52 protein-coding genes and 2 tRNA genes (2 of these 54 running past the window's edge) are annotated in these 56,097 nt (G+C 56.2%); 25 read left to right on the top strand and 29 right to left on the bottom strand.

All coding sequences use genetic code 11. The annotated features are described in order from the left end of the window. From ACDI13_RS06430 to glnQ, 8 genes are all read left to right on the top strand, one after another. Positions 1-2,127, top strand: the 3' portion of a protein-coding gene (locus ACDI13_RS06430; protein WP_316989128.1) for a glycoside hydrolase family 31 protein. The gene continues 42 nt to the left of window position 1, outside the view; the window shows 2,127 of its 2,169 coding nt (coding positions 43-2,169); the start codon falls outside the window, past its left edge; its stop codon occupies positions 2,125-2,127. A 266-nt stretch (positions 2,128-2,393) separates the two neighbouring features. After that, a tRNA-Lys gene (locus tag ACDI13_RS06425) sits at positions 2,394-2,469 on the top strand. Between the two features lie 246 nt (positions 2,470-2,715). After that, positions 2,716-3,726: a methionine ABC transporter ATP-binding protein gene (locus ACDI13_RS06420; RefSeq protein WP_316989127.1), complete on the top strand. Its 1,011-nt coding sequence runs from the start codon at positions 2,716-2,718 to the stop codon at positions 3,724-3,726. Then, positions 3,723-4,382, top strand: coding sequence for a methionine ABC transporter permease (locus ACDI13_RS06415; protein WP_022983463.1), 660 nt, complete (start codon positions 3,723-3,725; stop codon positions 4,380-4,382). Before ACDI13_RS06420 ends, ACDI13_RS06415 begins: the two co-directional genes overlap by 4 nt. Before the next feature lie 50 nt (positions 4,383-4,432). After that, positions 4,433-5,224: a MetQ/NlpA family ABC transporter substrate-binding protein gene (locus ACDI13_RS06410; protein WP_316989126.1), complete on the top strand. Its 792-nt coding sequence runs from the start codon at positions 4,433-4,435 to the stop codon at positions 5,222-5,224. 226 nt (positions 5,225-5,450) lie between these two features. Continuing rightward, positions 5,451-6,182, top strand: a complete 732-nt coding sequence (glnH, locus tag ACDI13_RS06405; protein WP_372373098.1) for a glutamine ABC transporter substrate-binding protein GlnH — start codon at positions 5,451-5,453, stop codon at positions 6,180-6,182. Between the two features lie 172 nt (positions 6,183-6,354). Further along, a complete protein-coding gene (locus tag ACDI13_RS06400) occupies positions 6,355-7,134 on the top strand; it encodes an ABC transporter permease subunit (protein WP_316989124.1) in 780 nt (259 codons plus the stop codon). Beyond that, positions 7,131-7,859 (top strand): glutamine ABC transporter ATP-binding protein GlnQ, encoded by a 729-nt coding sequence (gene glnQ, locus ACDI13_RS06395; RefSeq protein ID WP_316989123.1) that lies wholly within the window; start codon positions 7,131-7,133, stop codon positions 7,857-7,859. The genes ACDI13_RS06400 and glnQ overlap by 4 nt, the downstream gene beginning before the upstream one ends. Before the next feature lie 115 nt (positions 7,860-7,974). Here the strand turns inward: glnQ and ACDI13_RS06390 are convergent, their stop codons facing one another. The 3 genes from ACDI13_RS06390 to ACDI13_RS06380 all read right to left on the bottom strand — a co-directional run bounded on the left by ACDI13_RS06390 (position 7,975) and on the right by ACDI13_RS06380 (position 10,603). Beyond that, on the bottom strand, positions 7,975-8,682 hold the full coding sequence (locus tag ACDI13_RS06390) for a hypothetical protein (protein WP_316989122.1): 708 nt from the start codon (positions 8,680-8,682) through the stop codon (positions 7,975-7,977). Between the two features lie 164 nt (positions 8,683-8,846). Continuing rightward, the gene (gene murU, locus ACDI13_RS06385) at positions 8,847-9,557 is read right to left on the bottom strand and encodes an N-acetylmuramate alpha-1-phosphate uridylyltransferase MurU (RefSeq protein ID WP_316989121.1); all 711 of its coding nucleotides are present in this window, start codon (positions 9,555-9,557) and stop codon (positions 8,847-8,849) included. Next, positions 9,557-10,603, bottom strand: coding sequence for a phosphotransferase (locus ACDI13_RS06380; RefSeq protein ID WP_316989120.1), 1,047 nt, complete (start codon positions 10,601-10,603; stop codon positions 9,557-9,559). The genes murU and ACDI13_RS06380 overlap by 1 nt, the downstream gene beginning before the upstream one ends. A 139-nt stretch (positions 10,604-10,742) precedes the next feature. Here ACDI13_RS06380 and ACDI13_RS06375 point away from each other — a divergent pair, with 139 nt between their 5' ends. The 3 genes from ACDI13_RS06375 to rsmA are packed head-to-tail and all read left to right on the top strand — an operon-like array spanning position 10,743 to position 15,335. Continuing rightward, positions 10,743-13,100, top strand: a complete 2,358-nt coding sequence (locus ACDI13_RS06375) for an LPS-assembly protein LptD (RefSeq protein ID WP_316989119.1) — start codon at positions 10,743-10,745, stop codon at positions 13,098-13,100. Beyond that, entirely contained in the window at positions 13,093-14,544 is a 1,452-nt protein-coding gene (locus ACDI13_RS06370) for a peptidylprolyl isomerase (protein ID WP_372373097.1), read from the top strand. The genes ACDI13_RS06375 and ACDI13_RS06370 overlap by 8 nt, the downstream gene beginning before the upstream one ends. A gap of 8 nt (positions 14,545-14,552) precedes the next feature. After that, entirely contained in the window at positions 14,553-15,335 is a 783-nt protein-coding gene (gene rsmA / locus ACDI13_RS06365) for a 16S rRNA (adenine(1518)-N(6)/adenine(1519)-N(6))-dimethyltransferase RsmA (RefSeq protein ID WP_316989117.1), read from the top strand. A gap of 178 nt (positions 15,336-15,513) precedes the next feature. On the opposite strand, the gene ACDI13_RS06360 is transcribed toward rsmA, so the two are convergent. From ACDI13_RS06360 to glyQ, 7 genes are all read right to left on the bottom strand, one after another. Beyond that, a complete protein-coding gene (locus tag ACDI13_RS06360) occupies positions 15,514-16,743 on the bottom strand; it encodes a nucleoside recognition domain-containing protein (RefSeq protein WP_316989116.1) in 1,230 nt (409 codons plus the stop codon). A gap of 479 nt (positions 16,744-17,222) precedes the next feature. Next, the gene (gene gloA / locus ACDI13_RS06355; RefSeq protein WP_035271035.1) at positions 17,223-17,618 is read right to left on the bottom strand and encodes a lactoylglutathione lyase; all 396 of its coding nucleotides are present in this window, start codon (positions 17,616-17,618) and stop codon (positions 17,223-17,225) included. 29 nt (positions 17,619-17,647) lie between these two features. Next, on the bottom strand, positions 17,648-18,529 hold the full coding sequence (locus ACDI13_RS06350) for a SprT family zinc-dependent metalloprotease (RefSeq protein ID WP_316989115.1): 882 nt from the start codon (positions 18,527-18,529) through the stop codon (positions 17,648-17,650). After that, on the bottom strand, positions 18,495-19,244 hold the full coding sequence (locus ACDI13_RS06345) for a lysophospholipid acyltransferase family protein (RefSeq protein WP_316989114.1): 750 nt from the start codon (positions 19,242-19,244) through the stop codon (positions 18,495-18,497). Before ACDI13_RS06345 ends, ACDI13_RS06350 begins: the two co-directional genes overlap by 35 nt. Before the next feature lies 1 nt (position 19,245). Next, on the bottom strand, positions 19,246-19,785 hold the full coding sequence (gene gmhB, locus ACDI13_RS06340; protein ID WP_316989113.1) for a D-glycero-beta-D-manno-heptose 1,7-bisphosphate 7-phosphatase: 540 nt from the start codon (positions 19,783-19,785) through the stop codon (positions 19,246-19,248). Continuing rightward, positions 19,785-21,917 carry a glycine--tRNA ligase subunit beta gene (gene glyS, locus ACDI13_RS06335; RefSeq protein WP_316989112.1) on the bottom strand — a complete coding sequence of 711 codons (2,133 nt, stop codon included), beginning with the start codon at positions 21,915-21,917 and terminating at the stop codon, positions 19,785-19,787. Before glyS ends, gmhB begins: the two co-directional genes overlap by 1 nt. Further along, positions 21,917-22,822, bottom strand: coding sequence for a glycine--tRNA ligase subunit alpha (glyQ, locus tag ACDI13_RS06330; RefSeq protein ID WP_094195782.1), 906 nt, complete (start codon positions 22,820-22,822; stop codon positions 21,917-21,919). Before glyQ ends, glyS begins: the two co-directional genes overlap by 1 nt. Before the next feature lie 242 nt (positions 22,823-23,064). Here glyQ and ACDI13_RS06325 point away from each other — a divergent pair, with 242 nt between their 5' ends. Further along, positions 23,065-23,832, top strand: coding sequence for a crotonase/enoyl-CoA hydratase family protein (locus ACDI13_RS06325; protein WP_316989111.1), 768 nt, complete (start codon positions 23,065-23,067; stop codon positions 23,830-23,832). A 39-nt stretch (positions 23,833-23,871) separates the two neighbouring features. Then, a complete protein-coding gene (locus tag ACDI13_RS06320) occupies positions 23,872-25,392 on the top strand; it encodes a fumarate hydratase (RefSeq protein ID WP_042483647.1) in 1,521 nt (506 codons plus the stop codon). Positions 25,393-25,730: 338 nt separating this feature from the next. On the opposite strand, the gene ACDI13_RS06315 is transcribed toward ACDI13_RS06320, so the two are convergent. Continuing rightward, a complete protein-coding gene (locus ACDI13_RS06315) occupies positions 25,731-26,318 on the bottom strand; it encodes a TetR/AcrR family transcriptional regulator (protein ID WP_316989110.1) in 588 nt (195 codons plus the stop codon). A 133-nt stretch (positions 26,319-26,451) separates the two neighbouring features. Between ACDI13_RS06315 and ACDI13_RS06310 the strand changes: the two genes are divergently transcribed. The 3 genes from ACDI13_RS06310 (at position 26,452) to ACDI13_RS06300 (ending at position 28,345) form a co-directional block, all read left to right on the top strand. After that, positions 26,452-27,654 (top strand): MFS transporter, encoded by a 1,203-nt coding sequence (locus tag ACDI13_RS06310; protein WP_316989109.1) that lies wholly within the window; start codon positions 26,452-26,454, stop codon positions 27,652-27,654. Between the two features lie 19 nt (positions 27,655-27,673). Continuing rightward, positions 27,674-27,838 (top strand): hypothetical protein, encoded by a 165-nt coding sequence (locus ACDI13_RS06305; protein WP_372372882.1) that lies wholly within the window; start codon positions 27,674-27,676, stop codon positions 27,836-27,838. A 297-nt stretch (positions 27,839-28,135) separates the two neighbouring features. Further along, positions 28,136-28,345 (top strand): hypothetical protein, encoded by a 210-nt coding sequence (locus tag ACDI13_RS06300; RefSeq protein ID WP_372372880.1) that lies wholly within the window; start codon positions 28,136-28,138, stop codon positions 28,343-28,345. A gap of 180 nt (positions 28,346-28,525) precedes the next feature. On the opposite strand, the gene folK is transcribed toward ACDI13_RS06300, so the two are convergent. Genes folK through hda form a run of 4 tightly spaced genes read right to left on the bottom strand, consistent with a single transcriptional unit; the run spans position 28,526 to position 31,801 of the window. Then, positions 28,526-28,978, bottom strand: a complete 453-nt coding sequence (gene folK, locus ACDI13_RS06295; RefSeq protein WP_316989130.1) for a 2-amino-4-hydroxy-6-hydroxymethyldihydropteridine diphosphokinase — start codon at positions 28,976-28,978, stop codon at positions 28,526-28,528. 29 nt (positions 28,979-29,007) lie between these two features. Continuing rightward, positions 29,008-30,387, bottom strand: a complete 1,380-nt coding sequence (gene pcnB / locus ACDI13_RS06290; RefSeq protein ID WP_316989107.1) for a polynucleotide adenylyltransferase PcnB — start codon at positions 30,385-30,387, stop codon at positions 29,008-29,010. A gap of 10 nt (positions 30,388-30,397) precedes the next feature. Beyond that, positions 30,398-31,099, bottom strand: coding sequence for an HAD family hydrolase (locus ACDI13_RS06285; RefSeq protein ID WP_316989106.1), 702 nt, complete (start codon positions 31,097-31,099; stop codon positions 30,398-30,400). Positions 31,100-31,102: 3 nt separating this feature from the next. Beyond that, a complete protein-coding gene (gene hda / locus ACDI13_RS06280; RefSeq protein ID WP_316989105.1) occupies positions 31,103-31,801 on the bottom strand; it encodes a DnaA regulatory inactivator Hda in 699 nt (232 codons plus the stop codon). A 54-nt stretch (positions 31,802-31,855) separates the two neighbouring features. Here hda and purM point away from each other — a divergent pair, with 54 nt between their 5' ends. Beyond that, on the top strand, positions 31,856-32,905 hold the full coding sequence (purM, locus tag ACDI13_RS06275) for a phosphoribosylformylglycinamidine cyclo-ligase (RefSeq protein ID WP_094195791.1): 1,050 nt from the start codon (positions 31,856-31,858) through the stop codon (positions 32,903-32,905). A gap of 286 nt (positions 32,906-33,191) precedes the next feature. Continuing rightward, positions 33,192-34,652: an NCS1 family nucleobase:cation symporter-1 gene (locus ACDI13_RS06270; protein ID WP_316989104.1), complete on the top strand. Its 1,461-nt coding sequence runs from the start codon at positions 33,192-33,194 to the stop codon at positions 34,650-34,652. Positions 34,653-34,745: 93 nt separating this feature from the next. Here the strand turns inward: ACDI13_RS06270 and miaA are convergent, their stop codons facing one another. After that, a complete protein-coding gene (gene miaA, locus ACDI13_RS06265) occupies positions 34,746-35,684 on the bottom strand; it encodes a tRNA (adenosine(37)-N6)-dimethylallyltransferase MiaA (protein WP_316989103.1) in 939 nt (312 codons plus the stop codon). Next, entirely contained in the window at positions 35,681-37,552 is a 1,872-nt protein-coding gene (gene mutL / locus ACDI13_RS06260; RefSeq protein WP_316989102.1) for a DNA mismatch repair endonuclease MutL, read from the bottom strand. Before mutL ends, miaA begins: the two co-directional genes overlap by 4 nt. Before the next feature lie 145 nt (positions 37,553-37,697). On the opposite strand from mutL, the gene ACDI13_RS06255 reads away from it, so the two are divergent. Beyond that, positions 37,698-38,348 (top strand): VTT domain-containing protein, encoded by a 651-nt coding sequence (locus ACDI13_RS06255; protein WP_316989101.1) that lies wholly within the window; start codon positions 37,698-37,700, stop codon positions 38,346-38,348. Between the two features lie 608 nt (positions 38,349-38,956). On the opposite strand, the gene ACDI13_RS06250 is transcribed toward ACDI13_RS06255, so the two are convergent. Genes ACDI13_RS06250 through ACDI13_RS06240 form a run of 3 tightly spaced genes read right to left on the bottom strand, consistent with a single transcriptional unit; the run spans position 38,957 to position 41,697 of the window. Next, positions 38,957-40,327 carry an N-acetylmuramoyl-L-alanine amidase gene (locus ACDI13_RS06250; RefSeq protein WP_316989100.1) on the bottom strand — a complete coding sequence of 457 codons (1,371 nt, stop codon included), beginning with the start codon at positions 40,325-40,327 and terminating at the stop codon, positions 38,957-38,959. Beyond that, positions 40,291-40,791 (bottom strand): tRNA (adenosine(37)-N6)-threonylcarbamoyltransferase complex ATPase subunit type 1 TsaE, encoded by a 501-nt coding sequence (gene tsaE / locus ACDI13_RS06245; protein ID WP_316989099.1) that lies wholly within the window; start codon positions 40,789-40,791, stop codon positions 40,291-40,293. Before tsaE ends, ACDI13_RS06250 begins: the two co-directional genes overlap by 37 nt. Positions 40,792-40,800: 9 nt before the next feature. After that, the gene (locus tag ACDI13_RS06240) at positions 40,801-41,697 is read right to left on the bottom strand and encodes an AEC family transporter (RefSeq protein ID WP_316989098.1); all 897 of its coding nucleotides are present in this window, start codon (positions 41,695-41,697) and stop codon (positions 40,801-40,803) included. A gap of 151 nt (positions 41,698-41,848) precedes the next feature. On the opposite strand from ACDI13_RS06240, the gene ACDI13_RS06235 reads away from it, so the two are divergent. Continuing rightward, positions 41,849-42,844: a tripartite tricarboxylate transporter substrate binding protein BugE gene (locus ACDI13_RS06235; RefSeq protein WP_316989097.1), complete on the top strand. Its 996-nt coding sequence runs from the start codon at positions 41,849-41,851 to the stop codon at positions 42,842-42,844. Between the two features lie 72 nt (positions 42,845-42,916). Here ACDI13_RS06235 and ACDI13_RS06230 read toward each other — a convergent pair whose 3' ends face one another. Next, entirely contained in the window at positions 42,917-45,205 is a 2,289-nt protein-coding gene (locus tag ACDI13_RS06230) for an NADP-dependent malic enzyme (RefSeq protein ID WP_316989096.1), read from the bottom strand. A 168-nt stretch (positions 45,206-45,373) separates the two neighbouring features. Between ACDI13_RS06230 and ACDI13_RS06225 the strand changes: the two genes are divergently transcribed. Then, positions 45,374-46,351 (top strand): LysR substrate-binding domain-containing protein, encoded by a 978-nt coding sequence (locus tag ACDI13_RS06225; protein ID WP_316989095.1) that lies wholly within the window; start codon positions 45,374-45,376, stop codon positions 46,349-46,351. A gap of 217 nt (positions 46,352-46,568) precedes the next feature. Here the strand turns inward: ACDI13_RS06225 and ACDI13_RS06220 are convergent, their stop codons facing one another. Genes ACDI13_RS06220 through dctP form a run of 6 tightly spaced genes read right to left on the bottom strand, consistent with a single transcriptional unit; the run spans position 46,569 to position 52,574 of the window. Beyond that, positions 46,569-48,053 (bottom strand): aldehyde dehydrogenase, encoded by a 1,485-nt coding sequence (locus tag ACDI13_RS06220; RefSeq protein WP_316989094.1) that lies wholly within the window; start codon positions 48,051-48,053, stop codon positions 46,569-46,571. Further along, positions 48,054-48,941, bottom strand: a complete 888-nt coding sequence (gene dapA, locus ACDI13_RS06215) for a 4-hydroxy-tetrahydrodipicolinate synthase (protein ID WP_316989093.1) — start codon at positions 48,939-48,941, stop codon at positions 48,054-48,056. A gap of 35 nt (positions 48,942-48,976) precedes the next feature. Then, positions 48,977-49,627, bottom strand: coding sequence for a GntR family transcriptional regulator (locus ACDI13_RS06210; RefSeq protein ID WP_316989092.1), 651 nt, complete (start codon positions 49,625-49,627; stop codon positions 48,977-48,979). A gap of 24 nt (positions 49,628-49,651) precedes the next feature. Next, the gene (locus tag ACDI13_RS06205) at positions 49,652-50,971 is read right to left on the bottom strand and encodes a TRAP transporter large permease subunit (RefSeq protein ID WP_316989091.1); all 1,320 of its coding nucleotides are present in this window, start codon (positions 50,969-50,971) and stop codon (positions 49,652-49,654) included. Continuing rightward, entirely contained in the window at positions 50,968-51,489 is a 522-nt protein-coding gene (locus ACDI13_RS06200) for a TRAP transporter small permease (protein WP_316989090.1), read from the bottom strand. The genes ACDI13_RS06205 and ACDI13_RS06200 overlap by 4 nt, the downstream gene beginning before the upstream one ends. A gap of 26 nt (positions 51,490-51,515) precedes the next feature. Next, positions 51,516-52,574 carry a TRAP transporter substrate-binding protein DctP gene (gene dctP / locus ACDI13_RS06195; protein ID WP_316989089.1) on the bottom strand — a complete coding sequence of 353 codons (1,059 nt, stop codon included), beginning with the start codon at positions 52,572-52,574 and terminating at the stop codon, positions 51,516-51,518. Between the two features lie 552 nt (positions 52,575-53,126). On the opposite strand from dctP, the gene ACDI13_RS06190 reads away from it, so the two are divergent. Then, a tRNA-Arg gene (locus tag ACDI13_RS06190) sits at positions 53,127-53,201 on the top strand. A 75-nt stretch (positions 53,202-53,276) separates the two neighbouring features. Further along, complete coding sequence (locus ACDI13_RS06185) at positions 53,277-53,702, top strand: PACE efflux transporter (RefSeq protein ID WP_316989088.1); 426 nt, start codon at positions 53,277-53,279, stop codon at positions 53,700-53,702. Positions 53,703-53,931: 229 nt separating this feature from the next. On the opposite strand, the gene ACDI13_RS06180 is transcribed toward ACDI13_RS06185, so the two are convergent. Next, positions 53,932-54,321, bottom strand: coding sequence for a helix-turn-helix domain-containing protein (locus ACDI13_RS06180; RefSeq protein ID WP_316989087.1), 390 nt, complete (start codon positions 54,319-54,321; stop codon positions 53,932-53,934). 151 nt (positions 54,322-54,472) lie between these two features. Here ACDI13_RS06180 and ACDI13_RS06175 point away from each other — a divergent pair, with 151 nt between their 5' ends. Beyond that, positions 54,473-55,084, top strand: a complete 612-nt coding sequence (locus ACDI13_RS06175; RefSeq protein ID WP_316989086.1) for an NAD(P)-dependent oxidoreductase — start codon at positions 54,473-54,475, stop codon at positions 55,082-55,084. A 16-nt stretch (positions 55,085-55,100) separates the two neighbouring features. Then, the gene (locus ACDI13_RS06170) at positions 55,101-55,580 is read left to right on the top strand and encodes a nuclear transport factor 2 family protein (RefSeq protein ID WP_372372874.1); all 480 of its coding nucleotides are present in this window, start codon (positions 55,101-55,103) and stop codon (positions 55,578-55,580) included. Between the two features lie 263 nt (positions 55,581-55,843). Here the strand turns inward: ACDI13_RS06170 and ACDI13_RS06165 are convergent, their stop codons facing one another. Next, a protein-coding gene (locus ACDI13_RS06165) for an MFS transporter (RefSeq protein WP_316989084.1) crosses the window boundary here: on the bottom strand, positions 55,844-56,097 show its 3' portion. 976 nt of this gene lie beyond the right edge of the window; only the last 254 of its 1,230 coding nucleotides appear in the window; its start codon lies beyond the right edge, outside the window; the stop codon is at positions 55,844-55,846.

Here is a 56,097-nt window from a genome sequence, read left to right as displayed (position 1 = left end):
GCCGATTTCGCTTTTGTCGAAACCGATTTTGCGCTGCGCATCGAAGCTCATGCGCCGGGTGTTTTTCGTTTCCGCTGTATGCCGCTTGCCCGGCTCGATAACGAAAAGCTCAGTATCCGAGCCAAAGCTTTGGGCGATATGCTGCTGGCCCGCCATGAGGCGGTTAGCGAATTTCAACTGGAAACAGCCGATTCAGGCTGGCGGATTGAGCAGGGCGAAGTCGCCTTGCATATTCAGTCCAATCCCTGGCGCTTCGAGGTCCGGCGTGGCGATCACCTGCTTTTGAGCAGTGCGGCCCAGCCGTTGACACTGGAACAAGAGCCCAGCCGCTGTTGGCAACTGGATCTGGCTCTGGCCGAGGAAGATGCTTTGTATGGCCTGGGCGAAACCTTGGGCGAGCTGGATCGCCGCGAGGAAATGATCGATACCGATCGTCCGGATGATCGCAGCCTGCCTTTGCTTTGGAGCACGCAGGGTTGGGGGCTGTACATCAATACCTTCGAGCGGGTTGAGCACGATCTGGGCCAGCAGGATCTGGATGCGTACCGCGCTCGCGTACACGCTGCCGAACTGGATTTTTTCCTGTTCCTGGGTGATCCCAGCGAAATCATCAACCAGTACTCCGCTTTGACGGGCCGTGCGGGTCAGCCCGGCGTTACGCCTATGGGCTTGTGGCTGGATGGCGCTCAAGCGCAGGACGTGACGTCTTTGCGTGAGTTGGCCAGTCAGTGCCGCGAGCAGGGTATTGCGCTGGATGTGGCCGTCTTGCCACCACCGGAACCCTACGATTTTCAGCAGGACAAGCCTACGCTGGAGTGGGATGCCACCCGTATGGCTGATCCGCGTGAGGCTTTCTCTGCCTTGCAAAATGATCAGTTGCAGCTTGCCGCCTGGACGCGTCCTTGTGTACTGGCTGGCACCAGCCTGTTTGAAGAGTGGGAAGATCGCGGCTGGCTGCTCATCAATGATGATGACGGCTGTGCTTACGTCTTTCCGGGCGACGAGCTGAGCGGTGGCCGTGACTACGGTTTGCTGGACCTGACCCACAAAGACGTATTCCGCATGTGGACCGAGCGCCAGCGTCAAATGGTCGACGATGGTCTGGGTGCCGTGCTGTGCAATGCCCGTTTTGATATTCCCGATGCCATCACCAGCCGTGGTGGCGAGTCTGGCGCTTTGTTGCGCGCGATTTATCCTGTGCTGGCACGTCAAGCCTTGTTCGATGCTGTTGCCGGGCACAAGACACCGCAAGAAGGCGTGGTTGCCAGCCGTGACCTGAGCCCATCTTGTCAGCGATTTGCCTGGCAGTTGGGTCCGCAGGTCGACAATACCTGGGCAGGTCTGACTGAATCCTTGAAGTCCGCCTTGGCTACCGGTAATAGCGGCGTGCCTATCCAGATTCATGGCTGGGGCAATGCGGCAGCCTCGACCAGCGAAATGACGCCAGAGCTGTACCTGCGTTGGCTGGCCATGTCGGTTTTCTCGGCGAACTTCAGCCTGCAAGGTATTCCTGCTTTGCGACCTGAGGCGTTTGACGAAGAAACGCAGGCTCAGGTTGCGCATTGGCTGGAGTGGCGTTTCCGTCTGGTGCCTTATGTATTGGGCATTATTGAAGACGCGGTGCGTACTGGTTTGCCGGTACAGCGGTCTATGGCTCAAAGCTTCCCGGCAGATGCCCAGGCTCGTTTGTGGGACACGCAGTATTTGTTGGGCCCGGCCTTGTTGGTGGCTCCTGTTTTGCAGCCTGGTCAGGATATCGAGGTGTATCTGCCAGAGGGTGAGGCTTGGTGGGATCTGAGCACGGGTTGGCGCTACGAGGGTGGCACGACCGTGAAAATGACCGTGGGGCTGGATCGTTTGCCGGTCTTTGGTCGCGAAGGACATATGCTGTGTCTGGGGCCGGTGGTCAAGCACACCTCGGAATTCAACTCTGCTCGTTTGCTGGACGAGGTCTGGATGTTTGGTATGCCCGAGCACAGTCCGGTTGTGATGCGCAACAAGATTCGCGTCATGCAGATGCAAGGTTCCAGCTACATCAAAGGCCTGGAAGGATTGAAGATCCTGCCGTCCGAAGGGCTGGAAGTCAAACGCCGTGGTGCCGAGGTTCGTATTTCTCGTGCCCGTTAAGCCTTAGACGAGCCTGCTTGCTGTTGAATGCCTTCCGGTATGGGGTTAGCCCCCCGTGTCGGAAGGCATTTTTCTATTTTCAGCAGTCAACGTTCTTGGGAAGAAGTTCAGATTTTGTTTCTGAAACAGGGGGGAAGTGTTGAGGCTGGGTCGTTGAAAGCGGCTGTTCTCCTCTTTTTTGAAGAAAAATGCTTTTTTTCTGATTATTTTGCATTTAGTGCTTGACGGGGCGTCGGAATCGGGTCATAATTTCATCTTTCAGTCGGGGGTCGTTAGCTCAGTCGGTAGAGCAGCGGACTTTTAATCCGTTGGTCGCGCGTTCGAGTCGCGCACGACCCACCACTACACTGAAACGTAGAAACAAGGCCGCGCTTAGCGGCCTTTTTCTTTGGGCGCTTGCCTTGCACAGCCAAGGTCACATCCGCGCATTGGCCGGTCGGAAATCTTGCTATACAGTGCAGCCCTCAGTATGGTTTTAATATTTCCTTGGGTTATATCTATCTGGTCATGGTGAAATTTGCTTTATGGTAAATTTCGCTTACAGCTCAGGCTTTTATAACTCGACTGACTAACTAGGCTGAGTTCATTTTGATTCGTCTTGAACACATCTCAAAAACCTATTCTTTGGCAGGCAGGACCGTTCATGCTTTGAACGACGTTTCCTTGCAGATTCACCAGGGAGAGGTCTTCGGTATTATTGGTCGCTCGGGTGCTGGGAAAAGTACGCTGATTCGCATGCTCAATTTGCTTGAACAACCCAGTTCAGGCCAGGTCTGGGTACAGAATCAGGACATCACACGTTTTTCAGGTGCGCAGTTGCGTGCGTTCCGGCAAGGCGTGGGCATGGTGTTCCAGCATTTCAATCTGCTTCACTCCCGCACGGTTCTGGATAATGTCTGTTTTCCTCTGCGTCTGGCAGGGGTGGATCGCGCCCAACGTCACGCTCGCGCTCTGGAAGTGCTGGAGTTGGTGGGTTTGAAGGATCATGCCAACAAGTATCCCCGTCAGTTATCGGGCGGGCAGCAGCAGCGCGTCGGTATTGCGCGTGCCTTGGCTAATCGGCCACAGCTTTTGCTGTGCGACGAAGCGACCTCGGCGCTGGACCCGGAAACCACCCAGTCGATCTTGCGCTTGCTGCGCGAGATCAATCAGGAGCTGGGGCTGACGATTGTCCTGATTACCCACGGCATGGATGTGATTCGCTCCGTCTGTGATCGGGTGGCCGTGATTGATGCCGGCAAGATTGTGGAGTGTGGCGAAGTGCTGGATGTGTTTCTGCATCCGCACCATCCCACCACGCAGTCTTTGCTTAGCGAAAGTGGCGTGAACGCTGACGACTGGCATGCCTTGGCAGAAGGCGTACCTGGTAGTGTGATGCGCCTGAGTGTGCGTGGTGTGGCGACGACCGAGCCTTTGATCAGTCGTATCACTAGCCAGCTAGGGCTGAATGTCAGCATTTTGCAGGGGGCCATTGGCCGCATCAAAGCTGAGCCTTATGGCCAACTGGTTGTGGCTGTGGAAGGGGATGCGCAGGCTAAAGCAGGGCTGGATGCCTTGCTGACTGAATTGAATGTCCAATTTGAGGTATTGCGACCATGAACTTTAGCAACCTGGATTGGGCGCTGATTGGTGAGGCCACGATTGATACCTTGTTGATGACCGGTATTTCGCTGGGCTTTACCGCAATTATTGGTTTGCCATTAGGCGTGCTGTTATTTCTGACCAGCCGCAAGCAGATGCTGGATAATGCCTGGATCTACCAGAGCTTGTCCCTGATCGTGAACATATTGCGTTCCGTGCCGTTCCTGATTCTTTTGATCGTCATTATTCCCTTGACGCGCATTCTGGCCGGTACGTCTTTGGGAGTGCAGGGCGCGATTCCGCCTTTGGTCTTGAGTGCCGCGCCGTTTTTTGCCCGTTTGGTGGAGAACGTTCTGCGTGAACTGGACCCCGGTGTGAATGAGGCCTGCCGTGCCATGGGCGCCAACTCCCGTCAGACCGTTTTGCTGGCTTTATTGCCTGAAGCGACCACTGGCATTGTGGCAGCCCTGATTGTGACCGCCATTGCCCTGGTGGGGTATTCGGCCATGTCGGGTGTGATCGGCGGCGGTGGTTTGGGTGACCTGGCCCTGCGCTTTGGTTATCAACGATATCAAACGGATGTCATGGTGGTGACTGTGACGATCCTGGTGGTGCTGGTGCAACTCCTGCAGGTGTTTGGAGACGCCATGGTGGCTCGCTTGAGCCGAAAATAAGTCCTGGCAACGATAGTCATCGTTTTGCCTTTCAGAAACTGGAGTCGCTCATGTCTTTGAAGAAATTTGTTCCCGTTCTGGCCTTGTCCGTGTCGGCTCTGCTGGCCAGCGTGGCCCAAGCCGCCGAGACCCTGTCGGTTGCTGCTACCCCCGTGCCACACGCCGAGCTGCTGGAGTTTGTGAAGCCAGCTTTGGCCAAGGAAGGTGTGAACCTGGATGTCAAGGTGTTCACTGATTACGTGCAGCCCAACCAGCAAGTGGCTGACGGCCATATCGATGCCAACTTCTTCCAGCACAAACCTTACCTGGATACCTTCAACAAAGAACACAAAACCGATCTGGTGTCGGTGGCTGTGGTTCACGTTGAGCCCTTTGGTGCTTACTCCACCAAGATCAAGAGCCTGGACGAGCTGAAAGAAGGCGCACTGGTGGCGATCCCTAACGATCCGTCCAATGGCGCTCGTGCTTTGCTGTTGCTGCAAAAAGCAGGTGTTCTGACCCTGAAGGATCCTTCCAATATTCTGGCAACCTCGCGTGATGTGGACCAGAACCCCAAGAAGCTGAAGTTCAAGGAACTGGAAGCTGCTACCTTGCCGCGCGTGTTGGCTGATGTGGATATCGCTCTGATCAACACCAACTACGCGCTGGAAGCGGGTCTGAACCCCACCAAGGATGCTTTGGCTATTGAGGGTTCGGACTCTCCTTACGCCAACTTGATCGCTGTGGCGGCCAAGTCCAAGGACGACCCACGTGTGGCCAAGCTGATCCAGGCTTTGCATAGCGAAGACGTGAAGAAGTTCATTGCCGACAAGTACAAGGGTTCCATTGTTCCTGCGTTCTGAATGTGAGTTTTGATACGGCTGGCTAACTGAAAAACCTCGGGATTTCCCGAGGTTTTTCTTTTTTTAAAACTATTAAATACGAAGAGTTGGGCTGCTTCGGGTAGCATAGATCAACGCTGGGGCAGGTCATGAGCCTGCACCGACTTGGGTAAACATCGAACTGGCTGGTTTTTGGTCAGTCCCTACAGAGGAGTAACGGATGTTCAACAAGAAAATGAAAACCCTGATGGCCGGTTTGGCCTTGGCTTTGGCTTTGCCCGCTGGTCAGGCCTTGGCGCAACAAGGCAAAGAACTGGTGGTCGCAACCGATACGGCGTTTGTACCTTTTGAGTTCAAGCAAAATGGTAAGTACACCGGCTTTGATATCGACTTGTGGGATGCGGTCGCGAAAAAGGCTAATCTGAATTACCGTTTTCAGCCCATGGATTTCAACGGCATTATTCCAGGCCTGCAAACCCGCAATCTGGATGCTGCGCTGGCCGGGATCACCATCCGCGATGACCGCAAGCAAGTGATTGATTTCTCCGATCCTTACTATGAAAGCGGTCTGGCCATTTTGGTCAACACCGATAACTCTGACATCAAGGCTGCCGCCGACCTGGAAGGCAAGACGGTAGCGGTGAAGATTGGTACCGCCACGGTGGACTTCATGCAGCGTTCGGTGCCTACGGCCAAGCTCAAGCTGTTTCCCAATATCGATAATGCCTTTCTGGAACTGGCAACGGGCCGTGTGGATGCCGTGGTACACGATACTCCCAATGTGCAGTACTACGCCCAGACCGGTGGCAAGGACCGTGTGAAGGTCACTGGCGCCGTGAAAAGTGGTGACTTCTACGGGATTGCCTTTCCCAAGAACAGCGAACTGGTGCCGGTTGTGAACCAGGCGCTAAAAGACATTCGTGCTGACGGCACTTACGACAAAATCTACCAAAAATGGTTTGGCAAGCAGCCTGATTAAACAGGCTGGAGCCAAGCGCATGCCAGGCGGTGATCGCGTGTCGTAACGGGATCACCGCTTTTATTTTTTGACGCTCTGTTGCGGGCGTTTATTCAAAGACAAAGGTAGCACTGTGACTTTTGAATGGGACGCTATCTGGGGGGCTTTACCCAGCCTTCTGGAAGGTACAAAAATGACGCTGCTCATTACCCTGTCGGGTTTGGTGGGTGGCGCTGTATTGGGTTTTCTGACCGGGGTGATTACCACCTATGTTCGGGTGCCGGTTACCTGGCGCCGGGCAGCATGGTTCATTCTGGGGCTGTTTGTGCTCGGTTTTGTGCTCAGGGGCCTGTCCTGGCTGACAGGTCATTGGTTGAGCGTTGTGCCGGCCTGGATCTGGAGTTCGCTGCAGGTATTGATTGCCCTGTTCTTGCTGGTTTTTTTCAGGCGCTATTTGCTGCTGGTTCTGTCCTTTCTGTGTCAGGTATACGTGCTGCTCATCCGTGGCACGCCGATTGTCGTGCAGGTAATGTTTATCTACTTTGCGCTGCCCCTGTTGGCCAACATTCGTATTGATGGGCTGACTGCTGCCATTTTCACCTTGATGATCAATTCCGGGGCCTATATTTCCGAGATCGTACGTGGTGCCTTGCAATCGGTGCCCAAAGGTTTGAAAGAGGCGGGCGAGGCGATGGGTTTGCCGTTTTACAAGATTTTGCGGCACATCATTGGGCCTGTGGCGTTCCGTCGCATGATTCCGGCCATGGGTAATCAATGCATTATCAGTTTGAAGGACTCTTCGCTGTTTATTGTGATCGGTGTGGCCGAGCTGACCCGACAGGGCCAGGAAATCATTGCCAATAATTTCCGTTCAGTGGAGATTTGGGGGGCAGTTGCCGTGATCTATCTGATCTTGACTGGCCTGATTGCCCTGACTCTGAAGTGGATTGAACACCGTATGAGGATTGTATGAGTATTGTCGAGTTCAAGCAGGTAACCAAACGCTTTGGAGACAATATCGTGCTCGACGATATCAGTCTGACGATTGATAAGGGCGAAGTGGTTGTGGTCGTTGGTCCGTCGGGCTCGGGGAAATCGACTTTTTTACGTTGCATCAACAAGCTGGAAGACATTCAGGCGGGCGACATTGTGGTCAATGGCTTGAGTGTGAATGGTACGCCAGCCCAAGTGCGGGAGCTGCGCCGGGAAGCGGGCATGGTGTTTCAGCAGTTCAATCTGTTTCCGCAGATGAGTGCGCTGGAAAATGTCATGTTCGGGCCCGTGCATACCCGGGGCACCGGTCGCGCCCAGGCGCGTGCGGAAGCGATGGAGTTGCTGGCCAAGGTGGGCTTGGCCGAGCGGGTCAATCATTACCCCAATGAGCTGTCCGGTGGTCAGCAGCAGCGAGTGGCCATTGCCCGTGCCCTGGCGATCAAGCCCAAGTTGATGTTGTTTGATGAACCCACCTCGGCGCTGGATCCAGAGCTGCGCCAGGAGGTGCTTAAGGTCATGCAACTGCTGGCCGAAGAAGGCATGACCATGGTGGTGGTGACCCACGAGATGGATTTTGCACGTCGTGTGGGTAGCCGGCTGATTTTTATTGATCAGGGCCGGGTGGCACATGATGGGCCGCCTGCCGAGCTGTTGAGTGATCCTCCTAGCCAACGCCTTAAAGACTTTTTGCAGCACGTAGCCTAGGCATCTGTCGAGATCGTTGGGTATAAAAAAGCCCTTCAGGGTTTTGGCGATGGAGCCAGGAACCTGAAGGGCTTTGTGCTAACTGCGGCTGCGCGGGTCAGTCTGGAGTTCGCGTTTACCTGGAGGATGTCACGTAGATAGTGCGTGTGGCAACGACGCGCTTTGAACCGTCCGGTTTGATGCGTATTGTGACCTGGCGCGGCGTAAAGCCGGCGGGCAGCTCGGCGGAGCCATTGACGTAGGCATAACGGCCTACGCTGATGGTTTGGCCTGGCAGATCCACATTGCCAGAGCGGCCATTGCTGTAACGACCTGCTGCGACCAGCTCCATCGTGCCCTTGAATTCAGCTTCTTTGCCCTTGTCTTGCATCAGGAGCACAAAGTGATTCAGTTGGCCTTCCTGGGAAGTGAATTCGGCGGCGCGAATGCCAGGCGAGGTCCCACGTGGATCTGGTGGCATGGCATCGGCAAACAGGGCAATGTCTTTTTCCAGTTTGGTGACCATGGCTTGCAGGTCGCTGGTTTGCGTGCTCAGCTTGTTTTCTTTCTGGCTGACATCTTCAAGATCGCGGCTGGTCTGGTTCAACTGAGCTTGCAGGCGTTGCTTGTCAGCATTGGCGCTGTTCAGGTCATAGTGCAACTGTTCGGATTGCTCCACGGTCAGGCGCGTGGGGCCATAGCTTTGTTGCAAGAACAGCAGCCCTCCAGCACCCAGGGCAATGCCTGTCAACAGCAGAACAAACCAGCGTGGAATGCGGCGTTTTCGACGGCTGGAGCCGTAGGCGGTGGGCTTGAATACGGTGCGTTTGGAGGAACCAAGCATGAGAACAGACGTTCCTGTCAGACAGGGGACTCAATACAAATCAAGTCCTGATTACAAAACCCATTAGCATAGACGTCATTGGGGCTAAGGAGGCGAGGATAGTTGGCTTTGTTGCCCTTTGTTGTGCTTGGAAACGTCTGCCAACCAGCCTGCAAACCATCAGTTTACTGTGAGGGTGCTAACGATTCCAAGTGTTGGTTTAGCTGGCTTAATCGTTCGGGGGTGCCCACATCCATCCAGAAACCTTGATGCAGGCTGCCTAGTACTTGATGGCGATCAATGGCGGTGTGTAACAAAGGAGCGGCTTTGGCTGGTTGATTTTTAGGCAGGTGTGCGAAGAGTTCGGGTTTGTAGACTCCTATACCGCTCAAGGTGGCGCTGCGGACACCTGCACGGGTTTTGGCGCATAGATGCGATTGTCCTTCCTGCATACCAAAGTCGCCTTCGGGATGGTGGGGCGGGTTGGGGGTCAGGATCAGCCAGGCCTGCTCTGGGCCTGCTTGCAGGCGTTCGGCCATGGCAAAGGCCTGCGCCGGATCCCAGTCGCACCAGACATCGCCATTCATCAACAAGAAAGGTTGGTCTTGAAAAAAATCCAGCGCCTTGGCAATGCCTCCGGCAGTTTCCAGGGCTGATTCTTCTGGCGAGTAGCTCAGGCGTAGCCCCCATTGGCTGCCGTCCCCCAGGGTGGATTCAATCTGCTCGCCCAACCAGGCGTGGTTGATGATGATGTCACGAAAGCCCGCTTTGGCCAGCGCACGCAAGTGCCAGACGATCAGTGGCTGGCCGCCGGCCGCAATCAAAGGTTTGGGGCAGGTGTCGGTCAAGGGGCGCATGCGCTCGCCTCGACCGGCCGCCAGTATCATGGCGCGCATCAGACCGTCATGCCTAAAACAGTTTGGCGGCCTTCCAGACGGTTCAAAAGTCGCAGCAAACCGTTGAAGCTTTCATAGCGGCTGGCCACTTGGTGTACATAGCCGAGCAAGCGGGGCATGTGGTCCAGGTAATGATGCTTGCCGTCACGCAGGGAAAGACGGGCAAAGACACCCAAAATACGCAGATTGCGTTGCAGGCCCATCCATTCGTATTGCTGGTGAAAGACAGCGAAATCGGCGGGGACATCCAGGCCAGCCTCCATAGCGGCTTGCCAATAGCGAATTGCCCAGTCCAGTTGCTGCTCCTCAGTCCAGGTAACGCGCGCGTCCATGACCAGCGAGGCAATGTCATACGTGATGGGGCCAGCCAAGGCGTCCTGGTAGTCGATGACGCCGGGCTCTGTCTGGCCGGGCAGGGGCATCATCAAATTAGGGCTGTGAAAATCCCGGTGCACGAGTACCGTAGCGCCTTGCACATTGGCCTGAACCAGCTCGGCAAAGGTTTTGTGCAACATGGCCTGATCTTTTTCGTTCAGTTCAAACTGGCGGTGCTTTTGGATGTACCACTCGGGGAATACTTGCAGCTCTTCCAGCAGACGCTGTTCGTTGTAGGCAGGCAAACCCGTGGTGTCAGCTTGTTGCAATTTCACCAAAGTCAGCAGCGTACTGCGGTACAGTTTGTCCAGCTCGCTTTGTGGCATGGGTTTTTTCAGGGCGTTCTGAAAATTGTCCTGGCCCAGGTCACTCAATAGCAGAAACCCTTGTTCGGTGTCTGCCGCCAGGATCTCGGGTACCTGAATGCCGGTGGGTGCCAGCAGTTCGGTGACGTGGACAAAGGGCTTGCAGTCTTCCGTGGCGGGGGGCGCATCCATCAGAACGACCGTGCGGTCCTGGGCGTGAAGGCGAAAGTAACGACGAAAACTGGCGTCGCTGGAGGCCATTTGCAGGCTGTTGATATCCAGCCCAAAGCGGGATTTCAGGGTGTTCAACCAGGTGATCGCTTGCTGCAAACGCGGGTCAGTAGCGGCAGAAATAGAAGCAGACATAAATAAAGGAAGCAGAAGATCGTAATGGATTAGTGTTTAGCAGTGCCGCTAAACGGCAGGCTTAACTATAATACCGGGTCGCCAGGGTTTTTCATCTGGTGCGAACAAATGGCAGGACACAACTGGAGGCGCAGTCTTAGTGCGAGTTGCGGCGTGGTATATCGTGTTGATGATGACAGGCATGGGGGTCGCCCAGGCAGAGTCGTCCGTGCGTCCGTCTTTAAAGACGTCCCCCGGTTTGCAAGTGCGCAAACTCCAGGAAGAGGACATGGCTGTCTATTTAATAGGCGACCAGATGAAAACGCTGCAGGACGGCACCTTGCGTCTGGAAGGCGGTGCTCAGGTTCGGCGCATTGACTCTGTGGTCAAAGGCGACCGGATCGACTATCAGGAAAAAACCGGCCAGGTGCAAGTACGTGGCAACGGCTTGATCATGCGTGACGGCGCGTTGGTGCGCAGCCAGGAATTTGATTACAACCTGAATGCAGATACCGGACGCATGTCCTCCCCGGAGTTCTGGCTGGGGGCCACGGGTGGCAGGGGGACGGCGACGCAGGCCGATATTCTCAGCTCCAATCATATGCGTCTGTCTGACGTGAATTATTCGGGTTGCCCGTGCCCCGAGCCGGCCTGGTATATCCAGTCGTCCAAGGTCGATCTGTATTCCAAGGAAAACGAAGGGGTGGCGCGTAATGGCGTTCTGTACTTCAAGGGTGTCCCCCTGCTGTACTCCCCCTACCTGACTTTCCCGCTGCGTAAAGAGCGCAAGTCGGGTTTTCTCTTGCCTACCTACGGCATGACCTCACGTGGTGGTCTGGACCTGAGCGTGCCGTATTACTTGAACCTGGCTCCGAATTACGATGCCACCCTGACACCTCGCTTCATGAGCAAGCGCGGTGCCATGCTGGGTGGTGAGTTTCGTTACCTGGGTGACAGCTTCTCCGGAGAGCTAACGGGTAACTACCTGCCTGATGACAAGGAGCTGGGCTACAAACGGTGGCTGTTCATGGGACAGTATCGCCAAAGCCTGCCTGCCAGCTTTTATTTGAATGCCGATATTCGTCGGGTGTCAGATGATGATTACTTCCGTGATTTCAGCAGCTTTGGCCTGAATGATTCAACTATCCAGGATCTGGCCAGTACGGTGACACTGGGGTGGGGCGGTTCCAAGTATTTCCGCACTCATGTCAGCGCGACGCGCTATCAGACCCTGCAGGACTCCTCTACCTCGTACCGCCAACCGCAATACGACAAATTGCCTGAATGGTATTTGGGGGCATCCCGTTATAACTGGGGCGGTTTTGATGTGGTCAGCGATAACTACGCGACCCGTTTCCGCTTGCCGTTCTACAGCGGTAACCTGAGCGAGTTCGACTCTATGCGCAGCACGCGTCTGGCCCCAGATGGCACGCGTTTTTCGTCTTATACAACGGTGGCTTATCCTGTCATTCGTCCTGGTTGGTACATCACGCCCAAAGCAGGCTTGCACATGAGCCAATACCAGACAGACTGGTATGTGGGTGACCCCAATATGGCCAGGTATGCAGGCCGCTCTCGTACGCAAAGTCGCGTGCTACCTATCCTGTCTCTGGATACGGGCATGACTTTCGAGCGCGACACCACCTTGTTTGGCAGTAACTCCATTCAGACTTTGGAGCCGCGTGTGTACTATTTGTATGTACCTTATCGCGACCAGTCTTCGCTGCCCTTGTACGACACCAGTCTGGCCAGTTTCAACTTTGCCCAGGCTTTCAGCGAAAATATTTTCTCTGGCGGCTGGGACCGTATTTCCAATGCGAATCAGGTGACGGTGGGGGTGACTTCCCGCTGGCTGGATGCCGACACGGGCTATGAACGCCTGGTTCTACAGGCTGCTCAACGTTTGTATTTCGACAAACAAACCGTCACCTTGGGTGATGAAAAGGCGCGTACCAGCACGCGTTCCGACTATCTGGTCGGTGCCAGCGCCGCCTTGACCAATACGTTCTCGGTCAATTTCGATGCACAGTTCAACCCGGACGAAAAACGCCGCAACCGTTTGGCTTCCGGTATCCGCTGGCGTCCCAAACGCCTGGCGACATTGGGCGTGAACTATCGTTATGAGCGTGACCCGCGTCAGGTTGTGGATCCTACTTTTACGCCTACTGATGAAGATCATCGTGGCAAGGAGTACGTCTCCATGATGGGCCAATGGCCCTTGAGCAACAAGCTGTATGCGGTGGGACGTTATGATTACTCCATCCAGGAAAGCCGTGGTACACAAACGGTGGTGGGCCTGGAGTACAAAGGTGATTGCTGCTGGGCGGCGCGAGTGGTTCTGCAACGCTATGCGGTTTCGGCTAAGGAAACCAATAAAGCCATGTTCTTCCAACTGGAGTTGTCCGGTTTGGGCGGCATTGGCAACGACCCTATTAAAATGTTGCGAGATCGCGTGATTGGCTATGAACCTATCTCGGACCCCGTACAGGAAAAAATGATTCATGAGAGGTATGAATAATATGCGTTTCAGCTTGAAAAACCGCAGCCTGTCATTGGCTTTGATGGCCGTCATGGGGCTGGGCACGGCTCACATGGCTCAGGCGCAATCCCAGCCCGCTACAAACAAGGCGGCACCTGCTGCTGGCTCCCAATTTGTGGATGGTATTGCTGCCGTGGTCAATGACGAGGTCATTACCTTGCGTCAAGTTGACCTGGAAGCGACCCAAGTGCTGGAACAGCTCAAGCGCCAAAAAATCCCTACTCCTGAGCAAGACGTGTTGCGCAAACAGGTTTTACAACGCCTGATCAACGAGCGTCTGGAGCAGCAGGAAGCGCGTGCCATGGGTATTTCCGTTGGCCCCCAGCAGGTGGATGAAGGCATACGCATGATTTCCTCGCGCAACAATATGACTGAGGCCCAGTTGCGTGCTGAAATCGAAAAAAATGGCATTAGTTGGGAACAGTATCGTGCCAACTTGAAGCAGGAAATTCTGCTTGATCAGTTGCGTATGCGCGCAGTCGACAGCAGCATCAATATTACGGATGCCGATATTGATATCTATCTGCGCTCTCAAGGTGGTGCGGGCTTGGGTAATCTGGGGCAGTCCGCGGCACAAAGCCAAAATGCGCCCGTTGCCCTGGCGCAGATTCTGGTGCGGGTGCCTGAAGGCGCGAACGCCAGTGAAGAGGCTCGTTTGCGGTCTAAAGCCGAAGGCCTGTTGGCCCAGGTTCGCTCGGGTGCAGACTTTGCCGGTTTGGCAGCATCCAGCTCGGACGGTCAGGAGGCGCTGAGTGGTGGTGTGATGGGAGCTCGTTCCCTGTCCGACTGGCCTGATTTGTTTGCACAAGCTGTTCATAACCTGGCGCCCGGCCAGGTTTCCGACCTGATCCGTAGTGGTCAAGGTTTTCATATTCTGAAGGTGCTGGAGCGTGGCGGTGCTGCCCCAGGCAATACCTCGCCCGTGGCCAGTGCAGCATCGGCTCAGTCGGGCCCCATGATGGTGACCCAGACTCATGCGCGCCATATTCTGGTCAAGCTCTCCAAGGTCATGACTTCCGAGCAGGCTCGTCAGCGTATTGAGCAATTGCAAGTACGTTTGCGCAACGGTGAGTCCTTCCAGGATCTGGCCAAGCGTTACTCGGAAGACAGCAGTGCGCCACAGGGAGGTGATCTGGGTTGGCTCTCGCCCGGCGAGACAGTACCTCCGTTCGAGCAGGCCATGGACAAGCTGCAACCAGGCAGTGATAGCGCTGTGGTGGAGTCCCAGTTTGGCTGGCACCTGATCCAGGTTATCGAGCGTCGTACTCGTAATATGGAAAACGAGTACAAGCGTATGCAGGCTCGTCAGGCCCTGTTCCAGCAGCGCGCTGAGCCTGCTTTTGAAGACTGGCTGAACAGCTTGCGTGGCCGTGCTTACATTGATAACCGTTTGGACCCCGAGTCCAGCACCCGCCGTCGCTAAGGACAGGTATGGCCCAGCATCAGGCGCGCAAACGCTTTGGACAGAACTTTCTGGAAGATGAGGCCATCATTGACCAGATCATCCGTGCGATTGGCCCTCGGCCAGTCGATAATATGGTGGAAATTGGTCCGGGCCTCTCGGCGCTGACCCGACCACTGACGCAGGCGCTGGAACGCTTGCGCGTGGTCGAGATTGACCGTGATCTTGCCGCCCGCTTGCGTCATCATTATTCGCCCGACAAGCTGGAAATCATTGAGGCTGATGCCTTGAGCGTGGACTTCGGTGCCTTGGGCCCGAATCTACGTATTGTGGGCAATCTGCCTTACAACATTTCCAGTCCTTTGCTGTTTCATCTGCTGGACTACGCCGATGCCGTGGTAGACCAGCATTTCATGCTGCAACGGGAAGTGATCGATCGCATGGTCGCCAAACCCGGCTCCTCGGATTACAGCCGACTGTCGGTGATGTTGCAGGCACGCTATCGCATGACCAAGCTGTTTGAAGTGCCGCCCGAGGCCTTCAACCCGCCGCCGCGAGTGGTGTCGGCCGTGGTGCGCATGGTGCCTTTGCCTGCTGACCGTGTCCAGGCTCGTGATGCAAAGGTATTCAGCCAAGTTGTGGCTCGCGCATTCGCCCAAAAGCGCAAGATGTTGCGTGGCGGCCTGGGTGACTGGACACCGCATATTGATTGGCAGGCCCTGGACATTGCGCCGACCAGTCGTCCGGCCGACTTGTCCTTGGAGCAATACATTGCACTGGCCGATCACCTGATGGATAAGGGCGTGATATAAACCGCCTGATAGAAAGAGCGTCGTAATGAATGACACCCCAACAATTGGACCTGGATCCCGTTTTGGGGTGTTTTTCATGGTGGGCCATGTGAAGGCCATTCGTCATTGAAGTCATCAACCCTGCTTGGCTGAGTCTGCTGGGGCAAAGCCTCTTGCCTTTACGTCGAGCCCCAGGCTCCTAGCCGAAGAACCAATAACAAACGGCGATGGCGGCCAGTACGCCGGCCAGATCGGCAATCAAGGCGCAGGAAACCGCGTGTCGGGCCCGTTGTATGCCGACTGCCCCAAAATACACGGCCAGCACATAGAACGTGGTCTCGGTGCTGCCTTGTACCGTTGCCCCCAGCAGTGCCGGGAAGCTGTCCACACCATGATGCTGCATGGTTTCGATCAAGAGGGCACGGGCGGCACCAGCCGAGAAGGGTTTTACCAGGGCTGTTGGCAAAGCATCAATAAAACGCGTATCCAGTCCGATCAGGTTGACCAGCCAGCGGATCATGTCCAACACGATATCCAGGGCGCCAGAGCTGCGCAGTATGCCCACAGCACACAACATGGCAACGAGATAAGGCAGTAAATCCTTGGCAACGCCAAAGCCTTCTTTGGCACCTTCTACAAAGGTTTCATACAAAGGAATCCTGCGGCGCCAACCCATCAGCAGGAATAGCCAGATGATGGATAGCAAGGTCAGGTTGCCCAGCAGTGAGGACAGAGACTGGATGGCCGCCGCACTGAGCGTGGCCAGCAAGGCCATGAAGGAGCCCAGGATCAACGCAAACATGCCGAACCATACCATCAGCACTGGATCAAGCAGACGCAGGCGCTGTACCAGGGCCACGCTGAGCAGTCCGGCCAACGAGGAGGCGGTGGTGGCCAACAGAATGGGCAGAAATACCATTGTGGGATCAGGCGCCCCTTGTTGGGCCCGGTACATGAAGATACTGATGGGAATCAGCGTCAGTGAGGAGGTATTGAGCACCAGAAACAGGATTTGGGCGTTGGTAGCGGTGTCCGGATGCGGGTTCAGTGTTTGCAGTGACTTCATGGCCCGTAAACCGATGGGTGTGGCCGCATTGTCCAGGCCCAGGCCATTGGCCGCGAAGTTCAGGGTGATCAGCCCCAAAGCGGGGTGACCGGCGGGTACGCCGGGCATCAGGCGGCTAAATAGCGGTCCCAGCCAGCGGGCCAGGGTATCGATCAGCCCAGCCTTCTCGGCAATCTTCAAGAAACCCAGCCACAGGGTGAGCGTGCCAAAAAGCAGCAGCATCAGTTGTACGGACAGGGCAGCCATATCAAACAGGCTGCGCACCATCTGTGCAAAAATTTCGCTATTTCCCCCTACCAGCCACTGGTACAAACCGCTGACGGCGGCAATCAGGAAGAAAAACAGCCAAAGAGTATTGAGCATAGTGTTGGCAGTAAACAGGGCAGGGACAAGCCAAGCTAGATTGTCGCAGAATCCAGGCGGATTTTAACGGCTACGGTATGTAAGGGAGGCAGCACAAATAGTCGCAAACCATGATTTGGCGACGTGTATTCGGGGCTTGACGTTGAAATGACAGAATAGGGAATGAAGCGAATCGTTTTTATTCAAATGGATGATTCGAGATGGCACGTTTTCAGGTGCAAAAAGCGTGAAGGAGTCGGCAAAGTAGCAGCGTCTTGGGTGTCAGGCTGCATGGTCACTTTTGGTGGCAGTGAGTTCACCATTGCTCACGTAGCCCCAAAGGGGACTCTCTGCTGCTGCAGTTGTCTGCTTTAAGGGCCCAGGTAAGTCTGGTTGTGTTTTCGGGCGCTTCAGTGCTTGTTCATGGTTCACCATGATCCCCCAAGGGGTGATGTCCAATCCTTGGGGGGGTGTTCAGCGTGTAGCTGGTTTCGTCTGCCTTAATCCACGCGCCCTTTGGCCTGGATCAGTTCAATCTTGTAGCCGTCTGGATCTTCCACAAACGCAATCACGGTGGTGCCGTGCTTCATGGGGCCGGCTTCACGTACGACCTTGCCGCCGCGGGCCTTGATGTCCTCACAGGCTTTGTAGGCATCAGGCACTTCCAGAGCGATATGACCATAGCCATCGCCCAGATCATACGAGGGAGTGTCCCAGTTGTGGGTCAGTTCCAGCACGGCGGCTTCGGACTCGTCCTGATAGCCCACGAAAGCCAGGGTGAAGCGGCCATCCGGGTAGTCGGATTGGCGCAGCAATTTCATGCCCAGCACTTCGGTGTAAAAGGCCAGAGAACGGTCCAGATTGCCGACACGCAGCATGGTGTGCAGGATACGCATAAGGTAGAGCTCCTAGAGTTCAACCTGCCTTAAAGCAGGGGCAGGGTGCCTGGATCATATTGTCGTAACTGATTACGCGCATTGACAAAATCAGGGTAGAGCGTTTCGACCAAGGCCCAGAAACGTGGGCCGTGATTCATCTCTTGCAGATGCGCGACCTCGTGAGCGACGACGTAATCAATGATGGATGGGTGAAAGTGTATCAGGCGCCAGTTCAGCATAATCGTGCCGTCACTGTTGCAGGACCCCCAGCGTTTGGCAGGCGCAGCCAGCCGTAATTTGCTGGCACTCAAACCCGACAGGTTCAGATAGTGTTGCAGCCGCTGTTCAAACCACTGTTTGGCCTGTTTCTGCAGCCAGGCCTGGGTCAGCTCCTGAACCCGCTGTGGTTCGGCACCGACGGGCAGAGGTAGTGACAGGCCTTGACCTCGTTGAACCTGGCCGGGCTGTCCGTCGAAAAATACCTGCTGAATCTGCGGGTTCAGGCTAAGGCGGATGGGCACCCCCATAAAGGGCAGGGTATCGCCATCAACCCATTGCAGGCTTTGCAAGGCCAGTTGTTCGCGACGTTGCTGGTATTCGCGCAGCTTGCGCAGGATCCAGGCGCTTTTGCTGTGCAGCACTTGTTCTGCCTGACTGATCTTGACCCAGGAGGGCAGGGCAACGGTCAGGCCACTGTCGTTGATGGTCAGGCCCAGGGTACGGCGGCGGGAGCGTTTGAGCTGATAGCCAATGGTGTGGCCATCCAGCTGCACCTGCTGCCATTGCACGCCTTCCGGCAAGCTTTCGGGCCGGACAGTCAAGGCACTTTTGGGGGGCAGAGCAGAACCGGCGGGCGGTTTTTCTGGCCGCTGCGCCGGGTGGGGAAAGGCCGTGTCAGGAAACAGGGCCAGTTGTGGGGGGACCGTCATAGCGTTCCGGGTTCAAGACGCGCATTTCGGTTTCAATCCATGTCTGTACGCGCTGGTTGACTTCTTCAGGGCTCAGCCCGGTGGGATCAATGGGCGGACCAAAGGAGATAGTAACCAAGCCCGGCGTCTTGATAAAGGCATTGCGACGCCAGCATTCGCCCGCATTGTGCGCTACGGGGATGACTGGCGTACCGGTACGGCAGGCCAGCAAGGCGCCGCCCATTTTGTAGCGGCCAGTTGCACCAGGGGCGGTACGAGTCCCTTCCGGGAACAAGAGAGGCCAGCGGCCTTCGTCAATGCGCTGCTGCCCGATCTTGATGACTTGTTCAAAGGCATCCCGGCCTTTGGCGCGATCAATCGGGATCATGCGCAGCAAGGCCAGTCCCCAGCCAAAGAAAGGAACCTTGTGCAGTTCGCGTTTGTAGACAAAGCAGACCTGACGCGGCATATAGGAAGGAAAGAACAGTGTTTCCCAGGCCGACTGGTGCTTGGACAAGATGATGGCCTTGCCATCGGGCAGGTTTTCCCAGCCTTTGGTTTGCCAGCGTATCCCTAAAATCGTGCGGGCACCCCAGACAGCCAGACGCGGCCAGCCGGTGGTCACGCGGTAGCGTACATCCAGTGGCAGCGGTGCCATCAGCAGGCTGACAAAGGCATAGGGGATAACGGTAATCAACAAGAAGAGTTGATAAAGTGAAGCGCGGATAATGCCCATATCAGTTTCCGTGGAGCCATTTGTCGACAACAGCGGCCAGATCGGCCTCGACGCGCGTGCCGTCGGGCAAGCCGCCTTTCTCTAGGGTACGCAGGCCTTTACCCGTCTGGACCAGCCAGGGTGTACAACCAGCTTCGCTGGCCGCTTGCAGATCGCGCAAGGAATCGCCCACCGAGGGTACGGTTTGCAGGTTTACTTCATAGCGACGTGCAATGTCTCGGAACATGCCAGGGGCCGGTTTGCGACAGGTGCAGCCCTCATCCGGGCCGTGCGGGCAAATAAAGATGGCGTCGATAAAACCACCCAGCAAGGCCAGCTCGCGGCGCATCTTGGCATGGATGGCGTTCAGCGTGGTCATGGAAAACAAACCGCGTGCCAGGCCGGACTGGTTGGTGGCAATGACCACCTTCCAGCCGTTTTCGGTCAGGCGAGCCAAGGCCTCCAGACTGCCTGGAATGGCCTCCCACTCCTGTGGGCTTTTGATAAAGGCATCGCTGTCATGGTTGATGACACCGTCCCGATCAATGATGGCAAGTTTCACTAGTTAGCCAGCCTGGAAAGATCCGCAACCTGGTTCATCAGTGCATGCAGTTTGGCCAGCAAGGCCAGACGATTGGTACGGATGGCAGGGTCTTCGGCCATGACCATGACGTCCTGGAAGAAGGTATCCACGGCACCACGAGCCTGGGCCAGCGTTGCCAGAGAAGCATCAAATTCACCAGCCTCAAACTGCGCCTGGGCAACAGGCTGCAATTGCTGAATCTTGGCAGCCAGCTCGCGCTCGGCAGGCTCGACCAGCAGCTTGTCGTCCAGTGTTGCCAGTTCGCCTTCGGCTTTCTTGAGCAGATTGCTGACACGCTTGTTGGCGGCAGCCAGGCTCTCGGCTTCTGGGCGTTGCGCAAAGGAGGCGCAAGCCTGAATACGGGCGTGAACCTGTTCCAGTGGCGGACGCAGGGCCAGCACGGCATCCACCACGCTGCGTTCGTAATCGTTGCTGAGCTGGTTGCGGTAGCGTTCGTAAATAAAGGCTTGAACCGCCTCTACTGTGTCAGCAGCCAGGATGCCATTCTTGAAGAAGGACGCAGTGGTGTTCAGCAGCGTATCCAGATTCAGGCTGTTGGCCTTCAACTGGGCACCGGCTTGCAACTGTTCGTAGGCGCTGATCAGGCCCAGAGCCGCACGGCGCAGGGCGTAGGGGTCGCGCTCACCTGTAGGCGCCAGACCAATGCCCCAGATACCGACCAGAACTTCGGCACGTTCGGCCAGGAACAGAATGGCTTGGGTCAGGCTGGCTTCTGTGACAGGCTGGTCCAGACGGTGACGGTATTGCTCGCGAATCGCCAGCACGATGTCCCCGGGCTCGCCATCGCCTTGGGCGTAGTAAGCCCCCATCACACCTTGCAGTTCGGGGAATTCGCCCACCATATTGGAGTTCAGGTCCGCCTTGGCTAGCAGGGCGGCACGACGGGCGTGCTCTTCATTGGCACCCAGTTGCTTGGCGATGTAGCCAGCCACGGATTGCAGACGCTCGATACGGTCCAACTGCGAACCCAGCTTGTTGTGGTACACGCTGCCCGCCAGCGTGGAAACACGTTCGGCCAGAGTCTGTTTGCGATCGGTTTCAAAGAAGAACTGGGCGTCCGCCAGACGGGGGCGAACCACGCGCTCGTTACCTTCGATGATGTTGCTGGGATCGTCCACCTTCATATTGCTGACGATCAGGAAGCGATTGGTCAGCTTTTGTGTGGTGGGGTCAAACAGCGGGAAATATTTTTGATTCAGACGCATGGTCAGAATCAAACATTCGGAAGGCACTTGCAGGAATTGTTCGTCGAACTGGCCCACGTAGACCGTGGGGTATTCGACCAAAGCCGTGACTTCGTTCAGCAGGGCTTCCACTTCGGGATCGTTGCCCAAGGTGGAGTTCAGGCGTTTGGCTTCGGTTTCCAGATCTGTGCGGATTTGTTCACGGCGAGTCTCGAAGGACGGAACCACCCAGCCTTGTTCCTGGACTTGTGCGGCCCAACTATCGGCATCACGGATGTCGAAGGGGGCATCACACATGAAGCGGTGGCCGTGTGTCTGGCGACCAGCTTGCAGGCCCAGGGCACTGACGGGAACGATGTCCGACCCCCACAGGGCGACCAGACCGTGAGCAGGGCGCACAAAGCGCACGCTGCTGACACCATCGGCCAATTGGTAGCGCATCACTTTAGGGATGGGCAGGTGGGTAATCGACCATTCCAGGGCTTCCTGCAGACCGTCTTTCAAGGCAGCACCAGTGGCAATGCCGCTGGCGTACAGGTAGTCCTGTTTGCCATCGGATTCGCGCAGCAGGTCGCTGGCTTTCAGATGCTCCAGGCCTTTGGCGGCCAGACGTTTGGCCAGAGCTGGGGCGATCTCGCCGTTGGCATCCAGGCCAATATGGGCGGGCATCAGTTTTTCGGTGTAAGGCTGATCTTCGGCTTGCTGGTAAGCAGCACTGAACCAGGCAGCCAGACGGCGTGGCGTCGCGTAAGCGCGCACTTCGCAGTCTGGAGCCAGCAGGGCTTGTTCACTCAAGACTTTCTGCAGACCTTCACTAAAGGCCTGCCCCAACTGTTGCAGCGCCTTGGGGGGCAGTTCTTCGGTGAACAGTTCAATCAGCAAAGGCTGTGTGGTGGAGGCGTTCATTACTTGGCCTCCGAGGATGTGTTGCTCAGCATGGGGAAACCTAGGCGTTCGCGGGAGTCGTAGTAAGCCTGTGCGACAGCGCGGGACAGATTGCGGATACGGCCAATATAGGCAGCGCGCTCAGTCACACTGATGGCGCCGCGGGCATCGAGCATATTGAAGGTATGGGCCGCTTTCAGCGTTTGCTCGTAAGCAGGCAAGGCCAGCGGTACGTCAATGATGCGCTTGGCTTCGGCTTCGTAGTCGTTGAAATGCGCAAACAGCACATCGGTGCTGGCGTGCTCGAAGTTGTAGGTGGATTGCTCCACTTCGTTCTGGTGGAACACGTCGCGGTAGTAAATGCGCTGACCGTTGTGACCTTCGGTCCAGACCAGATCGTAGACGCTTTCCACGCCTTGCAAGTACATGGCCAGACGTTCCAGACCATAGGTGATCTCGCCCGTGGTAGGGGTGCAGTCCAGACCGCCTACTTGTTGGAAATAGGTGAACTGGGTGACTTCCATCCCGTTGAGCCAGACTTCCCAGCCCAGACCCCAGGCACCCAGTGTCGGGTTTTCCCAGTCGTCTTCAACAAAACGGATGTCGTGCGCCTTGGGGTTGATGCCCAAGGCTTCCAGCGAGCCGATATACAAGTCCAGAATATTTTCGGGGGCGGGTTTGAGCACGACCTGAAACTGGTAATAGTGTTGCAGGCGGTTGGGGTTGTCCCCGTAACGCCCGTCTTTGGGGCGGCGCGAAGGCTGCACGTAGGCAGCGCGCCAGGGTTCGGGACCAATGGCCCGCAAAAAGGTTGCCGTATGAGAGGTTCCGGCACCGACTTCCATATCGTAGGGCTGAAGCAGAGCGCATCCGTGCTTGTCCCAGTATTGCTGGAGCGTAAGTATGATTTGCTGAAAGGTGAGCATGAGCAATGGCCAGTAAAGCGAGAAGCTGCAAAATTTTTCTATTTTAGCGTGAACTGCGCCCTTGCAGCAGAAAAGCGCCCGCAGTGCGCTATTTTGGCCGTCCGGGCCATGGGCAAGGCCGCTAGGTACCAGGCGGTCACGTTGTTTTTAGACGTATCATATGCGTTTGTCCAAATACGGCTTATTTACTGACCTGAGCTTGAAACAAAATCTCGGGCAGCAATCTACAGGAGGCTAGGTCCATGAGTGAACTTGTCACGCTTGAACGTATCGGCAAGGTGTTGTTGATTACCTTGAACCGTCCCGAGGCACGCAATGCCATCAACCTGGAAACGGCGCAGGCGCTGGCCCAGGCTATGGATGAGTTCGATGCCGACCCCAGCATTGCCGTAGGCGTGCTGACCGGTGCCAACAATACGTTCTGCGCCGGCATGGACTTGAAAGCCTTTGCCAAGACAGGCCAGCGCCCCTATGTAGGCGACCGCGGCTTTGCCGGTATTTGCGAGCGCCCGCCTGCCAAGCCGTTGATTGCCGCCGTGGAAGGCTACTGCCTGGCCGGTGGTTTTGAAATTGCCCTGTCCTGCGACCTGATTGTGGCGGCCGACAGCGCCAACTTTGGCCTGCCTGAAGTGAAACGCGGCATTGTCCCCGGATCAGGGGGCATGGTGCGCTTGCCTAGCCGTGTTCCTTACCACATGGCCATGGAAATGGTGCTGACCGGTGGCATGTACCCCGCCGCCCGCATGGCAGAACTCGGTCTGGTCAGCCGTCTGGCCGAGGCTGGCAAAGCCACCGAGCAGGCCCTGGCACTGGCCGAGCAGATCGCCGCCAACGGTCCTTTGGCCGTGCAAACCGCCAAGAGCATCATTTCCCAGTCGCGCGACTGGCGTCAGTCGGATCTGTTCGATCTGCAACGCCCTCGTATCGCCGGCATCTTTACCTCTGCAGACGCCAAGGAAGGCGCGACGGCTTTTGCCGAGAAGCGCGAACCTGTCTGGCAGGGCAAATAGTTTCCCCTTGTTCATCCCGTTTTTTATATAGACGCCACCATGACCACGATCAAAGAAGACGATCTGATTCAGTCCATCGCTGATGCGGTGCAGTTCATCAGTTACTACCATCCCACCGACTATCTGGAACACCTGGCCCGCGCCTATGAGCGCGAGCAGAACCCGGCGGCCAAAGATGCCATCGCCCAGATCCTGACCAACTCGCGCATGTGTGCTGAGGGCCATCGCCCCATCTGTCAGGACACCGGGGTGGTGAACGTATTCCTGAAAGTGGGTATGGGTGTGCGCTTTGATACCAAGCGCTCCTTGCAGGAGCTCTGTGACGAGGGGGTACGTCGCGGTTATCTGAATCCCGATAACCCGCTGCGGGCCTCCATCCTGAATGACCCCTTGTTCACGCGTAAAAACACGCGCGACAACACACCCTGTATTGTGAATGTCGAACTGATCGCTGGGGATCAGGTCGACATTCAAGTCGCAGCCAAGGGTGGTGGTTCGGAAAACAAGAGCAAGTTCGTGATGCTCAACCCCAGCGATTCTCTGGTTGATTGGGTACTCAAGACCGTTCCTACGATGGGCGCTGGCTGGTGTCCTCCGGGCATGCTGGGTATTGGCGTTGGCGGCACAGCCGAAAAAGCCATGCTGATGGCCAAAGAAGCCCTGATGGAAGACATCGATATGTACGAGCTGCTGCAACGCGGCCCGCAAAGCAAGTTGGAAGAGCTGCGTATCGAGCTGTATGAGAAGGTCAATGCGCTGGGTATTGGCGCTCAAGGTCTGGGCGGTTTGACCACTGTGCTGGACGTGAAGATCAACACCTTCCCGACCCACGCGGCTTCCAAGCCTGTGGCCATGATCCCCAACTGTGCGGCAACCCGTCACGTGCATTTCTCGCTGGATGGCAATGGCCCAGCCGAGCTGGCACCTCCACCGCTGTCGGCCTGGCCCGACATTCACTGGGCACCGGATTACAACAAGTCCCGCCAGGTGAACCTGGATGAGCTGACCCCTGAAGAAGTGGCTTCCTGGACGCCCGGTCAGACCTTGCTGCTGTCGGGCAAGATGTTGACTGGCCGTGACGCCGCTCACAAGCGTATTCAGGACATGCTGGAAAAGGGCGAGTCCCTGCCTGTGGACTTCACCAACCGCGTGATTTACTACGTCGGCCCGGTTGACCCTGTGCGTGACGAAGCCGTGGGTCCTGCAGGCCCAACCACTGCCACTCGCATGGACAAGTTCACCGAGATGATGCTGGCCAAGACTGGCCTGATCTCCATGATCGGCAAGGCCGAGCGTGGCCCAACCGCCATTGAAGCCATTCGTGCTCACAAGTCGGCTTACCTGATGGCCGTGGGGGGTTCCGCTTACCTGGTGTCCAAGGCCATTCGCAATGCGAAAGTGGTGGCTTTTGAAGATCTGGGCATGGAAGCCATTTACGAGTTCGAGGTTCAGGATATGCCTGTCACTGTGGCCGTGGATTCGCAAGGCGTGTCCGTACACAACACTGGCCCTGCTGAGTGGCGCAAGCGTATTGCAGAGATCTCTTTGGTCGCTGTGTAAGACGTGAAGCGGGAAGCTTGGGCTTCCCGGCGCTATCGATAAAAAACCCGCATGGGTGTTTCTGGTCTGCTTGTAAAAGCAGGGGCAGTACAACACGCAATGCGGGTTTTTTTATGGATGGTGTTTATGTGGCCTTTACTGGCTTGTCAGGACATTTCGGCTTTTGGGACGGCTCATCATCGCCGCAAAAACCAGGGCTATATAGTTCTCGCTGTTTAAAATGAACAGCGAGAAGTCGCGTCAAACAGGATTTGATTTGCTGATTTGCCTGCCGCTAGAAGCAGATACTCCCAGGCCTGCTCTTTGTCTGGACACTGGCTACTTTTAGCATCATCCGTTCAGGACTTGATCAGCAAGCCGCGCAGTAATAAATCCAGTGCAGCCAGCCCTTTTACCAGGCGGGCATCGCCATCCTCTCCCTGCGCAATCCAGAATGCGGCTTCGGCCAGACTGCCGTAGATCAGGGAAGCCAGGGCGTGGGGATCAGCCTGTTCAATCCGGCCTTGATCCATTAGCGCCTGTATCAGGCCTTCCATGGAACCTACACAATGCTGATGTGATTCGGGTGAGGCGCCCCCCAGTACGGCCTTGGCATCGCACAAGACAATGCGCTGCATTTCCGGCTCCAGCGCCATTTCCAGATAGGCATGGCAGCGGCGCACAAACCCTTCCCAGGCATCGTCGGCATTGTTTGAAATAGCCTGCAGGCGTTCATCCATTTCCGCATCAATCTGATCGACTACCGCGGCCAGCAACCCTTTTTTGTCACCGAAGTGGTGGTAGAGCGCGCCGCGTGTCAGACCTGCTTGGGCCGTCAATTCGTCCATGGATGTGTCGGCATAACCACGTTCTGCAAAGAAAGTGCGAGCGGTGGCCAGCAGCGTGGCGCGGGTTTCTTCCATCTCGGCGCGGGTACGGCGAGCCATCGTTTCTCCTTATATACGGACTGAATGTATATTTACATGCGATGCGTATGTATATATTATTTTAAACATACGCCTTGTATGTATTGTCGATGCATCACCGTGTCGTGGCAAGCGGGCGTTCACGGAGAATGTAATGGCTCAGCCTTATCGAGAACTTTTTGCTGCGCCCGGCACACGGGGTTTCGCCCTGGCCGGGCTGCTGGCCAGGATTCCACTGCCCATGATAGGGATAGGAATCATCACCATGCTGTCGCAACTGCGGGGCAGCTATGCCTTGGCGGGGGCGGTGTCCGCCACTTTTGTCCTGAGCTATGCGCTGCTATCGCCCCAAGTATCCCGTTGGGTGGACCTGCATGGGCAAAGCCGTGTTCTGTCGCTGGCAACAGCCATCAGTGTGCTGGGCCTGCTGCTCTTGTTGGGGGCGACCTGGTGGCAAGCGCCTGATTGGATCTTGTTTGCAGGCGCGGTGCTGGCCGGTTTCATGCCCAGCATGTCGGCCATGGTACGTGCCCGCTGGACGGCTATTTACCGTGGTCAGAATCGCTTGCAAACGGCGTATTCGCTGGAAACCGTGCTGGATGAAGTCACCTTTATTGCCGGGCCGCCTTTGTCGGTGGGTTTGGCTGTCGCGGTGTTTCCACAAGCGGGTGTGCTGGCTGCTGCGCTATTGCTGATTGCCGGTGTGTCGGCTCTGTTGTTGCAAAAGGGGACTGAGCCGCCGATTCTGGCGCAGGAGCAGGGCAGTTGCTCTTCGGTCCTGCGTCTGAATAGTGTGCGTTTGCTGGCTTTGCTGATGGTCGCCATGGGTGTGATCGTGGGCACCGTGGATATGGTCAGCGTGGCCTTTGCCGAGCAGATGGGGCAGCCGGGGGCGGCCAGTCTGGTGCTATCGGCTTACGCCTTGGGTTCTTGCGTCGCGGGTCTGGTGTTTGGTGGCTTGAAGCTGAATATCCCTTTGCACCGCCTGCTTTTGATAGGTGGTTTGGCTACCGCTGCCACGACTTTGCCTTTATTGCTGGTGGCCAGTGTGGCGCAGTTGGCAGGGGCGGTCTTGCTGGCTGGTCTGTTCTTTGCTCCCACCATGATTGTGGCTATGGCACTGGTCGAGCAGGTGGTGCCGGAGCAGCAGTTAACCGAGGGCATGACCTGGCTGCTGGCTGGTTTGAATATGGGTGTGGCTATGGGGGCTGCCGCTTCGGGGCGGATGGTGGATCAAGGCGGAGCCAGCTCCGGTTTTATGGTCGCTCTGTATGCCGCTGCCGTCATTATTTTGCTGGCCTTGTGTAGCCAGTACTGTTTGCGCGGATCTATGGTGTCCCGTGCTTGTGCTGTCTAGTCTTTCTTTTCAAGCTTTCATGATCAATATTTCTTCTCTAGCAATGGCCGGGGTGGCCAGCAAAAGGCGGTCCTGGCTGGGAGGAAAGTTTGTGAATGCCTATGGCTTGAGTACACAGCAGGTACGGGCAGGCTTCGCCTCTTTTGTTGTGTTTTTGCTGCTTTTCGGAATAATTTTGCGATAAAAAACCTGGGCGAAAAAACTGGGCCCGTACTGATTTTCCTTGGCTGGCAAGGGCGCAAGCGCGGGTTATTGCTTATTGGAGTCTTGCTCAAGCACTGCGACGATGGCGGTCAGAACTCCTTGAAATATTCTGTACATTGTTATGTTGTACGGTATAGGGATGCTTTCTGGCTGACCCTCTGTATGGGCACACAACGCCGGTATGGATGGTCTTAATTAAGGGCCTTGTATGACGCAACTTCAGTGCTCCACAACTCTTCCGCAGCTCAACCCCACTATTTGGAACACGCTTGAGCTCGTGCGCTTACGCCAAACTCCTTGGCACAAGAAACAAGCCGTTTTTGAACAATTACAGTCGCTGGGATTAGTCCAGGCCATCCCGCAAACGACGCAGACGCCTTCTCCTTTTCCCGCTCCCCTGATAGCCATGCTGACCGAACAAGGGCGGCAATTGCTGGAAGCCCGATCCAACCATCAGGATGCGCTGATCAAGCTTTTGGACGCCTAGCGCGCACAGCAGCATTAACAAGCCGGTGTCAATGACAGCGGCCTGTACAGCGTTTGAAGGGAGTTTTTCTTGCTCGCTCCAAGGGAGCTAGCCGGGGCAGAGTCACCCCTTACTTCAGTCACCCGTCGCCTTGTCATGTATTTATGATGCAACAAGGCGACTAGTGAATTTTGCGTGGAATTAGTCCAGACGCCGGATACCTTGGCCTCTTACCGACTCCAGCAGGGCGTTTATGTGCCCTTGAGCCAGTTCAAGTTCAGGGGCCAGATCGGCCAGCGGAACCAGCACAAAGGCACGCTCGTGCATGCGGGGATGGGGCACGATCAGTCGTTCTGTCTGGATCTGCGCTTGCCCGTAAAGCAATAGGTCCAGATCCAGGGTACGGGGTGCATTGCGGTACAGGCGTGTACGACCGTGCTCTTGCTCGATGGCTTGCAGTCTGTCCAGCAAGGCTTCGGGAGTCAGCTTGCAGGAGAAGCGCACGACGGTATTGACGTAGTCCGGGCCACTGGAATCGACGGGAGCCGTGCTGTAGAAGTGGGCCAGCGTCAGATCCTGGACGCCCACAGTAGCGGCTAGTTCAGCCGCTGCAGTTTCCAGGGTCTGTCGTGCTTCGCCCAGATTCGCGCCCATGGCGACAAAAACGGTGGTGCTGCCTGGAGTCACGATTCGCTTGCACCTGTTGCGTTGCTGCGCTTGGCATTGGAGCGTCGGCGGCGTGTACGGCGCTGACCGCTGCGTGAGCCAGTGGCGGCGGTGCCAGCGGGTTTACGCACGGCAATCATATTGCTGCGTTCTTCGTCACCGGCATCGGCCAGATCCATCCACCATTGTGCCTGCACGCTGTCGACCTCTTTGGCTTCAGCGCGTAGTTGTAAAAAGTCCACAGCGGCACGGAAACGAGGTTGTTCCGTCATGCGCCAGATGGCGCGATTGGCGATGCGTTCAAAACGGGGCTGCATGAACCAGATTTCGCGCATGTCCGATTGGAAGCGTTTTTGAATCGGCATGATGCGGCTTTGTTTCTCAAGAATCAGGTCGGCGGCTTCCAACAAGGCTTGCTGGGGGTGCATGTCCTGGGCGCTGCGTCGGTCCCACTCCTGCTTGACCAGCTTCCAGAGCAGGCACGCATAGATAAAGCTGGGGCTGACGGATTTGCCAGCGCGAACGCGGGTGTCGGTGCGGGCCAGGGCCATATCCAGAAACTCCGAGCCACCGGGCAGGCGCTGAACCGGTTCCACCATGGGCAAGAGCTTGCTGTGCAGATCCAGAGCCTGCAGGCGCTGGATGCAGTCCATGGCGTGGCCGCAGTTCAGCAGCTTGAGTGTTTCGTCAGCCAGGCGGGATTCGGGCACATTTTCGATCAGGCGCGACAAGGAGCGAATTGGCGCGTCCGTTGTGGGTTCGATGGTGGCATCCAGCTTGGAGGCAAAGCGCACGGCACGCAGCATGCGGACCGGGTCTTCGCGATAGCGGGTTTGCGCATCGCCAATAATGCGCACCTGACGGTCTTTCAGATCGGCTACCCCGTTGTGGTAGTCGATAACGGTTTCGGTCAGGGGATCGTAGTACAGCGCGTTCAGCGTGAAGTCACGGCGTGCGGCATCGTCTTCAATGGTGCCGTACTCGTTGTCGCGCAGGATGCGGCCATGTTCGTCGGTTTGCTTGCCGCTATCGTCAGCCCGGAAAGTCGAGGTTTCGATGATTTCCTGGCCAAACACCACGTGAACCAGGCGGAAGCGGCGGCCAATGATGCGGGCGCGGCGGAACAGGGGGCGGATTTGCTCGGGTGTGGCGTTGGTGGCCACGTCAAAGTCCTTGGGCTCCAGGCCCACCAGCAAATCGCGTACCGCACCACCCACGACATAGGCTTGATAGCCTTCGTGGTTCAGGACCTCACACACTTTGATGGCATGGCGCGAGACCAGACGCCGGTCTATGCCATGTTCTTCCCGTGTGTAGCGGCGCGGCCCTTTGGGACGCGCGCTTTTGGCTGGTTTGAGCAGCCGGTCGACAAATGTTTTTATTGTTCGCTTGAGCATGCGTCTGATTTTACGATTTGCTGTCCATCATGTCAGCGAACAAATCGATGACGACCCAATTGCGTTCGGTAGCCACAGCGCGCAGCTTGTCGCTGGGGTTGGTAGCCACAGGGTCGGTCACCACTTCCATCAGGGGAAGATCGTTGGGTGAGTCGCTGTAGAACCAACTGCGCTCGAAGTCGCCCAGGGATTTGTCCATGGTTTGCAGCCATTGTTCCACACGGGTAATTTTGCCAGCCTGGAAGCTGGGCACACCGCTGATCTTGCCGGTGTAGCGACCATTTTTCATTTCAGGGGTAGTGGCGATCAGGTGGTCTACGCCCAGTGCAGCGGCAATAGGACGTGTCACAAACTCGTTGGTGGCTGTCACAATCGCCACCAGATGCCCTTGGTCCTGATGCTGGGCCAGCAGTTCGCGGGCAGCGGGGCTGATCGAGGGCAGGATCACGGCCTGCATGAATTCGTCTTGCCAGGCCAGCAGCTCTTCCTGGCTGGCATTGGTGAGCAGGCCCAACATGAATTCGGCCGATTCTTCGGCCGTCAACAATCCTTGGTTATAGCGTTCCATCAGGTCTTCATTCAGACGGATGGCTTCGGCAGGGTCACCAACACGGCCCGTGCGGGCCAGGAAGTCAGCCCACTGGTAGTCGCTATCTAAAGGAAGCAGGGTGTGGTCTAGATCAAACAGGGCAATAAAAGAAGAAGCAGTCATGACTCAACGAGAAGATTGGGTCTGGCTATTGGCCAGAAGTTCTTTGAGCAGGGGTAAAGTGATGGGGCGTTTCTTTACCAGTGAATAGTTGTCCAGCGCATCGATCAGTGCGCTCAAGCGGTTCATATCGCGATCGTAGTGAGTCAGTATCCAGCTAAGCACTTCCGCTTGCAGTTGCAGACCGCGGGCAGCGGCCCGCTGTTGCATGGCTTCGGCTCGGTGGGCGTCCGACAGGTATTCCAGTCTGAATACCAGGTCCCAACCCAGGCGGGTGCGCAAGTCCTCGCGCACCGACATGGTTTTGGGAGCCCGGTCTCCGGATACCAGCAGCGTGAAGGCGTCTTGCCGGGTGGCCGACTCGCGCCAGCGATTGTACAGTGCAAATACGGCAGCCTGTCCGTGCTCGTCAAATCGTTCGATATCGTCGATGGCCACAAGGCCGGGAGGGGCTTTGTCATCGGTGGCGATGTCAAAGATGGGCTGGGAGGGAGTATCTGAACTAAAATAGCGACTGTCGTCTTGACTGGCCATCGCCCGTAGCAGATGTGTTCGACCTGCGCCGGGCGGTCCCCACAGGTAAACCGCGCGTCCTGGACTGCACTGACGCAGAGCCTGCAACGCAGCCTGATTCGCTCCGGCAACAAAGTTGTCCAAAGAGGCAGGCGGTGCTGGAGATATATCCAGAATCAGTTGCTCGGTCATGTGTCGTACAATTTCGTCCAACTCGCAATTTTCACATATCCCACGGCTTTTCCCATGAAAAACACTACTTCTGTTTCCTTGACCTACCGCGATGCAGGCGTGGATATCGACGCGGGCGATGCCCTGGTCGATCGTATTAAACCACTGGCTGCCAAAACCATGCGTGCAGGCGTCATGGCTGGAATCGGAGGCTTTGGCGCTTTGTTTGAAGTGCCTACCCACCTTAAAGAGCCCGTTCTGGTGTCCGGCACCGACGGTGTTGGTACCAAACTACGCCTGGCATTTGATTGGCAGCGCCACGACACTGTGGGTATAGACCTGGTGGCCATGAGTGTCAACGACATTCTAGTCCAGGGCGCAGAACCCTTGTACTTTCTGGATTACTTTGCCTGCGGCAAGCTGTCGGTCGACACGGCTGCTCAAGTAGTTGGCGGCATTGCCAAGGGTTGTGAACTGTCCGCTTGTGCCCTGATCGGTGGCGAAACGGCAGAGATGCCCGGCATGTACCCCGAAGGCGAATACGACCTGGCCGGTTTTGCAGTGGGGGCGGTGGAAAAATCGCGCATTATCGACGGCAAGTCCATTGTTCCCGGTGACGTGGTTCTGGGTCTGGCTTCCAGCGGCGCCCACTCCAATGGCTACTCCCTGATTCGCAAGATTCTCAAGCACGCCAACGCCAAGCCTACCGACGAGCTGGATGGCCGTCCTTTGGCTGACGTGGTCATGGAACCCACCCGCATCTACGTGAAATCCGTGCTGGCCGCTTTGGCTGCCCACGGTGCAGACATCAAGGGTCTGGCTCACATTACGGGCGGCGGCTTGTTGGAGAACGTGCCTCGCATTCTGCAAAAGCACCTGACTGCCCGCCTGAAACGTGATTCCTGGACCATGCCTGCTTTGTTCCAGTGGTTGCAGAGCAACGGTAACGTGGCCGACGAAGAAATGTACCGCGTGTTCAACTGCGGTATCGGCATGATCATCATCGTTCCTGCAGACAAGGCAGAGGCCATCAGCGCCACCTTGTCCGAGCAAGGCGAAACCGTCTATCAATTGGGCGAAATCCTTGAGCGTCAGGAAGGTCAGGCTCAGACTGAAGTGGTCTGAAACTCTCGGATCTTTCCGTAAATAGAAAAGCCAGCTCCTTGAGTTGGCTTTTTTTATTCCTGCTTCCCGCTTCCGACGCCCACTGTATTAGCGCATCGAATCTGGTGTATTTGATTTTCAAATAAGGTTTATATGAAATTGATTATGCTGTTTTTCGAACTAATCCGAATTTAAGTATTACTCGTACATTCCATAATGTTCCCCGGCCAGCAAGGCTCCTACAGTAGCGGCAAGAGCATAGAAATATTAGCTGACATGTTAGAAGCAATTTCTGAGGGGAAGAAAAATGGAGCACAGCGATTTATCCTTGAAAGACCCGCATCCTGCTTTGCATAACGAAGACTTGGCGCCTTTGCCGCGACAAAAACGTTTATGGGGGTGGTTCGAGATTTTCAACGTCTGGTCCAACGATATTCAAAGTCTGTTTGGCTATACCTTGGCCGCTACTTTGTTTATTTCTTATGGTCTGAATGGTTGGGCCGTGTTTGCCGGTATCTTGCTGGCCGGTTTTATTGTGATGGGTCTGGTGAACCTGAGCGGTAAACCCAGCGTCTTGTATGGCGTTCCCTATCCTGTGATCGCTCGTATCAGCATGGGGGTGAAGGGCGCCAAGTTTCCGGCCCTGGTACGCGGGATTGTGGCTATCTTCTGGTATGGCGTGCAGACCTACTTTGCCTCTACCGCCTTGGCTCTGTTGCTCAATGCCTTGCTTGGCCACCCCGGTGGTGCCTTGTTTCTGGGCCTGGATTGGGTGGGCTGGCTGTCTTATATCGTGGTCTGCATCCTGCAACTGGGCATTTTCCTGATGGGCATGAAATGGATTACGCGTTTCCTGAACTGGGCGGGTCCTTTGGTGTACCTGGTGATGTTCGCGCTGCTGGCGGTGATTTGGTACAAGGCAGGTAGCGGCCTGCTCGATAAGGTGGGCGAGATTTTTGCCGGTAAGGGCACTTATGAGGGCGGCCCCTTGATGGCGTTTGGCGCGGTGGTGGGTACGATGGTGGCGTACTTTGCGGCTGTTGTGATCAACTACGGTGACTTCTCGCGCTTTGTGAAAGACGAGCGCAGCATGCGTATTGGTAATTTCATGGGCTTGCCTGTCAGTCTGGCCGTGTTCTCCTTCCTGGCCTTGTTCATTACCGCTGGTACGGCTGTGTTGTTTGGTGAAACCTTGACCAACCCCACCGATATTGTGGACCGTGTCGATAGTCTGGTCCTGACCGTCATTGCGGCTTTGACCTTTTTTGCCGCCACCGTCGGTATCAACCTGGTGGCGAACTTCATTCCACCTGCTTTCGATCTGGCGAATTTGAAGCCCGAGCTGATCTCGGCCAAGATGGGCGGCATTCTGACCGCTGTCATTGCTTTCTTTATTGGTGCCTTGTGGTTGCCTTTGATCAGTGCCATCGGGATTACCGGCTTTGTGGATACCTTGGGCGCCTTGCTGGCCCCCTTGTACGGCATCATGATTGTGGACTTCTACTTGATTCGCAGGCAGCGGGTGGTGGTGGCGGATCTGTTCTCCCTGAAAGAAAGTGGTACCTACTACTTCCAGAATGGCTGGAACAAGCGTGCAATGGCAGCTTTCTTCCTGGCGGCGGTGTTCTCGGTGGCGACGGTGTGGGTACCCGCTCTGGCGAATATGGCCGGTTATGGTTGGCTGATTGGTGCCTTGTTGGGCGGTGCATTCCAGTACTTGGCGATGCGTACCCAAATCCAGCCCAAGCTGAACGGTGCCTCGGTGTAAAGATAAAAAGTGGTCTTTGTGAGCGGCTTCTGGCAGTTGGATGCTATCCGGCTGCCAGAAGCCGTTCGTAAACAAGAGACTGTTATCTGAGTATCAAGCTGGCCAGATTTGGCGCGCCGTTTGCACAATCTGTTCGGCCATTTGCGGGTTCTGGCAGTTGAATTGCAGACGCTCGGGGTCGGATCGTAGCCAGGTCAATTGGCGTTTGGCCAGTTGGCGAGTCGCGGCAATCGCCTGTTCAATGGCCAGGTCCAGGCTGACTTCGCCGTCCAGATACGACCACAGTTGCCGATAGCCCACACAGCGAATAGAGGGCAGGCCGGGATGCAAGTCAGGGCGCTGGTACAGCTTCTCCACTTCCTGCAGCAACCCTTGTTTGATCATGTCGTGATAGCGAACCGCGATACGTTTATGCAGCCAGGATCGGTCTTCCGGTTCCAGGCTCAGGGTGAGGTACTGATGGCTGCCTTCTTGCGGCTGGGCCTTGTCCTTGAGCCAGTCGCTCATGGTCTTGCCGCTGATATGGAAAATCTCCAGGGCACGTTGAATACGCTGGCTATCGCGTGGAGCCAATCGGGCGGCTGTGACAGGGTCGATGCGGGCCAGCTCCGCGTGCATGCCGGGCCAGCCAATTTCCTGGGCGCGCTCGTCCAGTTGCTGACGAATGGCGGGGTCGGCCTGTGGCAAGTCGTTCAAGCCCTCACGCAAGGCTTTGTAATACAGCATGGTGCCGCCACACAGCACGGGATAATGCCCGCGTGCCCGGATTTCCTGAATAAGGCGGGTGGCATCGGTGGCGAACTCCGCGGCTGAATAGCTTTCTGCTGGGTCGCGAATATCCAGCAAGTGGTGGGGGATTGCGGTCTGTTCTTCGGCACTGGGTTTGGCGGTGCCAATGTCCATGTCACGGTAAATCGTGGCCGAGTCCATCACAATCACTTCAATCGGCCAGTGTTGGGCCAAGATATGCGTGCTGGCGCTTTTGCCGCTGGCTGTCGGGCCAGCCAGACACAGAATGGGTAAATCGTTCATTGTCCACGCATAAAAAGTTTGTCCAGTTCGCTGAGCTTCCATTGGAACCAGGTGGGGCGACCGTGATTGCACAGATCGGCCCGGTCGGTTTGTTCCATCTTGCGAAGCAAAGCGTTCATCTCGGGGATGCTCAGGCGGCGATTGGCACGTACCGCACCGTGGCAGGCCATGGTGGAGAGCAGCTCGTTGCGTTGCTCATCCAGATGGCGTGATGACCCTACCTGAGCCAGATCGCGCAGTACGGCACGGGCCAGGGATTCTATATCGCCTTGGGCCAGAAGGGCAGGGACGGCGCGCACGGCCATGGTGGTGGGGCCAGCCGGATTCATGCTCAGGCCCAGATCGGCCAGGGTTTCCTGATGCTCATCCAGCAAAGCGATATCGCTTTCTGAGCAACTGAACACGACCGGCACCAGCAGGTCCTGACGGGGCAGTTCGCGGCCATCCAGGGCCTGTTTCAATTGTTCGTAGACCACGCGTTCGTGAGCTGCATGCATATCCACCAGAATCATGCCCTGACGGGTTTCGGACAGGATATAGATGCCGTGCAACTGGCCCAGGGCCATGCCCAAGGGAAACTCGTCCGTTGCGCTGTCTGCCTCGTTTTGATAGCTGGTGACGGGTGTGTTGCTGGGAGCAGGCTCAATCGGACGGTACATGCTTTTCCAGTCCACATTGCCGCCGCCAGATGGCTCGCGCAGGCTGAAACTGGATTGCCAGCCTTGGCGAGCTGGATGGCTGTACGGCATGGCGGGTTCGCTGCTGGTATAGGAGCTGCTGGGTGCGCCAGGAGTGGCCGAAGGGTAGGGTGTGCCCGTTATAGGAGGTTGGGTAGCGCCTTCAGGTAAAGGCATGGCGGCAACTGGCGTTTCCCCGGCCATACTGCCCTGTGCCAAGGCTTGCCCGACGGACTGCAGCACAAAGCGGTATACGGCACCGCTGTCACGGAAGCGGACTTCGTGCTTGGCCGGGTGTACGTTCACATCCAGCGTGGAGGGGGCAATGTCCAGAAACAGGGCATAGGCAGGCTGGCGATCCCCATGCAGCACATCGGCATAGGCACTGCGTATGGCGTGTGACACCGTGCGATCGCGTACAAAGCGGCCATTCACAAACAGGAACTGCTTGTCTGCGCTTGGGCGAGCGTGGGCCGGGTGAATCACCAGACCACGCAAGCTGATCAGACCCTGCTCCTGGGCAACGGGCAGGCTTTGTTCAATAAACTCTTTGCCCAAAATATCCAGCAGACGCTGTTCCAGCGTGCCGCTGCGCCAGTGGCGCTGGGGTTTGTCGTTGTGAAACAGACGGAAGGCGATCTGCGGCTGTGCCAGGGCAATGCGCTCCAGCGCGGTCACGCAATGGCCGTACTCCGTGCCTTCCGTACGCAGGAACTTGCGACGGGCGGGGATCTCGTCAAATAGCTGACGTACATCCACATGCGTGCCAATCTGCCCGGAGGCGGGCTGGGGTTCAGCTTGGCCCAGCGAGTACTCCCAAGCGTGCGGGTCGTCCTGGGTGCGCGAGTTGATCGTCAGACGGGCTACCGAGGCAATAGAGGGCAGGGCCTCACCCCGAAAGCCCATGGAGGCCACGGACTCCAGTTCTTCCAGCGAGCGAATCTTGCTGGTGGCATGTTGCAGCAGCGCCAGGGGCAATTCTTCCTGGGTGATGCCGTGGCCATCGTCGCTGACAGAGATGCGGCGTATGCCGCCGCCGTCCAGACGGATCTCGATGGCACTGGCTCCGGCATCAATGGCGTTTTCCAGCAATTCCTTCAGGACAGATGCCGGGCGCTCAATAACTTCACCGGCTGCAATTTGGCTTACAAGCAAGTCCGGCAATGGGATAATACGGCGTCTTGATGACATAGGGCGGCTGGCCTTGTGTGTATTCAGGGTTGAACAATACAGGTTCAACGGGTTTCAAACGGTAGCGGCTTATTTTAACCGCTTGCTCTATGGTGTCGGTCTGGCCAGTATCGGACTGGCTGGGTTGTTATTTTGGTGTGGAACTATGCCCGATTTACTCAGCATGATCCTTCATATTGACCAGTACCTGGGTGTGTGGGTCGAGCAGTATGGAGTCTGGATTTATCTTGTTCTGTTCTTGATTATATTTGGCGAGACCGGGCTTGTGGTTTTGCCCTTCCTGCCGGGCGATTCCCTGCTGTTTATTGCTGGAGCCTTTGGTGCTTCGGGCATGTTGGACCCAGTTATGTTGGGTGGGCTGCTGATTGTGGCAGCGGTGCTGGGTAATACCGTGAACTACCACGTGGGGCGATATATAGGCCCGAAAGTCTTTACCCAGGAATCCCGATTCCTGGATCGTCGTGCGCTGGTCAAAACCCATGCTTTTTATGAAAAGCATGGTGGCAAGACCATCGTCATTTCCCGCTTCCTGCCCTTGTTCCGTACTTTCGCGCCTTTTGTTGCCGGTGTAGGCCATATGAATGCCCTGCGTTTTCAGATGTACAACATGACAGGCGCAGTATTGTGGATTTGCAGTTTGATTACCTTGGGCTACTTCTTTGGTAATGTGCCTTTCATCAAGGCGCATTTGAATACTATCGTGCTGATTGGTATTGCTGCAGCGGCGGTGCCTGTCGTGGCTGGCGCCTTGTGGAAGATCTTCAAGCGCAAGAGCAAGGGTGATGCGGCTTTGTAGGAGTTGAGGTCGGGTTGCTGGGCTGTTGAAGGCCAAGGAAAGGGCGCCAGAGGGCGTTCTTTTTTTCGGGCACCTGTCAGGTATCGATGTTGTTAGTGAGGGGGTAAAAGCCGTCGCAAAATCTGGGTTCAAGTGTTCAAGTGTTCAAGTGTTCAAGTGTTCAAGTGTTCAAGGTAACTATTGGCACTCTCCGTATTTTTGAAAAAGCCGCCTCTGTTTGAGCCTTTAGCAAAGAATGCCTCAGTTTTCTTGAGGGGGAGCAGCTAGTCGGCAGGCGGGGCCCTGGCCCGTGCTGCGCACGGGGAACCTTGTCTCTTGCGCTATCCAGGCGCCCCGTGAACTCGCGCGATAGCTCGTCCCCTGGACGAGCTATAAGCGTCGCGCTCAAACAGCACGGGGCTTGTATCCTGGATAGTTCAAGAGCCTGCGGCCAGAACCCTGACTCGCCTGCCGACTAGCTGCTCCCCCTCAAGAAAAGGCCACACCGATTCAGGTTCAAACAGGTTCTTGCCCAGAAATGCTCTCTTCCCTGAACAGCTCCGGATTCAAGGGAAACAAAAAAGCGCAGCAAAAAATGCTGCGCTTTTTTCATGGAACCAAGCAGATAGTTAGCTTCGGCTGGCCAATGCCGGAAACTCGGCAAAATAGCCCCGGATACCGGTCAGAATGGCTTGGGCGATCTTGTCCTGGTGCGAAGAGCTACGCAGCAGACGTTCTTCTTCCGGATTACTGATAAAGGCTGTTTCAATCAGGATTGAGGGAATATCGGGGGCTTTCAAGACAGCAAAACCGGCGCGCTCGACACGGCGTTTATGCAGACGGTTGATCTTACCGATCTCGCCCAGTAGACGTGAGCCTACTTTTACCGAATCGTTGATCTGGGCAGCGGTAGACAGGTCCAGCAGAATTTGTGCGACCTGTCGGTTATGGGAACCCAGGTTCAGGCCACCAATCAAGTCGGCATCGTTCTCTTTCTTGGCCAGCCAACGGGCTGCCGAGCTGGTTGCCCCGTTTTGAGACAAGGCGTACACAGACGAGCCACGTGCACTAGGCTTGATCCAGGCATCGGCGTGAATGCTGATGAACAGATCCGCCTTTACCCGGCGGGCTTTTTGCACGCGTACTTGCAGCGGGACGAAAAAGTCTGAATCCCGCGTCAAATACGTACGCATATTGGGCTGCGCGTCAATCAGGCGTTTCAAGCGTCGGGCGATGTTCAGCACTACATCTTTTTCACGCGTACCACCAGGGCCAATGGCACCGGGGTCTTCACCGCCATGGCCGGGATCCAGTGCAATCAACAAAGGACGATTGGGCGTGCCGGGTGTTGCTGCTGGCGCAGGAGCGCGGGGTGGGGTGCTGACGGGTGGGGGCGTACGAGCTACAGCGGGTGGCAAGGTTTGCCCTCGGACTGTCGGTACTGGAGCGTTAGGCGAGTTTTGAGCCAGGCTTTCCAGAACGGAGGCCAAGGGGTCATTGTCGTCCTGAATTTGCAAAGCCAGCAGCGGGTCTTGGGCGACACGCGGGTATAAGTCCAGCACCAGACGATATTTGTATTCGCCAACGGGCTTGAGCGTAAAGATCTGGGGGGCGATGGGCTGTTTCAGATCCAGCACCAGACGCACGACATCGGGCCGGTTCTGGCCCACGCGCACCGAGCGAATATAGGGGTCGTTAGGACGAACTTTGGAAATCAGTTCTTCGATGGTGCGGTTCATGGTCAGGCCCTGGATGTCCACCACCATACGATGGGGGTTCTCCAGCGTGAAGTGCTCGGCCTTGAGCTCGCTATCCATTTCCAGGGTGACGCGGGTGTATTCGTCAGCCGGCCAGGTACGGACGGCCACGATGGTGCTGGCATTGGCCAGTCGCGGGATGACAGGAAGCAGGAACAGGGTAGTGGCCGTGGCGACGAATCGGCGACGGGCCTTGCCGGCGGGGGCTACTTCTGCTGGCTGGGGGCGAGTGTCGTAATCCATAGCGTTCCTTTGGCGCTGCGTGCATCCAGAGTGGCCAAACGACCGTCACCGCAATAATCCAGGTGTAAATCCAGATCGGGCTCGGGCAATAAATCCCCTGCTTTTTCGGGCCATTCGATCAGCACAACAGCATTGTCTTGCAAAATATCGCGAAAACCTGCATCGACCCATTCTCGTGGATCGCTAAATCTATAGAAATCAAGATGATAGAAGTATAAGCTAGAAACTTTATAACTTTCAAGTAAAGCGTAGCTGGGACTTTTGATACGACCGGTAACACCGCAGGCCCGCAACAGGGCTCGAACGAAGTGGGTTTTACCGGCTCCCAAGTCACCATGAAGATGAATTCGGCCACCGGCGGGCACGCCCGGAATCTGACCGCCAAGCAGCGGGGCAAGGCGTTCGGCCAAGGCGGTGGTGGCGTCCTCGTCCGGCAAGGACAGGGTTAAAGCTTGCGGATTCATAGGCTTGGATCAGGTGGCAAGGGATAACCACAGGGGAATGGTCAAGCCCGCTAGTATAGTGCCGATCGACATGGTCAGCGCGACCAGACGGCTATCGGCCCCCATACGGGCAGCCAGTACGTGGGCGGAAGAGGCCGTAGGCAGAGCAGCAAACACCAGTAACATCTGGCGCTCCAGTGTGCTCATATCCAACACCCAGGCAATCGCCAGGGCTGCCAGGGGTAAAGCCAGTAGCTTGATGGCGGTAATCCAGCCGATCAAGGCCCCCGCGCGCCGTGAGCCTTGCAGGGACAAGGTGGCGCCTACACACAACAAACCAATCCCCAAGGCACAAGCCCCCAAGCGGCTAAAGGCCAATTGAACCGGGCCTGGTACGGACCAACCAGCCAGATTCCAGGCCAGTGCAGCAACAGTAGACAGGATCAGGGGATTTTTAAGCAGCTCGATGGCAATGCGGCCTTGTTGCCCACGCGCCAGCACGGTCACTGCCACCATATTGGCCATGGGAACAGAAAAGCCCACCAGCAAAGCCATGACAGCGACACCTGATGGCCCGCCAATCGCACTGGCCAGAGACATCCCCAAATAGGTATTGAAGCGAAAGGCGCACTGAGTCAGGGCCGCGTGCTGCAAATGTTCGGGTTTCAGAATGGGCAGGGCCAGCCAGGCCAGAACCGTGCCCACGGCAATTAAAACAGCCGCAGCGACCAATAAAGGCCAGGTATCACCCAGATTGAGCGGGATGCGGGTAATGGAATCAAACAGCAACGCAGGAAACAGCACGTAATAGACCAGTTTTTCAGCACCCTGGAAAAACTCCCGATTGAAATGGAAGCGATGCAGCAGCAAAGCCCCTAGTGCTATCAGCAGGAAATCGGGCAGGATCAGCGGGAATATTGTGGCCATGATGACGGTAAATAGAAGCAGATATAGGTATATCCCCTGTAGGTATCTGCGTTCACAATTAACAATTGTTGGGGATTAGCTGCGCTATTATTGTTTGGTTCCCCTTACCCAGGGGATGGATCTACAAAAAGACTAAAGAGGAGATGTTCCCATGATAGAGAAGTTTCCCAAGAAATTTGCGCTGCTATCCCTTTGTGCAAGTTTGTCCATAATCGGTACGGCCAATGTCGCGCACGCTCAAGCGGATTATCCTAATCAGGCGATTCGCGTCATTGTTCCGTTTGCGCCCGGTGGTTCCACTGATATTGTGGCGCGTATTGTGACCAAGGGCATGAGCGATGTGTTGGGTCAATCCATGGTGATAGAAAACAAGGGTGGTGCTGGTGGCGCTATTGGAGCGGCAGAAGCGGCTCGCGCCAAACCTGACGGCTATACCTTGTCGATCGCGACTGTCTCGACCCTTGCGGTGAACCCCGCCTGCCGTCCCAATGATCTGCCCTATGATCCCTTGAAAGACTTTTTGCCGGTCAGCAACTTTGCCAACTTGCCTAACGTGATCGAGGTTAATCCCAAATTTCCGGCACAAAACTTCAAGGAATTTGTGCAGCAGTTGAAAGACAATCCCGGTAAGTATTCTTATGGCAGTTCTGGGACTTGCTCGGTGTTGCACTTGTTTGGTGAGGCTTTCAAGCTGGCAACCGGCACGGATATCGTCCACGTGCCTTACCGGGGGTCCGGACCGGCTGTGACCGACGCTGTTGGTGGTCAGATCAACGCCATGTTTGATAACTTGCCTTCCTCCATGGCGCAGATTCAGGCTGGGAATTTACGCGCCCTGGCGATTGCCTGGCCCGAACGTCTACCCGTGCTGAAAGATGTGCCGACCTTGGCTGAGGAAGGCTACCCGCAGCTCAATAGCCCTGCCTGGTACGGTCTGCTGGCCCCCAAGGGGACGCCTCCTGAAATCGTTGCCAAGCTGCATGCCGCCGCCGTTGAGGCTTTGAAAAAGCCTGAAATCATTGCGGCTCTGGAAAAGCAGGGTGCAACACCGTCGGGTAACTCGCCTGAGGAGTTCGCCCAAGAGATCAAAGAGCAGTACGACTGGGCTCACGATGTGGTCAAGAAAGGCAATATCAAGCTGGAATAAGCCTTGGACTTTAAATGTCAGCCATAAAAAAACCGGCCTGCACAGGCCGGTTTTTTACTTCAGCCCTCAGGCTTAGCCACGATTGGCTTGCAGTACGGTCAGGGCTGCCATATTGATAATGCGGCGTACGGTTGAACTGTAAGTCAGAATATGCACAGGAGCATTGGCCCCCATCAGGAAAGGCCCGATGGCGACGTTACTGCCGGCAGCCGTTTTCAATAGGTTGTAGCTGATATTGCCCGCATCCACGTTAGGGCAGACCAGCAGGTTGGCTGAGCCTGTCAGTGCAGAGTTCGGCAAGGTGCGGCTGCGCAGGGCTTCGTCCAGTGCGCAGTCGGCATGCATTTCGCCTTCTACTTGCAGGTCGGGCGCCTGTTCGTGAATCAGCTTCAGGGCTTCGCGCATCTTGGGACCGGAGGCGGCTGAATCCGAACCGAAGTTGGAACGCGACAACAGGGCTACCTTGGGTTCCAGACTCAGCGTGCTCAACATACGGGCCGCTTCAATTGTGTATTCCGCAATTTCCTGCGCGTTCGGGTCGTCGTTGACGTGTGTGTCGGTCAGGGCAAGCGTGCGCTCGCCCAAGAGCAGGATATTCATGGCGGCGTACACACTGGAGTCGGGCTTGCGGCCGATCATCTCGTCGATGTAGCGCAGGTGGTTGTGGTAGGAACCGATGGTGCCGCAAATCATGCCATCGGCATCGCCCAGGTGCACCATGGTCGCGCCAATCAGGGTCAGGCGACGACGCATTTCCACACGAGCCATTTCCTTGCTGATACCGCGACGGCACATTTTTTCCCAGTAGGTGGTCCAATACTGGTGGAAACGGTCGTCCGATTCCGGATTGGTCACTTCCACATCCACTCCTAAACGCAGGCGCAGACCAAATTTCTTGATGCGAGACAGCAGCACGGCAGGGCGGCCAACCAGAATTGGGTGGGCCAATTTCTCATCCACAATCACTTGTACGGCGCGTAGCACGCGTTCTTCTTCGCCCTCGGTAAAGACGATGCGAGCCTTACCGCCTTCGCGCACCAATTGCTTGGCGATGGCAAAAACGGGCTTCATGAAGGTGCCGGAGTGGTAGACAAACTGTTGTAGCTTGGCAATGTAGCCTTCCAGATCCGCGATTGGGCGAGAGGCAACCCCTTCTTCCATGGCCGCCTGCGCGACAGCGGGGGCAATACGCACGATCAGACGGGGATCAAAGGGCTTGGGAATCAGGTATTCGGGGCCAAAGCTCAGCCCATAACCACCATAGGCCGCAGCCACGGCTTCGTCCTGCTCTTCTTCTGCCAGGGCGGCAATGGCGCGGGCGGCGGCTTTTTCCATGCCTCGGGTAATGGTGGTGGCGCCTACATCCAGCGCACCGCGGAAAATGTAGGGGAAGCACAGCACGTTATTGACCTGGTTCGGAAAGTCCGAGCGGCCAGTTGCCATGATGACGTCGTCGCGGGCGGCTTTGGCCACTTCAGGCAGAATCTCGGGGGTGGGGTTGGCCAGTGCCATCACGAAAGGACGGTTTGCCATTTTTTGCAGCATTTCAGCTTTCAGCACACCGCCGGCGGACAGGCCCAGAAATACATCAGCATTGTCGATGACATCGGCTAGCTTGCGTGCTTCGGTTTCTTTGGCGAAACGGGCCAGTTCAGGAACTTGATGACCTGGGCGACCTTTGTAGACCACGCCATCAATGTCCGTTACCCAGACGTTTTCTTCGGGCAGACCCATATCCACCATCAAGTCCAGGCACGCCAAAGCGGCTGCACCGGCACCCGAGGTTACGACTTTGATTTTCTTGATGTCTTTGCCAACAACTTTCAAGCCGTTCAGGAACGCTGCCGTCACACAAATGGCAGTACCGTGCTGATCGTCGTGAAAAACGGGGATATTCATGCGTTCGCGCAGCTTGCGCTCAACCTCAAAACACTCGGGTGCTTTGATGTCTTCCAGGTTGATGCCCCCGAAGGTAGGCTCCAGACCGGCAATGATGTCTACCAGTTTGTCGGGGTCGGTTTCGTTGATCTCGATATCAAACACGTCCAGGCCAGCAAACTTCTTGAACAGAACGGCCTTGCCTTCCATCACGGGTTTGGAGGCCAGGGCACCAATATTGCCCAGCCCCAACACCGCGGTACCGTTGGAGATCACCCCCACCAGATTGCCACGGCCGGTGTAGCGGAAGGCATTTTGTGCGTCGACCACAATTTCTTCGCAAGCGGCGGCAACACCTGGGGAATAGGCCAGGCCCAGGTCACGTTGGTTGACCAAGGGTTTGGTCGCGGCAATGGTGACTTTGCCGGGAATGGGGAACTCGTGGTAATCCAGGGCGGCTTGTCGATCTACAGGTGAACTCATTGCGTGTCCTTTTGCTCAGGCGCCAAACAACTGTTTGGTGAAATCCAGGGAAGGCGTGGCGAATAGTGCGTCACTGCCGGTTTTCAACAAGTGTAGATAATTAAACAGGTTTGGATATTAGGGCTTATTATTACCCCATTAGTAAATGCTTATGGGTAGGGTAAGAGCTTGGAAACAAACGATATCGCGCATCGCTTGGTGCAACGACTCAAGCTGCGTCACTTGGCTTTGCTGATTGAGATCGAACGTCTGGGCTCGCTGACCAAAGTGGCGGATTTAATGGCGATGAGCCAGCCTGCGGTGACCCAGGCCCTGGCCGAGGTGGAACAAGTTTTTGGCACGCCGCTGTTCTTGCGCTCCTCCCGTGGCATGGAGGCAACACCACAAGGGCAGATCGTGATTTCACGCGCTCGGGCCATGGTGCAGGATATGGAACTGTTAAGTCTGGATCTGCAGGCGCATAGCATGGGGCGGCAGGCGCATTTGCGCCTGGGTGTGATTCCCTTTGTGTCCGGAAAACTGGTTTCCACGGCTTTGCGGGCAACCCGCCCTCACGGGCAGGTGGTTTCTGTCAGCATGACCGAAGGGCTGACGGAAACCCTGCTGGAACAATTGCGCGATCATGCCCTGGATGCCGTCGTTGCACGCAGCTCTGCGGATTTGAATATGAAAGGGCTGCGCCATGAGGCCTTGTACGCGCAGCAACCACGCCTGATTGCCAGCCGGGAACTGGCGGGTCGATTGGGGCGACGCAAGCTGGACTGGGCGCAATTGCAGGATCTGGACTGGATTCTGGGACCGCGCAATACCCCGATGCGGCGGCAGGTGGCGAACCTGTTTTTACGGGCAGGCTTGTTGGAGCCTGTGCCCAGCGTAGAGACTTCGTCGCCCAAGCTGATTGGGGAGTTGATCGTGAATCACTCCCGTGCTGTATCTGTGGTGCCGACCGAAATTGCTGAAGAATTGGTACGCGTGTCCGGCGTGGCGATGGTGCCGTACTCCTTTGAGTGGGGCTTGTCGCCTATCGCGCTCTTTACACGGGTGGCCGGTCAGCAGCGTCCGGTGGACAAGCTGTTCGCGCAGGAGCTGAAACGGGTGTGTACTGATAAGACGGTGCCCTTGGAGCGGGGGGCTTTTTTCTACTAGTGGCGTTCTGTCTGTTGTGGACTGATTGCCGGTGCTACATCGTGAATGCCCTATGTCGAGCGGGCCGGGCGGGACCTGAGGGCAGGATGTCATACCTGCCTAAGAAACCGGAGCCGCTCATTGACAAGCACCGCCCCCGCTTTCATGTCCAGGAGTCTGAGAGGGGGGCGGTGTACAGCGGTCTGCTTGTTGCTGCCTGGGTTATGCAAGCAGCGGCTTACTGGTTCACATACCAGATCGCCTTGGTTTGCTGGTATTGATCCAGGGCTTCCATTCCCTTGTCCTTGCCGCCAAAACCGGACAGTTTGAAGCCGCCAAAAGGTGCGGTGATATCCCCTTCGGAAAAACCATTCACCGACACGGTGCCTGCCTTGATCTTGCGCGAGACACGCTGTGCGCGCCGCACATCCAGTGTGTAGATGGAGGCGGCCAGGCCGTATTGGGTGTCGTTCGCCAAGGCGATGGCTTGCTCTTCTGTCTCGAAGGTTGTGATGGCCAGGATGGGGCCGAACACTTCTTCCTGGAACAGGCGGTCTTGCGGGGTGATGTGATCGAAGATGGTGGGTTCGATGTACCAGCCACTGCCCAGGTCACTGTGGACACGCCCACCATGAACCAGTTGGGCGTTTTTACCGGGGTTCTGCAGAAAGCTGGCCACTTTTTCAAAGTGCGCTTTTTCGACCATCGGACCGATGGACACGTCCGGGTCTGTAGGCAAGCCCACTTTCCAGGACTCCAGCCCTTGCGTGAGCTTGTGTAGCAGTGTGTCTTTCAGGCTGCTGTGGACGATCAGGCGGGAACCGCAACTGCAGTTTTCGCTCATGTTCCAGAAGGCGGCCGCCAGGATGGAGGGAACCGCTTCGTCCAGCCGGGCATCCTCAAAAATGACCTGGGGGCTTTTGCCGCCGCATTCCAGCACGACTTCTTTTAGATTGCTTTCCGCAGAATATTTCAGGAACAGGCGTCCTACTTCGGTGGAGCCGGTGAACGACACGATGTCCACGTCCTCATGTCGTCCCAGCGGTTCTCCTACGTCTTCCCCTGTGCCTGTGATCAGAATGAGCGCCCCTTCCGGGATGCCTGCCTGATGCGCCAGTTGTGTCATGCGGTAGGCGCTCAGACTGGTCAGCTCGGACGGCTTCACAATGACCGAGTTGCCGCAGACCAGAGCAGGGGCCACTTTCCAGGCGTACATCTGGGCTGGGAAGTTCCAGGGCAATACGGCAGCCACCACACCAATGGGTTCTTGGGTGATCAAACCCAGCGCCTCTGAGCCAGTGGGGGAAATTCGACCAAAGCATTTATCGGCCGTTTCTGCATACCAGCTAAAGGTATCGATGGTGGCCGGCATATCGGTGTTCAGGCACTCGGTGATGGGTTTGCCTGCATCCACGCAATCGAGTGCAGCCAGTTCCTCGGCGTGTTGCTCCAGCAAGGCCACCCACTTGAGCATGATCTTCTTACGGTCAGCCGGAGATAGCTCGGACCATTCCCCGGATTCAAAGCTTGTGCGCGCAGCAGTGACCGCCGCTTGTACATCCGAGGTTTGACCGGCGGAGATCTTGCCAATCACGGCCAGGTCGATAGGGCTGATGTTATCAAGCAAGGCCGAAGCCGTAGTTGGGTGACCAGGAATCAAATGGGAAGCATGCAGCTTTCCGGTACGGGCCAACTCAAAGATTGTTTCTTTCTGCGTGGGCATTCAAGCCTCCTGTTCGACTTGGTAAGCGTTGATTTGTGCCAGAAAGTCATCCCGTTCCTGTGCGTCGACTGGGAGCAGGGGCAGGCGTACCGAACCGACATCAATGCCGTGACGCACGCAGCCCAGTTTGGCTTTCTGGTTGTAGTTACCCGACTCCATGGCGGCAATAGCGGGCAACATGGCGGCCATCATGCGGCGCACGCTGTCCCAGTCCCCTTGTTCCGCTGCTTTGAGCATTTGGACTTGTTCGGCAGGAAATACATTGGCCCCGCCACTGATCCAGCTACGGACACCCCAGAACAAGAAATCGGCGGCTTGATCATCACAGCCGCAAACAACCTGGAAGTCGGGCAGATTGGCATTGACCATGGCAACCACTCGGCTGAAATTACCGCTGCTCTCCTTGATACCCACAATGTTCTTGACCGTGGCCAGTTCGTAAACGGATTCAAGCTCGATCTGAATGCCGATGCGTGCCGGGAAGTTGTACATGACAATCGGCAATTCGGTGGCGGCGGCGACTTCTTTGAAATATGCCACCACTTCATTTTGGCCCGGCAGACTGTAGGGGGTGGGAGAGAGCATCAGCGCCTCGTATCCCAGCTCCTCGGCTTCACGGATTCGGCTGATGGCTTCGGCAGGTGACATGGAGTTCACACCGGCAATCAGTGTTGTGCGGCCACGGCCGGTGTTGGCAACAATCTCCAGCACACGGCGACGCTCTTGTGCGCTTAGCGCGTAGTACTCGCCTGTTGTGCCGCAAGCCACAATTCCCCCTACGCCAGCCTCGATAAAGCACTCCACCAGACGCTCCAGGGCTTGCTCGTTTAACTGGTTGTTGGCGTCAAACGGGGTAACGATGGGAACGAGAATTCCGTTCAGTTTCATGATGTCTCCAGATTATTAGTCGTTGGTCTATCGGTTTACTCAATGACCTTGCGGGTGAAGGCGCTCAGGTAGGCCATGAGCGTTTCAGAGCCTTGCAAGGCCAGGTCGGGGTTTCCATCCTGGATGCCTTCCGCCAGTGTGAAATGAGCCTGGGCTCCGGCTTCCAGGTCGCCTTCATATTGATAGGCGTACCAAAATCGTCTGCACTGAACGATCATGGGCGTGACCGCTTGCACAGCAAAGGTGTTGCGACAGGCCTGGTGGATCACTTCGTCCAAATGCTGGTCGGCCAGCATATAGGCGTCGATATCCTTGGCGTTGGCGGCATCCACCATGGCCTGGGCGTGACCGAGCAAGGCGCTGCGTTGGGCAGGGGTCGCCCAGCGGGCGGCTCCCTGCACAATCAGGCGCTCCAGAACCCGGCGCGTTTCAATCAGAGTCAGATGCTCAGCCACACGGATTTCACTGACACGCAGACCGCGGCGTGGTTGTTGCTCGATCAATCCCAGGGCCACCATGCGCATCAGAGCTTCACGCAAGGGGGTGCGTCCCAAACCCGTCATTTCCACCAGATCACTTTCCACAATGGCCTGACCTGGCTCCAGTTTGAGTGTGGCTATTAGCTGCTCAATCGCCTGATAGGCGGTTTCAGCGGCACGAGAAGAAGAGGCGGGGGCGCTACTCACAGAGACTCCAATATAAAAATGGGGTTAAAAACCGGATACTTGCTGGGGTAACCAAGTGGCAATCGCGGGAAACAGAGCGACGATCAGCAAGGTCAGTAACTGAGCAAGAATAAATGGCAGGACTCCTCGACAAACTTGCCCGTATGTCATGTCTTTTGGGGCAATGGACAGGAGGTAGAAAATGGATGAGGCCAGAGGCGGCGTCAGATAGCTGGTTTGAATAACAACAATCATCATCACGCCAAACCACAGGGGATCCAGCCCGGTTGCCACAATAAAGGGCAGGAACAGCGGTACGCAAATCAGGACGTTGGCGGTCCAGTCCAGCACAAAGCCCAGCAGAAATACGATGCCCAGAAACAAAATGATCGTACCTGTGCTGCCCAGGCCCAGATCACTGGTCAGCATGTTTACCAGCTTGGCGCCACCATTGGCAGCGAAGGCGCCGGTGAACATCGTGCCCCCGGCCACAATCAGCATGATCATCGCTGTAATGCGCACCGTAATCCGTAATGCTCCGCTGAAAACTTCCCAGTTGAACTGACGGTAGAAAATGCACAGGACAGCGGCGGCCGCCGCGCCCAGGGCCGCTGCCTCGGTGGGCGATGCAATCCCTTTCATCAAAGAACCCAGAACAGCGATGATCAGCAGCATCATGGGAACCAGACCACGCATCGTAATACTGATTTTTTCACCCAGAGGCCGGCGCATGTCTTCGTCATCCGCCCTTGGCCCCAACTCTGGCTTGAGCGTGGAGGCAATCAGGATATAGCCCACAAACAGCGTGCTCATCAATAGACCCGGAAAGAGCATGGCGGCAAATAACTCTCCCACCGGAACCTGTGCCAGGGAAGCGTAGACGACCGCGACCACTGATGGAGGGATCATGGTGCCCAGCGACCCGCCAGCGCAGATCGTGCCGGCGATCAGGGAGTTGTTGTAGCGAAAGCGTTTCATGGCCGGGATGGCCATTAAACCCACCATGATTTCGACCGCACCCACCACACCGGCTGCGGCCGCAAAGGTGGCGGCCATGGCAATGGTGGCAATAGCCAGCCCGCCTGGCAGACCGCCCAGCCATAACTGCATGGCGCGAAACAGACGGGCAGCAATACCGGAACGCTCCAGCAGGGCCCCCATCAGTACGAACATGGGAATGGCTGACAGGATATGGTTGGTGGCAGCTCCATACAGCGCACCGTACATCTGGTCAAAGACCATGGGGCCAAAGGCGTACCAACCCGCCAGAAAAGCGGGCAGGATCAGTGCAAACGCCACGGGCATGCCCTGGAAAACCAACAGGAACAGGGCGGGAAACATCAGTCCGGCAATCCATAGGTTCATGGGTTCACCTCGACCTCAGTATGGTTTTGTCCTTTGACCGCGCAGCGCAAGCCATGCGCCAGCAGTTGCAAGGTGAAGGCGACCAGACCAATGGCAATGCAGACGTAGAACGGCCACATCACCGGAGCCCAGGGGCTGACCATTTCCACTTCATTCAGCTTCCAGGCCATCCAGGCTTTGTTGATGCCAACCTTGCTCAATACGGCAAACAGGGGAAACAGCACCAGCAGGTATAGAAGCACATCTGAAATACGGGCGAAGGACTTGGGCAAGTGCTTGCGAACCACATCAATGCTGATGTGTTCGTTCTGACGCATGACCCAGGCCATGCCCAGCAGAAAGATAGCCCCGTTCATCATGTACGCAATATCGAAGGCCCAGACTGTCGGCGCATGCAAGACGTAGCGGGCAAAGACTTCCCACACCATGGCCGTGACCAGGATGGCTGCAGCCAACTGCGCCAACCTGGCACTGGCAAGGGCAACAAAGTCGATCAGTTTTGAAATAGGCTGCAGCATGGCAGCTCTCCTTCAGAAAGTAGGACTTAGTCGCGGATCAAGTAATTGCTTTCGCTGCGCCAGCGAGTCAGAAAGCCATCGTAGTCCGTCAGCAGGTTTTTCATGTAATCGTTGCCGGACTGTGCCTGGGCTTCTGCTTTCTTGTGTACCCAGTCATTGCCAGCCTCGGCCAATTGTTTAATGAAAGCGGGATCCAGGGTGATGACTTCGTTGCGTCCCTGGCGATACTTTTCCATGGCCTTGATGTCGGCGTTATAGAAGTAGTCCAGCGATTGATGCGTGGTCAGCTCGGCAGCCGCTTCAATGAGTGGCTGCAGGTCGGCGGGCACTTTGTCCCAGGTTTCCTGCTTGAGAACGACTTCCCACATAAACGTAGGCTGGTGTACACCCGGCACAACGATGTATTTGGCCGCCTGATGAAAGCCTTCTGGCGTATTGGAGGAAGGGGTTGCCCATTCCACGGCATCCACCCCTTTGCGTTGCAGCAGGGTGTAGGTATCGCCGGGAGGAACCACCGTGGGAACGGCTCCGAAATAGTCTTTCATCACATCGGCCCAGGCACCGGAGGTACGGTACTTCAGTCCTTTCAGATCTTCAGCGGTTCGGATAGGCGTATTGGAGTGTGCCAGGACTTCGGTTGAACCCAGCCCCACAATCATGGTTTTCAGACCATTTTTGGCACGTAGTTCCTGCAGCTTTTCCTTGCCACCGCCTTCATACAGCCAGACACGATAGGCATCGGGCCCCATGCCGCCGGGATAGCCCGCAAAAATCGCGTTAGCCGGGTCCTGATTGACCAGATAGCTGGAGGTGGAGTGGCCCGCTTCCACAACGCCTGTCTCTACCGCTTCAAAGACTTTAAGGGCAGGAACGATCACACCGGCTCCAAAGGGCTGAATCTCGACGCGATCACCCGTCATGAGCTTTACATTCTTTGCGAAACGTTCCAGAAAGTTCTGATAAAACGGGGAGCCTTCGGGTACCGATGTCGGTACGCGCCAACTGATTTCGGCCGCTTGTGCCGAGGCGATGCCGCTTAGCAACAACAGGCTGGTCAATGTGGATGCAACAAGTTTGGATTTCATGTTTGTCTCCGGTGGTTTTTTTATAGTCCAGCTCTGTCACTGACCAATGGGCTGTTTCAGAGCATGGGACAAATCTTAATATTTTCTAAATATATTAACAACATATTTAGATTGGGGTTTGTCCTAGAAAGAGCTGGGGATGGCTTTATAGGCGGGGCTTGAGATTTTTTCGTTAGCGGCAAGGCAAGGGAAGGCCTTTTCTGATCGGGTGTCGAAGCGGATTTTCGAGCGACGGAGTCAGGCGTGATCTGGATGCGTGCGGGCTTGTTCGAGGTATCACAGGGCGACTCTGTTTGGCTGTTTCAATCCTTTCACCTCGGCGGTCTAGCTGGTACACTTTGCGGCTGCTTTTCTGAGAAGTGCACAGCGGCAGGACAGGTGTTTTTGATGGTCCTTTTGCTGCAGCACTTTCGGCTGCACCTGGCGGGAAAATGCTTGGTTTTTTGTAGACAAGAAAAGGCGTCAGCTCTGCCTTTGTGTGTTGCAAAGCTTGTATTCCTGCGGTGTATGTGGTGTCTGGCCCGCGTGGGCCCACTCCACAGAAAGCCCGCCGGGCCCATAGTTAAATGGATATAACTTTCCCCTCCTAAGGGAAGATTGCAGGTTCGATTCCTGCTGGGCCCGCCATCGTATTTTTAATCGCACTGTTCTCTTGGCTCCTTGATCTTGGGGCTGCGGGGCGTGCGCATAAGCAGCTTAGCCATGACACTCCAAGGTTGGAAACGCCGCGTGTTTTACGTGGGTGTGTTTGAGTTTTTTGCCATTGTTTTTTCTTCTTTCTTGCTGGCGTATTTTGCCGGTGGGAAGGCCTCCGAGTCTGCACCTATTGCAGTGGCGATCTCGGTGATTGCAATTGTGTGGAACTACGTGTTCAACACCGCCTTTGAGTATTGGGAGTCTCGCCAAACGGTCAAAGGTCGCAGCCTGTTGCGCCGTAGCGTGCATGCCATCAGTTTTGAGGCGGGTTTGGTGATTGCCATCGTGCCTTTGTATATGTGGTGGTATCAGGTCGGCTTGATGGAGGCGTTGCGTATGGAAGTGGCCATTCTGGTGTTCTTCCTGATCTACTCTTTTATCTTTAGTTGGACCTTTGACCGGGTGTTTGGCTTGCCGGCCAGTGCGGCTTGAAGTCGTTGCCCCCGTAGATAGAAAAAGCCGCGTAATGCGGCTTTTTTGTTGCCTACCTGGGGCTGACAAGGTGGCGTCCCCTCCGACTCAGGTTTAGGGTGGGTACGGGCATTCGGGGTAGGACCGTTCGTTCAGGCCTGGCTGTCAAATGGGGTTGGTGAATACGGGAGGTGGGCAGATTGGTACATGATGTGGGGCGTAATGCACCGTCAGGTGCATCCGGGTATGGTTAGCCCGATTGGGATTCCCGACGTGCCTGACAGATACGCGCGTGATGGACGTCCGCCCACTTCACCAGCTCCCGCATGGGCACCAGAAAGGATTGCCCCAATTCGGTCAGCGTGTATTCCACGCGTGGTGGCACTTCTGCATACAAGGTCCGTTGTACAAACCCATCCGTTTCCAGGCGCTTGAGCGTGCGCGAGAGCATTTGACGGGAAATATCGCCGATTTCCCGGCCCAGCTCGTTAAAGCGCAGGGTGCCTGGCGCCAAGGATTCCAGGATCAGCAGGCTCCATTGGTCACCAATTCGATCCAGCACATCCCGGATGGGACAGGGTTGCTCAAATTCTTCCTGTATCAGGCTGCAAGCCTGTGTAGTGGTGCTTGATGAGGACATGGCGACTTGCTCTCCTGTGTTCAATAGTCACTTGCGTGTGACCTAGTATGGCCAGCGTGACTTCTTGTGGACTGTCAAAAAACTGTCTAGCATCACGCTTTATGGTCTACTTTATAGACCAGGTCTTTATTTGAGCACACAAGGAGCGGTTATGTCTCGTATTGCATTGATAGGTGCTTCTGGCGAAGTCGGTTCGCGCCTTTTGAAAGAACTCTCGGATCGCGGTCATACGGTGACAGCGATTGCTCGCCATCCTGAAAAAATTGCCAGCCTGCCCAATGTCACGGCTGTTCAGGGTGATGTGAATGATCTGGACGGTTTGATCGCGCTGTTGAAAGGGCACGATGTGGCGATCAGCGCCGTTCGCTTCGCCTCGTCGGATCCCTCCAAGCTGATTACGGCGGTTCGTGCGGCTGGTGTGCCGCGTTATCTGGTGGTGGGCGGTGCAGCCAGTCTGGAAGTGGCTCCTGGTCAGCGATTGATTGATCAGCCTGTTTTCTCGGATGCCTACCGTACCGAGGCCTTGGGTGGCATTGCCTTTCTGGATCAGCTACGTCAGGAAAAAGAGCTGGATTGGACTTTCCTGTCGCCCTCGGCAGAGTTTGGTCCCGGCCGGCGCACGGGTACATTTCGTGTGGGTAAAGACAGTCTTTTGGTCTCCGATCAAGGCAGCAAGATTTCTTATGAAGATTACGCCATCGCTTTGGTGGACGAGATTGAACGTCCCGCCCATTCGCGCCAGCGTTTTACCGTAGGTTATTGAACTAGGAATGCGATTGATGAAAGGGGTAATCCGATGGGTATCTCCAGTTTTATTAGCGGGCTCTTTCTTGTTGAGCACAAATGCAGCGTTGGCTGCCAATTCGCAGACTCGTGATGTGGCTCAGGAAGAGAGCAATCGCACGCTAGTGGTTAATTTTTACGATAGGTTCTTTAACAAGCATCAGGTGCAGGAAGCGGCGACAGTGGTGGCCGAGGACTATATCCAGCACAACCCGGAAGTGCCGGACGGAAAGGCATCTTTTGTGGGCTATTTTGATGGCTACTTCAAAGAGAACCCGCAGTCTCGCGCACGGATTGTGCGCAGTGCCGCAGACGGCGATTTGGTTTATCTGCATGTGCATTCGACCAATGGCAAGGCCGATCGCGGTCAGGCGGTGATTGATATTTTTCGGGTGAAAGACGGCAAGATTGTGGAGCACTGGGATGTGATTCAGGCGGTGCCGGAGCAGGCCGCTAATAGCAACACCATGTTTTAAAGACCTTATTGTTTGGGGTGACAGGTGCCTGCTTTGAGCAGTAGGGGATCTGTGTTTGGGCCAGAAAAAAGACCTGTCATTCTTGGCAGGTCTTTTTGTTCATGGCTCAGTGGAGCGAAGTGAACGTCTACGTGGTCTCAGGCACCTGGATTGGGGAGTCTGCCCAGGGCAGGTCGCTGTCCGTCAACACAAGGTATGGCTGTCAGATTTGTTTTCTGGATGGGAGGCCCGAGCATATCAAGGCCATACCTCATTTTATGCGTTCAGGCCGGCTGCATCTTGATCTTGGCTTCGCGTATCGGCAAATTAACGATGGCAGCCAGTGTAGCCAACACAATATCTGCCCACCACATCCAGCTGTAATCACCAAAGCGGGTCAAGGCGATACCACCTAGCCATGCGCCTAAAAAGCCGCCGATCTGGTGCGAGAACAAGGCCAGGCCAAACAGGGTGGCCAGATAGCGCGTGCCAAACAGCTTGGCGACGATATTGGCAGTAGGGGGTACGGTCGCCAGCC

It is taken from the genome of Alcaligenes faecalis, assembly GCF_041521385.1.
Classification (GTDB): domain Bacteria; phylum Pseudomonadota; class Gammaproteobacteria; order Burkholderiales; family Burkholderiaceae_B; genus Alcaligenes; species Alcaligenes faecalis_E.
The sequence above is the reverse complement of the archived record's forward strand: the minus strand, read 5'-3'. Positions and strand labels throughout refer to the sequence as shown.

What these genes read in the sequence shown, in the direction of transcription:
- rsmA (WP_316989117.1), top strand. Translation starts at nt 14,553, where the DNA reads ATGGCCCAGCATCAGGCGCGCAAACGCTTTGGACAGAACTTTCTGGAA.
- ACDI13_RS06180 (WP_316989087.1), bottom strand. Translation starts at nt 54,321, where the DNA reads ATGTCCTCATCAAGCACCACTACACAGGCTTGCAGCCTGATACAGGAA.
- ACDI13_RS06285 (WP_316989106.1), bottom strand. Translation starts at nt 31,099, where the DNA reads ATGACTGCTTCTTCTTTTATTGCCCTGTTTGATCTAGACCACACCCTG.
- ACDI13_RS06185 (WP_316989088.1), top strand. Translation starts at nt 53,277, where the DNA reads ATGACACTCCAAGGTTGGAAACGCCGCGTGTTTTACGTGGGTGTGTTT.
- ACDI13_RS06200 (WP_316989090.1), bottom strand. Translation starts at nt 51,489, where the DNA reads ATGCTGCAGCCTATTTCAAAACTGATCGACTTTGTTGCCCTTGCCAGT.
- miaA (WP_316989103.1), bottom strand. Translation starts at nt 35,684, where the DNA reads ATGAACGATTTACCCATTCTGTGTCTGGCTGGCCCGACAGCCAGCGGC.
- ACDI13_RS06205 (WP_316989091.1), bottom strand. Translation starts at nt 50,971, where the DNA reads ATGAACCTATGGATTGCCGGACTGATGTTTCCCGCCCTGTTCCTGTTG.
- ACDI13_RS06325 (WP_316989111.1), top strand. Translation starts at nt 23,065, where the DNA reads ATGAGTGAACTTGTCACGCTTGAACGTATCGGCAAGGTGTTGTTGATT.
- ACDI13_RS06415 (WP_022983463.1), top strand. Translation starts at nt 3,723, where the DNA reads ATGAACTTTAGCAACCTGGATTGGGCGCTGATTGGTGAGGCCACGATT.
- ACDI13_RS06255 (WP_316989101.1), top strand. Translation starts at nt 37,698, where the DNA reads ATGCCCGATTTACTCAGCATGATCCTTCATATTGACCAGTACCTGGGT.
- ACDI13_RS06400 (WP_316989124.1), top strand. Translation starts at nt 6,355, where the DNA reads ATGACGCTGCTCATTACCCTGTCGGGTTTGGTGGGTGGCGCTGTATTG.
- ACDI13_RS06305 (WP_372372882.1), top strand. Translation starts at nt 27,674, where the DNA reads ATGATCAATATTTCTTCTCTAGCAATGGCCGGGGTGGCCAGCAAAAGG.
- ACDI13_RS06250 (WP_316989100.1), bottom strand. Translation starts at nt 40,327, where the DNA reads ATGGATTACGACACTCGCCCCCAGCCAGCAGAAGTAGCCCCCGCCGGC.
- hda (WP_316989105.1), bottom strand. Translation starts at nt 31,801, where the DNA reads ATGACCGAGCAACTGATTCTGGATATATCTCCAGCACCGCCTGCCTCT.
- glnQ (WP_316989123.1), top strand. Translation starts at nt 7,131, where the DNA reads ATGAGTATTGTCGAGTTCAAGCAGGTAACCAAACGCTTTGGAGACAAT.
- ACDI13_RS06310 (WP_316989109.1), top strand. Translation starts at nt 26,452, where the DNA reads ATGGCTCAGCCTTATCGAGAACTTTTTGCTGCGCCCGGCACACGGGGT.
- ACDI13_RS06240 (WP_316989098.1), bottom strand. Translation starts at nt 41,697, where the DNA reads ATGGCCACAATATTCCCGCTGATCCTGCCCGATTTCCTGCTGATAGCA.
- ACDI13_RS06380 (WP_316989120.1), bottom strand. Translation starts at nt 10,603, where the DNA reads ATGTCTGCTTCTATTTCTGCCGCTACTGACCCGCGTTTGCAGCAAGCG.
- pcnB (WP_316989107.1), bottom strand. Translation starts at nt 30,387, where the DNA reads ATGCTCAAGCGAACAATAAAAACATTTGTCGACCGGCTGCTCAAACCA.
- ACDI13_RS06315 (WP_316989110.1), bottom strand. Translation starts at nt 26,318, where the DNA reads ATGGCTCGCCGTACCCGCGCCGAGATGGAAGAAACCCGCGCCACGCTG.
- purM (WP_094195791.1), top strand. Translation starts at nt 31,856, where the DNA reads ATGAAAAACACTACTTCTGTTTCCTTGACCTACCGCGATGCAGGCGTG.
- gloA (WP_035271035.1), bottom strand. Translation starts at nt 17,618, where the DNA reads ATGCGTATCCTGCACACCATGCTGCGTGTCGGCAATCTGGACCGTTCT.
- tsaE (WP_316989099.1), bottom strand. Translation starts at nt 40,791, where the DNA reads ATGAATCCGCAAGCTTTAACCCTGTCCTTGCCGGACGAGGACGCCACC.
- ACDI13_RS06350 (WP_316989115.1), bottom strand. Translation starts at nt 18,529, where the DNA reads ATGACGGTCCCCCCACAACTGGCCCTGTTTCCTGACACGGCCTTTCCC.
- murU (WP_316989121.1), bottom strand. Translation starts at nt 9,557, where the DNA reads ATGCGCGCCATGATACTGGCGGCCGGTCGAGGCGAGCGCATGCGCCCC.
- ACDI13_RS06270 (WP_316989104.1), top strand. Translation starts at nt 33,192, where the DNA reads ATGGAGCACAGCGATTTATCCTTGAAAGACCCGCATCCTGCTTTGCAT.
- ACDI13_RS06345 (WP_316989114.1), bottom strand. Translation starts at nt 19,244, where the DNA reads ATGGGCATTATCCGCGCTTCACTTTATCAACTCTTCTTGTTGATTACC.
- ACDI13_RS06220 (WP_316989094.1), bottom strand. Translation starts at nt 48,053, where the DNA reads ATGCCCACGCAGAAAGAAACAATCTTTGAGTTGGCCCGTACCGGAAAG.
- ACDI13_RS06175 (WP_316989086.1), top strand. Translation starts at nt 54,473, where the DNA reads ATGTCTCGTATTGCATTGATAGGTGCTTCTGGCGAAGTCGGTTCGCGC.
- ACDI13_RS06235 (WP_316989097.1), top strand. Translation starts at nt 41,849, where the DNA reads ATGATAGAGAAGTTTCCCAAGAAATTTGCGCTGCTATCCCTTTGTGCA.
- ACDI13_RS06390 (WP_316989122.1), bottom strand. Translation starts at nt 8,682, where the DNA reads ATGCTTGGTTCCTCCAAACGCACCGTATTCAAGCCCACCGCCTACGGC.
- glyS (WP_316989112.1), bottom strand. Translation starts at nt 21,917, where the DNA reads ATGAACGCCTCCACCACACAGCCTTTGCTGATTGAACTGTTCACCGAA.
- ACDI13_RS06410 (WP_316989126.1), top strand. Translation starts at nt 4,433, where the DNA reads ATGTCTTTGAAGAAATTTGTTCCCGTTCTGGCCTTGTCCGTGTCGGCT.
- ACDI13_RS06230 (WP_316989096.1), bottom strand. Translation starts at nt 45,205, where the DNA reads ATGAGTTCACCTGTAGATCGACAAGCCGCCCTGGATTACCACGAGTTC.
- folK (WP_316989130.1), bottom strand. Translation starts at nt 28,978, where the DNA reads ATGGGCGCGAATCTGGGCGAAGCACGACAGACCCTGGAAACTGCAGCG.
- ACDI13_RS06360 (WP_316989116.1), bottom strand. Translation starts at nt 16,743, where the DNA reads ATGCTCAATACTCTTTGGCTGTTTTTCTTCCTGATTGCCGCCGTCAGC.
- glyQ (WP_094195782.1), bottom strand. Translation starts at nt 22,822, where the DNA reads ATGCTCACCTTTCAGCAAATCATACTTACGCTCCAGCAATACTGGGAC.
- mutL (WP_316989102.1), bottom strand. Translation starts at nt 37,552, where the DNA reads ATGTCATCAAGACGCCGTATTATCCCATTGCCGGACTTGCTTGTAAGC.
- glnH (WP_372373098.1), top strand. Translation starts at nt 5,451, where the DNA reads ATGGCCGGTTTGGCCTTGGCTTTGGCTTTGCCCGCTGGTCAGGCCTTG.
- ACDI13_RS06170 (WP_372372874.1), top strand. Translation starts at nt 55,101, where the DNA reads ATGAAAGGGGTAATCCGATGGGTATCTCCAGTTTTATTAGCGGGCTCT.
- dctP (WP_316989089.1), bottom strand. Translation starts at nt 52,574, where the DNA reads ATGAAATCCAAACTTGTTGCATCCACATTGACCAGCCTGTTGTTGCTA.
- dapA (WP_316989093.1), bottom strand. Translation starts at nt 48,941, where the DNA reads ATGAAACTGAACGGAATTCTCGTTCCCATCGTTACCCCGTTTGACGCC.
- ACDI13_RS06370 (WP_372373097.1), top strand. Translation starts at nt 13,093, where the DNA reads ATGAATAATATGCGTTTCAGCTTGAAAAACCGCAGCCTGTCATTGGCT.
- ACDI13_RS06320 (WP_042483647.1), top strand. Translation starts at nt 23,872, where the DNA reads ATGACCACGATCAAAGAAGACGATCTGATTCAGTCCATCGCTGATGCG.